55 protein-coding genes, 1 tRNA gene and 1 riboswitch are annotated in these 48290 nt (G+C 73.7%); of the genes, 33 read left to right on the top strand and 23 right to left on the bottom strand.

The annotated features are described in order from the left end of the window. Window positions 1-136: 136 nt before the first annotated feature. Both ACRYR2_RS21505 and ACRYR2_RS21500 read right to left on the bottom strand, forming a co-directional pair. The gene (locus ACRYR2_RS21505; RefSeq protein ID WP_432564932.1) at window positions 137-526 is read right to left on the bottom strand and encodes a VOC family protein; all 390 of its coding nucleotides are present in this window, start codon (window positions 524-526) and stop codon (window positions 137-139) included. An 80-nt stretch (window positions 527-606) separates the two neighbouring features. Continuing rightward, complete coding sequence (locus tag ACRYR2_RS21500; protein WP_432564931.1) at window positions 607-1320, bottom strand: hypothetical protein; 714 nt, start codon at window positions 1318-1320, stop codon at window positions 607-609. A gap of 78 nt (window positions 1321-1398) precedes the next feature. Here ACRYR2_RS21500 and ACRYR2_RS21495 point away from each other — a divergent pair, with 78 nt between their 5' ends. The 4 genes from ACRYR2_RS21495 (at window position 1399) to ACRYR2_RS21480 (ending at window position 4819) form a co-directional block, all read left to right on the top strand. After that, entirely contained in the window at window positions 1399-2217 is an 819-nt protein-coding gene (locus ACRYR2_RS21495; RefSeq protein ID WP_432564930.1) for a hypothetical protein, read from the top strand. Further along, complete coding sequence (locus ACRYR2_RS21490) at window positions 2214-2711, top strand: SigE family RNA polymerase sigma factor (protein WP_432564929.1); 498 nt, start codon at window positions 2214-2216, stop codon at window positions 2709-2711. The genes ACRYR2_RS21495 and ACRYR2_RS21490 overlap by 4 nt, the downstream gene beginning before the upstream one ends. Window positions 2712-2798: 87 nt before the next feature. Continuing rightward, the gene (locus ACRYR2_RS21485; protein ID WP_432564928.1) at window positions 2799-4355 is read left to right on the top strand and encodes a methyl-accepting chemotaxis protein; all 1557 of its coding nucleotides are present in this window, start codon (window positions 2799-2801) and stop codon (window positions 4353-4355) included. Window positions 4356-4471: 116 nt separating this feature from the next. Further along, window positions 4472-4819, top strand: coding sequence for a helix-turn-helix domain-containing protein (locus tag ACRYR2_RS21480; protein WP_432564927.1), 348 nt, complete (start codon window positions 4472-4474; stop codon window positions 4817-4819). 32 nt (window positions 4820-4851) lie between these two features. On the opposite strand, the gene ACRYR2_RS21475 is transcribed toward ACRYR2_RS21480, so the two are convergent. Beyond that, complete coding sequence (locus tag ACRYR2_RS21475) at window positions 4852-5454, bottom strand: ClpP family protease (protein ID WP_432564926.1); 603 nt, start codon at window positions 5452-5454, stop codon at window positions 4852-4854. Beyond that, entirely contained in the window at window positions 5451-6059 is a 609-nt protein-coding gene (locus tag ACRYR2_RS21470) for a ClpP family protease (RefSeq protein ID WP_432564925.1), read from the bottom strand. The genes ACRYR2_RS21475 and ACRYR2_RS21470 overlap by 4 nt, the downstream gene beginning before the upstream one ends. Window positions 6060-6228: 169 nt before the next feature. On the opposite strand from ACRYR2_RS21470, the gene ACRYR2_RS21465 reads away from it, so the two are divergent. After that, on the top strand, window positions 6229-7014 hold the full coding sequence (locus ACRYR2_RS21465) for an acetoin reductase (RefSeq protein ID WP_432564924.1): 786 nt from the start codon (window positions 6229-6231) through the stop codon (window positions 7012-7014). Window positions 7015-7023: 9 nt separating this feature from the next. Here the strand turns inward: ACRYR2_RS21465 and ACRYR2_RS21460 are convergent, their stop codons facing one another. From ACRYR2_RS21460 to ACRYR2_RS21450, 3 genes are all read right to left on the bottom strand, one after another. Then, window positions 7024-7770: an IclR family transcriptional regulator gene (locus tag ACRYR2_RS21460; protein ID WP_432564923.1), complete on the bottom strand. Its 747-nt coding sequence runs from the start codon at window positions 7768-7770 to the stop codon at window positions 7024-7026. A 116-nt stretch (window positions 7771-7886) separates the two neighbouring features. Continuing rightward, window positions 7887-8759 (bottom strand): phosphatidylinositol-specific phospholipase C/glycerophosphodiester phosphodiesterase family protein, encoded by an 873-nt coding sequence (locus ACRYR2_RS21455; protein WP_432564922.1) that lies wholly within the window; start codon window positions 8757-8759, stop codon window positions 7887-7889. Between the two features lie 134 nt (window positions 8760-8893). Further along, window positions 8894-10453 (bottom strand): MFS transporter, encoded by a 1560-nt coding sequence (locus ACRYR2_RS21450; RefSeq protein WP_432564921.1) that lies wholly within the window; start codon window positions 10451-10453, stop codon window positions 8894-8896. A gap of 97 nt (window positions 10454-10550) precedes the next feature. On the opposite strand from ACRYR2_RS21450, the gene ACRYR2_RS21445 reads away from it, so the two are divergent. Continuing rightward, on the top strand, window positions 10551-11219 hold the full coding sequence (locus ACRYR2_RS21445; RefSeq protein WP_432564920.1) for a TetR/AcrR family transcriptional regulator: 669 nt from the start codon (window positions 10551-10553) through the stop codon (window positions 11217-11219). Window positions 11220-11359: 140 nt separating this feature from the next. On the opposite strand, the gene ACRYR2_RS21440 is transcribed toward ACRYR2_RS21445, so the two are convergent. Beyond that, entirely contained in the window at window positions 11360-11605 is a 246-nt protein-coding gene (locus ACRYR2_RS21440; RefSeq protein WP_432564919.1) for a DUF2630 family protein, read from the bottom strand. Window positions 11606-11761: 156 nt separating this feature from the next. On the opposite strand from ACRYR2_RS21440, the gene ACRYR2_RS21435 reads away from it, so the two are divergent. After that, window positions 11762-12241: a MarR family winged helix-turn-helix transcriptional regulator gene (locus ACRYR2_RS21435; RefSeq protein ID WP_432564918.1), complete on the top strand. Its 480-nt coding sequence runs from the start codon at window positions 11762-11764 to the stop codon at window positions 12239-12241. On the opposite strand, the gene ACRYR2_RS21430 is transcribed toward ACRYR2_RS21435, so the two are convergent. The 3 genes from ACRYR2_RS21430 to ACRYR2_RS21420 form a co-directional block, all read right to left on the bottom strand. Continuing rightward, window positions 12229-12885, bottom strand: coding sequence for a thymidine kinase (locus tag ACRYR2_RS21430; protein WP_432564917.1), 657 nt, complete (start codon window positions 12883-12885; stop codon window positions 12229-12231). The two genes, ACRYR2_RS21435 and ACRYR2_RS21430, sit on opposite strands and share 13 nt — an antisense overlap. A gap of 259 nt (window positions 12886-13144) precedes the next feature. After that, window positions 13145-14377, bottom strand: coding sequence for an MFS transporter (locus ACRYR2_RS21425; RefSeq protein WP_432564916.1), 1233 nt, complete (start codon window positions 14375-14377; stop codon window positions 13145-13147). Between the two features lie 11 nt (window positions 14378-14388). Next, window positions 14389-14820: a MarR family winged helix-turn-helix transcriptional regulator gene (locus tag ACRYR2_RS21420; protein ID WP_432564915.1), complete on the bottom strand. Its 432-nt coding sequence runs from the start codon at window positions 14818-14820 to the stop codon at window positions 14389-14391. A 72-nt stretch (window positions 14821-14892) separates the two neighbouring features. On the opposite strand from ACRYR2_RS21420, the gene ACRYR2_RS21415 reads away from it, so the two are divergent. Continuing rightward, window positions 14893-15090 (top strand): hypothetical protein, encoded by a 198-nt coding sequence (locus ACRYR2_RS21415; protein ID WP_432564914.1) that lies wholly within the window; start codon window positions 14893-14895, stop codon window positions 15088-15090. Between the two features lie 33 nt (window positions 15091-15123). Here the strand turns inward: ACRYR2_RS21415 and ACRYR2_RS21410 are convergent, their stop codons facing one another. The 5 genes from ACRYR2_RS21410 to dcd form a co-directional block, all read right to left on the bottom strand. Next, the gene (locus ACRYR2_RS21410) at window positions 15124-15762 is read right to left on the bottom strand and encodes a potassium channel family protein (RefSeq protein WP_432564913.1); all 639 of its coding nucleotides are present in this window, start codon (window positions 15760-15762) and stop codon (window positions 15124-15126) included. A 34-nt stretch (window positions 15763-15796) separates the two neighbouring features. Beyond that, a complete protein-coding gene (locus ACRYR2_RS21405; protein WP_432564912.1) occupies window positions 15797-17149 on the bottom strand; it encodes a TrkH family potassium uptake protein in 1353 nt (450 codons plus the stop codon). An 88-nt stretch (window positions 17150-17237) separates the two neighbouring features. Next, window positions 17238-17660: an ankyrin repeat domain-containing protein gene (locus ACRYR2_RS21400; RefSeq protein WP_432564936.1), complete on the bottom strand. Its 423-nt coding sequence runs from the start codon at window positions 17658-17660 to the stop codon at window positions 17238-17240. A gap of 124 nt (window positions 17661-17784) precedes the next feature. Further along, on the bottom strand, window positions 17785-19053 hold the full coding sequence (locus ACRYR2_RS21395; RefSeq protein ID WP_432564911.1) for an EAL and HDOD domain-containing protein: 1269 nt from the start codon (window positions 19051-19053) through the stop codon (window positions 17785-17787). A 111-nt stretch (window positions 19054-19164) separates the two neighbouring features. Next, a complete protein-coding gene (dcd, locus tag ACRYR2_RS21390) occupies window positions 19165-19740 on the bottom strand; it encodes a dCTP deaminase (RefSeq protein ID WP_432564910.1) in 576 nt (191 codons plus the stop codon). Between the two features lie 80 nt (window positions 19741-19820). On the opposite strand from dcd, the gene ACRYR2_RS21385 reads away from it, so the two are divergent. Further along, window positions 19821-19891 (top strand) — tRNA-Gly (locus tag ACRYR2_RS21385). 488 nt (window positions 19892-20379) lie between these two features. Further along, window positions 20380-21363 carry an SDR family oxidoreductase gene (locus ACRYR2_RS21380; RefSeq protein ID WP_432564909.1) on the top strand — a complete coding sequence of 328 codons (984 nt, stop codon included), beginning with the start codon at window positions 20380-20382 and terminating at the stop codon, window positions 21361-21363. On the opposite strand, the gene ACRYR2_RS21375 is transcribed toward ACRYR2_RS21380, so the two are convergent. The 3 genes from ACRYR2_RS21375 to ACRYR2_RS21365 all read right to left on the bottom strand — a co-directional run bounded on the left by ACRYR2_RS21375 (window position 21364) and on the right by ACRYR2_RS21365 (window position 22099). Further along, the gene (locus ACRYR2_RS21375) at window positions 21364-21537 is read right to left on the bottom strand and encodes a CsbD family protein (protein ID WP_432564908.1); all 174 of its coding nucleotides are present in this window, start codon (window positions 21535-21537) and stop codon (window positions 21364-21366) included. Window positions 21538-21648: 111 nt separating this feature from the next. Further along, window positions 21649-21951, bottom strand: coding sequence for a DUF4235 domain-containing protein (locus ACRYR2_RS21370; protein WP_432564907.1), 303 nt, complete (start codon window positions 21949-21951; stop codon window positions 21649-21651). Window positions 21952-21967: 16 nt separating this feature from the next. Further along, window positions 21968-22099 carry a hypothetical protein gene (locus ACRYR2_RS21365; protein WP_432564906.1) on the bottom strand — a complete coding sequence of 44 codons (132 nt, stop codon included), beginning with the start codon at window positions 22097-22099 and terminating at the stop codon, window positions 21968-21970. 63 nt (window positions 22100-22162) lie between these two features. Then, a riboswitch (TPP riboswitch) is annotated at window positions 22163-22267 on the top strand. A 47-nt stretch (window positions 22268-22314) separates the two neighbouring features. Here ACRYR2_RS21365 and ACRYR2_RS21360 point away from each other — a divergent pair. The 9 genes from ACRYR2_RS21360 to ACRYR2_RS21320 all read left to right on the top strand — a co-directional run bounded on the left by ACRYR2_RS21360 (window position 22315) and on the right by ACRYR2_RS21320 (window position 31243). Continuing rightward, window positions 22315-22914, top strand: a complete 600-nt coding sequence (locus ACRYR2_RS21360; protein WP_432564905.1) for an ECF transporter S component — start codon at window positions 22315-22317, stop codon at window positions 22912-22914. Continuing rightward, entirely contained in the window at window positions 22907-24364 is a 1458-nt protein-coding gene (locus tag ACRYR2_RS21355) for an ATP-binding cassette domain-containing protein (protein WP_432564904.1), read from the top strand. The genes ACRYR2_RS21360 and ACRYR2_RS21355 overlap by 8 nt, the downstream gene beginning before the upstream one ends. Window positions 24365-24438: 74 nt before the next feature. Next, window positions 24439-25239 carry an energy-coupling factor transporter transmembrane component T family protein gene (locus ACRYR2_RS21350; RefSeq protein WP_432564903.1) on the top strand — a complete coding sequence of 267 codons (801 nt, stop codon included), beginning with the start codon at window positions 24439-24441 and terminating at the stop codon, window positions 25237-25239. Between the two features lie 78 nt (window positions 25240-25317). Further along, window positions 25318-26265 carry an ABC transporter ATP-binding protein gene (locus ACRYR2_RS21345; protein ID WP_432564902.1) on the top strand — a complete coding sequence of 316 codons (948 nt, stop codon included), beginning with the start codon at window positions 25318-25320 and terminating at the stop codon, window positions 26263-26265. Beyond that, complete coding sequence (locus tag ACRYR2_RS21340; protein WP_432564901.1) at window positions 26262-27092, top strand: hypothetical protein; 831 nt, start codon at window positions 26262-26264, stop codon at window positions 27090-27092. Before ACRYR2_RS21345 ends, ACRYR2_RS21340 begins: the two co-directional genes overlap by 4 nt. Before the next feature lie 111 nt (window positions 27093-27203). Continuing rightward, window positions 27204-27374: a hypothetical protein gene (locus ACRYR2_RS21335; protein WP_432564900.1), complete on the top strand. Its 171-nt coding sequence runs from the start codon at window positions 27204-27206 to the stop codon at window positions 27372-27374. Between the two features lie 16 nt (window positions 27375-27390). Further along, complete coding sequence (locus ACRYR2_RS21330; protein ID WP_432564899.1) at window positions 27391-29328, top strand: YcaO-like family protein; 1938 nt, start codon at window positions 27391-27393, stop codon at window positions 29326-29328. A gap of 74 nt (window positions 29329-29402) precedes the next feature. Then, window positions 29403-30641, top strand: coding sequence for a sensor histidine kinase (locus ACRYR2_RS21325; RefSeq protein WP_432564898.1), 1239 nt, complete (start codon window positions 29403-29405; stop codon window positions 30639-30641). Continuing rightward, window positions 30638-31243: a response regulator transcription factor gene (locus ACRYR2_RS21320; protein ID WP_432564897.1), complete on the top strand. Its 606-nt coding sequence runs from the start codon at window positions 30638-30640 to the stop codon at window positions 31241-31243. Before ACRYR2_RS21325 ends, ACRYR2_RS21320 begins: the two co-directional genes overlap by 4 nt. 19 nt (window positions 31244-31262) lie before the next feature. Here ACRYR2_RS21320 and ACRYR2_RS21315 read toward each other — a convergent pair whose 3' ends face one another. Continuing rightward, window positions 31263-32351 (bottom strand): DUF3616 domain-containing protein, encoded by a 1089-nt coding sequence (locus ACRYR2_RS21315; protein ID WP_432564896.1) that lies wholly within the window; start codon window positions 32349-32351, stop codon window positions 31263-31265. A gap of 173 nt (window positions 32352-32524) precedes the next feature. On the opposite strand from ACRYR2_RS21315, the gene dnaK reads away from it, so the two are divergent. From dnaK to ACRYR2_RS21255, 12 genes are all read left to right on the top strand, one after another. Then, window positions 32525-34399 carry a molecular chaperone DnaK gene (dnaK, locus tag ACRYR2_RS21310; RefSeq protein WP_432564895.1) on the top strand — a complete coding sequence of 625 codons (1875 nt, stop codon included), beginning with the start codon at window positions 32525-32527 and terminating at the stop codon, window positions 34397-34399. Continuing rightward, entirely contained in the window at window positions 34399-34995 is a 597-nt protein-coding gene (gene grpE / locus ACRYR2_RS21305; RefSeq protein ID WP_432564894.1) for a nucleotide exchange factor GrpE, read from the top strand. Before dnaK ends, grpE begins: the two co-directional genes overlap by 1 nt. Window positions 34996-35023: 28 nt before the next feature. Then, window positions 35024-36124, top strand: coding sequence for a DnaJ C-terminal domain-containing protein (locus tag ACRYR2_RS21300; protein WP_432564893.1), 1101 nt, complete (start codon window positions 35024-35026; stop codon window positions 36122-36124). Between the two features lie 99 nt (window positions 36125-36223). Beyond that, on the top strand, window positions 36224-36589 hold the full coding sequence (locus ACRYR2_RS21295) for a heat shock protein transcriptional repressor HspR (protein ID WP_432564935.1): 366 nt from the start codon (window positions 36224-36226) through the stop codon (window positions 36587-36589). A 182-nt stretch (window positions 36590-36771) separates the two neighbouring features. Continuing rightward, window positions 36772-37608 carry an alpha/beta fold hydrolase gene (locus tag ACRYR2_RS21290; RefSeq protein WP_432564934.1) on the top strand — a complete coding sequence of 279 codons (837 nt, stop codon included), beginning with the start codon at window positions 36772-36774 and terminating at the stop codon, window positions 37606-37608. Continuing rightward, window positions 37601-38200 (top strand): TetR/AcrR family transcriptional regulator, encoded by a 600-nt coding sequence (locus ACRYR2_RS21285; RefSeq protein ID WP_432564892.1) that lies wholly within the window; start codon window positions 37601-37603, stop codon window positions 38198-38200. The genes ACRYR2_RS21290 and ACRYR2_RS21285 overlap by 8 nt, the downstream gene beginning before the upstream one ends. 7 nt (window positions 38201-38207) lie before the next feature. Further along, window positions 38208-39200: a beta-propeller fold lactonase family protein gene (locus ACRYR2_RS21280; protein ID WP_432564891.1), complete on the top strand. Its 993-nt coding sequence runs from the start codon at window positions 38208-38210 to the stop codon at window positions 39198-39200. A gap of 60 nt (window positions 39201-39260) precedes the next feature. Beyond that, a complete protein-coding gene (locus ACRYR2_RS21275) occupies window positions 39261-40031 on the top strand; it encodes an aminoglycoside phosphotransferase family protein (protein ID WP_432564890.1) in 771 nt (256 codons plus the stop codon). A 69-nt stretch (window positions 40032-40100) separates the two neighbouring features. Continuing rightward, window positions 40101-40583 (top strand): hypothetical protein, encoded by a 483-nt coding sequence (locus ACRYR2_RS21270; protein ID WP_432564889.1) that lies wholly within the window; start codon window positions 40101-40103, stop codon window positions 40581-40583. Window positions 40584-40620: 37 nt separating this feature from the next. Beyond that, complete coding sequence (locus ACRYR2_RS21265; protein ID WP_432564888.1) at window positions 40621-41319, top strand: hemerythrin domain-containing protein; 699 nt, start codon at window positions 40621-40623, stop codon at window positions 41317-41319. A gap of 140 nt (window positions 41320-41459) precedes the next feature. Beyond that, window positions 41460-42095, top strand: a complete 636-nt coding sequence (locus ACRYR2_RS21260; protein ID WP_432564887.1) for a GntR family transcriptional regulator — start codon at window positions 41460-41462, stop codon at window positions 42093-42095. A 132-nt stretch (window positions 42096-42227) separates the two neighbouring features. After that, the gene (locus tag ACRYR2_RS21255) at window positions 42228-42974 is read left to right on the top strand and encodes a DUF427 domain-containing protein (protein WP_432564886.1); all 747 of its coding nucleotides are present in this window, start codon (window positions 42228-42230) and stop codon (window positions 42972-42974) included. 105 nt (window positions 42975-43079) lie between these two features. On the opposite strand, the gene ACRYR2_RS21250 is transcribed toward ACRYR2_RS21255, so the two are convergent. From ACRYR2_RS21250 to ACRYR2_RS21240, 3 genes are all read right to left on the bottom strand, one after another. Next, window positions 43080-43967 (bottom strand): phosphogluconate dehydrogenase C-terminal domain-containing protein, encoded by an 888-nt coding sequence (locus ACRYR2_RS21250; RefSeq protein WP_432564885.1) that lies wholly within the window; start codon window positions 43965-43967, stop codon window positions 43080-43082. Between the two features lie 23 nt (window positions 43968-43990). After that, entirely contained in the window at window positions 43991-45340 is a 1350-nt protein-coding gene (locus ACRYR2_RS21245) for an MFS transporter (protein WP_432564884.1), read from the bottom strand. 128 nt (window positions 45341-45468) lie between these two features. Next, entirely contained in the window at window positions 45469-46287 is an 819-nt protein-coding gene (locus ACRYR2_RS21240) for a sugar phosphate isomerase/epimerase family protein (protein WP_432564883.1), read from the bottom strand. A gap of 122 nt (window positions 46288-46409) precedes the next feature. On the opposite strand from ACRYR2_RS21240, the gene ACRYR2_RS21235 reads away from it, so the two are divergent. Together ACRYR2_RS21235 and ACRYR2_RS21230 are read left to right on the top strand one after the other, a co-directional pair. Beyond that, a complete protein-coding gene (locus ACRYR2_RS21235; protein ID WP_432564882.1) occupies window positions 46410-48113 on the top strand; it encodes a dihydroxyacetone kinase family protein in 1704 nt (567 codons plus the stop codon). 17 nt (window positions 48114-48130) lie between these two features. Further along, a partial coding sequence (locus ACRYR2_RS21230; protein ID WP_432564933.1) for an RpiB/LacA/LacB family sugar-phosphate isomerase occupies window positions 48131-48290 on the top strand: 160 nt, incomplete at its 3' end.

Below are 48290 nucleotides of genomic sequence, written 5' to 3'. Positions count from 1 at the left end.
GGGGGGGGGGGGGGTGTGGTGGGTGTGTGTGGGTGTGGGGGGGGTGGTTGTGGTGCGGGGGCAGCGCGCCGCCCCCCCCCCCCCCCCCCCCCCCCCCCCCCCCCCCCCCCCCCCCCCCCCCCCCCCGGCGCCCCCCTCAGGCCGGCGGCGCGTAGAACTGCAGGTCGTTGCCCTCGCTGTCCTTGAACGGGGCGATGCGGCCCCACTCGTGGTCGCTGATCCCACCGGTGAACTCCACGCCCGCCTGCTGCAGGCGCTCCACCTCGGCGTCGATCCCGCCGTCGGGCTGGAACGAGATGACGGCGCCGCCGTCGGCGTGCTCGGCGGTCCCCTCCCGCGCGTTCAGCCCGATCATCAGGCCGCCCGCGTCGACCTCGCTCCAGACCTCGCTGGTGGACTTCACCTGCAGCCCCAGCGTCTGGCCGTAGAACCTCACCGCCCGGTCCATGTCGTCCACGGGAACCCAGACACTCGCCACACCACTGGCCACGTCGTCCTCCTCGTCGGTCACGTTGGGTGCCCCCACCGTCTCCTGGCCGTCGGGGGTTCGCGCGCCGAACGGCCACCGACCTCGGCTTGCGGCAACGACTTCGGCGTGAGCGAAGGTCAGCCGGCCGTGGCGTCCGGGTCGGGCTCGGGGGACTGCTCGAACGCGTTGCGCCCGTCGAGGTCGACGTACCGCCACCACGTCGCCGACACCTCACCGCCAGCCCGGCCGCGCGTGACGAAGGTGCGGCCCTCGTCGAACAGCGGGTCGTCGGCGTAGACGTCCTGCGCCGGGTCGACGCCGGAGTCCTCCCGCTGGAACGGCACGAGCTCCCACCGCCCGTCGTCGGTGTGGCGGGCGACGACGGCCTGCACCCCGCCGCTCAGCGTCCCGCCCTGCACGTAGACCGCAGCGTCGGGGTAGTACCCGGCGGTGAGGTAGTGCCACTCCGCCGCCCCGCCCTCGCGCTGGGCGAGCAGGGGCGCGTGCGCGGTCAGCGAGCCGTCGGGCCGGAAGGTCCCGCCGTCCCAGGCCCAGAACGTGATCTCGGTGCTGGCCTCGTCCTCGCCGGTGCGGGCCAGCACCGCGAGGTCCGGTGAGTCCTGCCCGACGGCCGGGGCCAGGGCCGAGGTCTGCGCCCCCTGCTGCCGCACCAGCAGCGGCAGGGCCTCCTGCGCGGCCGGGTCGGCCGTCGGCTCGCTCACCACGGGACCGGTGCTGCTCGCCGTCGAGGGCGCCAGTTGCACGGCGGTGAAGTCCTCACCGCTGCACGCCCCCAGGAGGGCGACGCCCGCGACGAGTGCTGCTGCTGTCGACGACCTCTTCGCGATCACGTGCAACAGACGACCACGGGGCCGCGTCTGTTGCACGGAGCCGCCGGACGGTCCGGCGAGCCCGACCAGGGAGTGACGATGAGCGAGCACAGGAGGGGAGTCGACGAGGCGGACGTCGTCCGCGCGTTGCAGCGCGCGGGATCGGCCGACGCCGGGGTCGACGTGTCCGCTCTCGTCGCGGGGGCGCGGGGGCGCGCCCGCACCATCCGACGGCGCCGGCAGGGGATGGCCGGCGTCGTCGCGGTCCTCGCCCTCGGGATCCCCGTCGGCGTCTGGCAGTGGCCCACCACCCCCACGACCGTGACGCCCGCGTCGCCCACTCGGCCCGCGGTCACGGCCATCCCCGACGACGCCCTGCCGACCACGCAGGACATCACCTCCGTCGTGCCGGGGCTGGCACCCCGGGACGAGAACGAGTCGGCGAACACCGGCTTCTGCACCGACCTCGCCCACGACGGGAGCAGCACCGTCGTCGACGCCCGCACCCTCGGCTGGGGCGGCGAGGCGAACGTGGTCTCCGCGCCGTTCCCCGAGTCCGTGAGCGTCCGCGTCCTGCTGTTCCGCGGGGACGCGGCGCAGGACTGGATGGCGCAGGCGAGCGCCGACGCCGAGGCCTGCACCGTCCAGGGGAACGAGACCGCACCGTTCACGCTGTCCGACGAGGCCGGGGTCGACGCGGAGCAGGTCCTCGCCGGCACCGCGGCCTACCAGCAGTCGGGCACCAACCCGATGTGGACCGCGAAGGTCGTCGCCCGCAGCGGGCAGCTGGTCGTCACCGCCGACGTGCAGACCTACCAGCCCACCGGCAGCGACACGCTGACCCAGGCCGTGCAGATCGTGAACGCCCAGCTGGCCCGCGCCGCCGACCTGCGCGAGGCCGGGGGTGCGGCACGATGATCACCATCCAGCAGGAAGCCGGCACCGTGACGTTCGAGGAGTTCGTGACGGCCCGGGGCGCGGCGCTCGTCCGCCTCGCCCGCGGGCTGCTGCGCGATCCCGACACCGCCGAGGACGTCGTGCAGGACGTGCTGGCCAAGGCGCTGCTGAAGTGGGGCCGCATCAGTTCCGCCGACGACCCCGTCGCCTACGTCAACCGCATGGTCGTCAACGCCTCGACGTCGTTCTGGCGGCGCGCGGCCCGCCGCGAGCACGCCACCGACCAGCTGCCCGACGCCGGGTACGGCGACGCCACCGGGCAGCTCGCCGACCGTGACGAGCTGCTCGCCGCCCTGCGCGAGCTGCCGACCAAGCAGCGCACCGTCCTGGTCCTGCGGCACTTCGAGGACTACTCCGACGAGCAGATCGCCGACCTGCTGGACGTCACGACGGGCACCGTCCGCAGCAACGCCCACCGCGGGCTGGCGACGCTGCGGACGGCGCTGTCGCGCTGAGGCTCAAGTCGCTCACCCGTCCGGCCGATCCACCCCGAGCAGCTCCTGAGCGGTTCGAGTTCCGAGGCAGGTCGACGAGGGGTACCGGTGGTCAGCACTGTGTTCGGACGCAAGAAGGCAGCCGCCTCCGCGGTGCACACCGGCCCCGTGCCGCGCGACGTCGAGGCGCTGGAAGCCGTCCTCGCGGCCCTCGACTCCGGCGTCACGACCGAGCTCGAGGCCCAGCTGGCCTGCGTCCGCGCCCTCACCCAGGCCCTCGGCCTCTGCTACGGCGGCATCTGGCTGCCGGGGCCGGGCGGCAGGTTCCGTCTGGCCGCCGAGGTCGGGCCGATGGCCCCGGCGCTCGCGGACAGCCGCGACCTGGCCGTCGGCGCCGGTGACGGGTGCGGCGGCCGGGCGATCGCCACGCGCGAACCCGTCCAGTGCGACGAGTCGGCCGAGTCCCTGGACTGCCGGCGGTGGCGCGACGCGCGCACCGCGGGCGCCCGCAGCGGCGGCCAGCTGCCCGTCGTGGAGAACGGCCGGGTGGTCGCCGTCCACGAGTACTACGCCAAGGACGCGCTGCCGTTCTTCGGTGGCCGGGCCGAGAAGTGGCGCGCCATCGGCCGCGTCGCCGCGCACGCCTGGCGCCGGGCGCTGGACGCCGCCGCGCTGCAGGAGACCCTCGACGACCGGGTCGCGGTGACGACGGTCGTCTCGAACGTCGGGGCCGCGACCAGCCAGGAGACGGCACTGCGCCGCGCGCTGGAAACCGTCCGTGAGGCGTTCGGCTGGTCCTACGGCTCCTACTGGGCGCTCGACCCGGACACGAACACGCTGAAGTTCTCCGTCGAGTCCGGTTCGGCCGGCGAGGAGTTCCGCCGCGTGACGCTGTCGGCGAGCTTCGCCGAGGGGGTGGGCCTGTCGGGCCGGGCGTGGCGTGCGCGGGACCTGGTCTTCGTCCCCGACCTCGCCGAGGTGACCGACTGCGTGCGCGCCCCCGCGGCGCAGCGGGCCGGTGTGAAGTCGGGCGTCTGCTTCCCGGTCACCTCCGAGGGTCGCGTCGTGGGGACGATGGACTTCTTCGCCACCGACGTCATCGAACTGTCCGACTCGCGCGCCTCGGCGCTGCGCAACGTGCAGCAGCTGGTCTCCCAGCGCCTCGACGTCCTGCGCCGGTCCGAGAGCGACGCCTCGACCTCGAGTGCGCTGCTGGACACGGTGAACCGGTTGCGCGACGCCGTGCTGGACGCCGGCCGCGTCGCGGACTCGGCCGTCGGGCAGGCCACGACGATGACGGGGGAGGTCGAAACGCTGACCCGGGCCTCGGCCGCCGTGGGGGAGGTCATCAAGATCATCTCCGGCATCGCCGACCAGACGAACCTGCTCGCGCTGAACGCGACCATCGAGGCCGCCCGCGCCGGTGAACTCGGCCGTGGGTTCGCCGTCGTCGCCAGCGAGGTCAAGGACCTGGCCCGCGAGACGGCCGACGCCACCCAGCGCGTCGCCGAGCAGATCGCCGGCATCCAGGCCTCCAGCGCGGCCGTGTCCACCGGCATCGACGAGACCGCGGCGATCGTCCGTGAACTCGATACCGTGCAGGCGCGCATCTCCGAGGTCATCGACGAGCAGGTCGCCATGGCCACGGCGTACGAGCGCCGCTGAGGCTTCTCCGGCGTTCCCCTCCAGCCCGCCGCACTGCTGTCCGCCCTGAGCGGACAGCAGTGCGGCGGCACCACGCGGGGAGTAGCTTCCGGGGGAACCGACGTCTGGAGGTTCCCGTGCCGAAACTCACCCCGGTTCCGGCGCGGAGCGCGCACGGGCGCCGCGAACCCCTGTTGCGCGACGCGCTCGGGACCGTCCTGCGCGCCGAGCGGACGGCCCAGCACCGCACCCTGGCGGACGTGGCCCTGGCGGCGAAGGTCTCGCTGCCGTACCTGTCCGAGGTGGAGCGCGGCCGCAAGGAACCCTCCTCCGAGGTGCTGGCCGCGATCTGCTCCGCGCTGGAACTCCCGCTCGCCGACCTGTTGCTGCGCACGGGTTCCCTCGTCGTCGACGTGACGACCAGCACCACGGTCCGCGCCCCCGTCACCTCCGCGCCCACCGTCTCCCTGTCCCTCGCCGCCTGACCCTCGCGATCGAGGATTCGCCGGGTGGCGGATCAGGCAGGGAGGAGGGCTCCGGCGGGCGCGATGACCTTGTCCGCGACGCCGTAGGCGATGGCCTCGGCGCCCGGCAGGACGAGGTCGCGGTCGAGGTCGGCGCGCAACCGCTCGACCGAGTGCCCGGTGTGCCGGGCGAGCACCTGCTCGATCTCCGAGCGGATCCGCAGCACTTCCCTGGCCTGGATCTGCAGGTCCGCGGCGGTGCCCTGCGCACCGCCCGAGGGCTGGTGCAGCAGGACGCGGGAGTGCTCCAGCACCGACCGCTTTCCCGGCGCGCCCGCCGCGAGCAGGACCGCGGCCGCCGAGGCCGCCTGCCCCACGCAGAACGTCGCCACGTCCGGCTGCACGAACTGCATGGTGTCGTAGATCGCCATCAGCGCCGTCGCCGAACCTCCGGGGGAGTTGATGTAGAGGTTGATCTCGGCCGTCGACGACTCCGAGGCCAGGTGCACCAGCTGGGCGATGACGACGTTGGCGACGCCGTCGTCGATCTCGCCGTGCAGGAACACGATCCGGTCCGACAGCAGTCGGCTGAACACGTCCGAGGTGCGTTCCCCGCGGGGGGTCGTCTCGACGACGTAGGGGATCGGGTAGCTCATCCTCGCAGCCCCACCTTCCGCGCCGCGCCCAGCCGCACGTCGGTGACGGCCTCGACGACGTGGTCGACCATGCCGTACTCCAGCGCCTCCTGGGCCGTGAACCAGCGGTCGCGCTGGGAGTCGAACTCGATGGTCTCGGGGTCCTGGCCGGTGTGCTCGGCGGTCAGCCGGACGAGCGTCCCCTTCGTGTAGGCCAGGTTCTCGGCCTGGATCGCGATGTCGGCCGCGGTGCCGCCGATCCCGCCGGAGGGCTGGTGCATCATGACGCGCGCGTGCGGCAGGGCGTAGCGCTTGCCCGCGGTTCCCGCGCACAGCAGGAACTGCCCCATGCTGGCGGCCATGCCCATGACGAGCGTGGAGACCTCGTTGGGGATGAGGCGCATGGTGTCGTAGATGGCCAGCCCGGCGGTGACCGAACCGCCCGGGGAGTTGATGTAGAGCGCGATGTCGCTCCTGGGGTCGTCGGCCGACAGCAGCAGCAGCTGTGCGCAGATCCGGTTCGCGATCGCGTCGTCGACCTCCTGCCCGAGCACGACGATGCGCTGGAACAGCAGGCGTTGCGAGAGCTGGTCGTCGAAGGGACCGGTCAGGGTGGGTGTGCTCATGGCCCCACGGTCGGGCAGGGCGGCGCGGACCGGAAGACGTTTCTGCCCACAGGAGATCCACCGCAGGCGAACGCGGCCCTTCTCACTCCGCGAGAACGGCGCTGGACCCGGCACCGGAACGGGCGGTTGGCTGCGGCGCAAGGCATTCCCCGAGTCGAGGAGGACAGGAATGAGCACGGACCTGCGCGTCGCGGTCGTCACCGGAGCAGCCCGCGGCATCGGCCGTGGCATCGCCGAGCGGCTCGGCCGGGACGGTCTGCACGTCGTCGTGGCCGACCTGCCGAGCATGAAGGCGGGGGTCGACGAGACCGTCCAGGCGATCACGGGCGCCGGCGGCACCGCCACCGGTGCCGAGGTCGACGTCACGGACGAGGAGTCGAACGAGTCGCTGGTCCGCACGGCTGTGGAGGCCGGCGGGCACCTCGACGTGTTCGTCGCCAACGCCGGCATCGCCCAGGTCGAGGAGCTGCTCGAGTACGACACCGCCGACTTCGAGAAGATCTTCGACGTCAACGTCAAGGGCGTGTTCTTCGGCTACCGCGCCGCGGCCAGGCAGTTCATCGCCCAGGGCGGCGGCGGGAAGATCATCGGTGCGGCCTCGATCGTGGCGTTCCGGCCCTTCGCGCTGCTCGGGCCGTACTCGGCGACGAAGTGGGCCGTGCGCGGGCTGACCCAGGCCGCGGCCATGGAGTGGGCCGAGCACGGCATCACCGTCAACGCCTACGGTCCCGGCATCGTCGGCACGGCCATGTGGGACCTCATCGACGAGAAGCTCGCCGCCAAGCACGGCCAGCAGAGGGGGGAGGCGCTGGCCGAGAACGCGCAGTCCATCCTGCTGGGTCGGGTCTCCGTGCCCGACGACGTCGCGAAGATGGTCAGCTTCCTCGCCTCGCCGGACTCCGACTACGTGACCGGCCAGACGATGCTGGTCGACGGCGGGATCCAGTTCTCGTGACCTCCCGGGTCAGCCGGTGCGCAACCACCGGCTGACCCGGTTCGCGCTGTCCCGCAGGGCCCGCTCGAGTTCGGCCGCCCGACGGCGGTTCACGTCGCGGTCGACGGTGCTGATGGCGACGGCGCCCACGACCGAGCCGGCCGGATCGTGCACGGCGACGGCGGCGCACGCCGCGCCGGGGACGAACTCCCCGCGCTCCCAGGCGATGCCGCGGCGGGAGACCTCCGCGAGGTGCGCGGCCAGCGCGGCCCGGGAGGTGATCGTCGTGGGGGTCAGCCGGGTCGTCCCGTGCGCGTCGAGGTACTCGTCGGCGTGCTGCGCCGACATCCCGGCCAGCAGGATCTTGCCGAAGGCGGTGGCGTGCGCGGCCTCGTGGAACCCGAAGTTCATCGGCGTGATGCGGGGGTGCTGCGGGGAGTCGGCGACGTGGGCCACGACGACGTCGGCGCCCCGGTAGACGGCGAAGTAGGCCGCGGCACCGACGCTCTCGTGCAACCGGCAGATCTCCTGCCGCACGGTGGGCGGGATGCCGACCTGCCGGTGCAGGCTCACGCCGAGGCCGTCCAGCTTGTAGCCGAGTTCGAAGCGCTTCTCCGCGCGCAGGTGCACGAGGTAGTCGAGGCCGACGAGGACCTGCAGCAACCGGTAGGTGGTCGGCAGCGGGAACCCGAGGACCTCCGAGACCTCCTTGGCGCTGGCGCCGCCGCGTTCGGCGACGACCTCCAGGACGGCCAGCGTCTTCTCGACGGTCGCCACGCCACCCTCGCGCGCGCGTCGCGGTGTCTCGGCCGGTCGCCCTGCCACGTCCTCGTGCACGCCGGGCAGTCTGGCGTGCCCGCCCCGGGCAGGTCCAGGGGCGGGCACGGGCGTCGTCAGGCCTGCTGGGCGAGCAGGAAGTCGCGCAGCCCGTCCAGGTCGTCGGTGTTGATCTGGTCGACGTGCGCGGCCAGGAGTTCGGCCCAGACGGCCTCGCGCTCGGGGCCGGGGGTGTCGGGGGTGTTCCAGAACCGCACCTCGCGGCCGGCCAGGTGGGCGGCGGTGACGAAGTCGACGAGCTTCTGCTGTTCCGCGGCGGGCATCTCGCCCTGGCCGGTCCAGGTGAACTGGTTGGCCCAGTTGTCGCTGACCAGCGGCATGAAGTCCGGGTCGGAGCCGTTGAACAGGTCGCCCGAGCGGCCGTCGTAGGCCGACCAGCGCAGGTGGTCGCGGGCCATCAGGTCGACGGGGCGGTTGCCGGAGATGACGGCCGTCGCCGCGCGCGGGGTGGCGTCGTAGCCGGCGTCGGTCATCGAGAACGACGTCATGGTCGTCGGGTACTGGGCCAGCGCCTCCTCGATGGCCAGCCAGCTCGCGACGGCGTCGCCCTTGATGTCGATGAGCAGCTGGACCGGCTGACCGTCGCCGTAGACGCTGCCGCCACCGGCCTGCGCCAGGTCCTCCAGCGGTTCGAGGTAGAGCGACTGCAGCGTGCGGGCCGGGTCGAGGTCCTCGGGGTCGTGCGCGACGAGCAGCTGGCCGTCCACGAGGTAGACGTCGGCCTCGACGCTGGTGAAACCCCGGTCGACCGCGTCGAGCAGGGGACGCTCGTGCTCGTAGTCGTTGTGCGCGTGGGCCTGAGCGAGCGGGGTGGCCATCGCGGGGTTCTCCAGCGTGGTGCGTTCCGCGGCCGACGCCGTGCCGGCGAGGGTCGCGGTGAAGGTGCCGGCCAGGGCGAGGGCGGCGAGGGCGCGACGGGGGGTTCGCATGGGTTCTCCAGGTTCGTAGGGAAGGCGAACGCTAGGGAGCCTGCCCCACGCCGAGCCGAACCTCCGTCGACGATCGTGAGACCTGTCGGTGAACCGCCTGTGCCGGAGCGTGCGCCCGGCACAGGCGGCCGGTCTCAGTGCGCGATGACCGGAGCCGCGTCGGGATCGACCACCGGGGCGCCCGGGCGCAGCAGCAGGAAGGTGACGACCGCACCGGCCGCGAAGATCCCCGCCGACCACCAGAACGCCGTGTGGTAGCTGGCGATCGCGGCCTGCGCCGCGTCCGCCGCCGTCGGGGCACCGTCGACGTTCCGGGCGATCCAGTCGGCCGCGGCGCTGCCGGCGAAGGCCGACAGCAGGGCCGTGCCGATCGACCCGCCGATCTGCTGGGACGTGTTGGCCATCGCCGAGCCGACGCCGGCGTCGGCGGGCGCCACGCCCAGGGTGGCCGTCGCCATCGCGGAGGAGAAGACGAACCCGAGCCCGAGGCCGGTGACCACCAGAGCCGGCAGAACGGCTGTGGCGTAGGCGGAGTCGACGTCGATGCGGGTCAGCCACGCCATGCCGAGCGCGGCGAGCAGCAGCCCGGTCGGGGTGAGGGGCTTCGGCCCGACCCGCGGCATGAGAACCGACCCCACGACGCCGGCGGCCACCGAGATGGCCGCGATCATCGGCAGGAACCCGAGCCCGGTCTGCACCGGGGAGTACCCCAGCGTCGAGCTCATGTAGTACGTCAGGAACAGGAAGATCCCGAACATCCCGGCGCCGACGACGGCGATGCCGATCAGCGCGCCGCCGCGGTTGCGGTCCAGCACGACGCGCAGCGGCAGCAGCGGGTGCGCGGCGCGGGACTGCCACCAGCAGAACACCGCCACCAGCACCAGACCGGCGGCCAGGAAACCCCACGTCGTCGGGGCCGACCAGCCGTCGGACTCCGCGCCGGCCAGGCCGTAGACGACACCGACCAGACCCAGCACCGCCAGGACCGTTCCGGTCCAGTCGAGGACGGGACGGTCCGGCGACTTCTCGTGCTTGAGCAGCAGCGCGCCGGCGACGACGGCCACGACCGCGAGCACGACGTTGATGTACAGGCACCAGCGCCACGACAGGTGCTCGGTGAGCAGCCCGCCGAGCAGCAGGCCGATGCCGCCGCCGGCCCCGGAGACCCCGCCGAAGATGCCGAACGCCTTGGTGCGCGCGGCGGGGTCGGTGAACGTCGTCGTCAGCAGCGACAGCGCAGCGGGTGCGAGCAGCGCCCCGAACGCGCCCTGCAGGGCACGCGCCACGATGAGGACACCGAAACCTCCCGCCGCGCCGCCCAGGGCCGAGGCCAGGCCGAAACCGACGAGCCCGATGAGGAACACGGGTTTGCGCCCGATGAGGTCGGACAACCGGCCGCCGAGCAGCAGCAGGCTGCCGAACGCCAGGGCGTACGAGGTGACGACCCACTGGCGGTTCTCGTCGGAGAACTGCAGGGCGGACTGCGCCGTCGGCAGGGCGATGTTCACGATGGTCGCGTCCAGGACCACCATCAGCTGGGCCAGCGACAGGACCGCGAGCACGATCCACTGCGCCTTGCTCGAGGCCGGGGCAGCGGCGACGTGCGCGCCGTCGCCCGGGGTGCGGGGGCGGGGTGTCCGCGCCGCCGCGGGGTCGGACGTCGCGGTGTGACGGCCCGCTGGGGTGTTGCTCATCCGGGGGTTTCCTCCACTCAGCGGAGATGGCTTCTCCGCTTCGAGGTTACCAGCGAAGTTGAGGTGGGGTCTCCGCTTTCGCGGGTAGGCTGGACCGGTGAGCACCACCGAGGACGCCAGACCCCTGCGGCGCGACGCCGAGCGCAACCGCCGGCGCATGCTCGAGGCGGCGGCCGAGGTCTTCGCCGCCCGGGGGCTGTCCGCGACCCTCGACGACGTCGCCCACCACGCCGGGCTCGGGGTCGGCACGGTCTACCGGCGCTTCGCCGACAAGGACGCCCTCATCGAGGCGCTGTTCGAGGACCGCATCCGCGCCCTGGTCGCTCTGGCCGAGACCGCCTGCCGCGCAGCCGATCCCTGGGAGGGTCTGGTCACCTACCTGGAGGCGGCCAGTTCCCGGATGGCCGCCGACCGCGGGTTGCGCGAGGCCGTCACGACCCCCGGGCGCGGGCAGGTCGGCGTCACGCTGGCCCGCGCCGAGCTCGGCCCGCGGGTCGACGAACTGGCCCGCCGCTGCCGCGAGGCGGGGGTGCTGCGTCCCGACGTCGCGGGCACCGACATCGCGACCCTGGTGCACGCCGTCCAGGCGGCCGCGCAGATCGGCGGCGCCATCAGCCCCGAGCACTGGCGCCGGACGCTCGGCATCCTGCTCGACGGCCTCACGCCGGCTCGGCCGGCGCCCACGCCGCTGCCGGGCGCGGCGCTGTCGGAAGGGGAGTTCCACGAAGCCATGAGCGCGCGTCAGGGCCGGCCGGGGCGGGCCTGACGCCGGCCGCCCGCCGGCGGCGCACAGCGGGCTGGACGCTCACGGAACGCCACCGTGCACGATCACCCTCCTCGCTGGTCGTGCACGGTCACGCGGGATCCACGCCTCACCGGGTGACCAGCACCCCGCGACGGCCCCGGTCACTGCTGGTAGTGCTCGACCTCCGGCGCCGGGCGGACCTGCGCCTCGTCGGGGTCCTGGCCCGCCGCGCGGCGGGCCTCGCGCTGGCGCAGCAGGTCCCAGGCCTGGTCCAGGGCCTCCTCGGTGGCCTTGAGCTGCGCGTGCTCCTCCTGCGCGCTCAACTCCCCGGCCTGCAGCGCCTCGCGCAGCCGGTGCTCGGTGGCGACCAGGTCGTTGATCCGCTGGTGGATGTCGCGCTCGTCCATGCCTCGATCCTGACCCCGACCGGTCCGCACCGCGACCGCGAGGACGGCGCAGGACCACCGGCCGCGAGGGCCGCTCCGTCGGCAGCTTCCGGGGGAACCGCGTCGCAGTTGAGCCAACTCCACCCGCGACCAGTGCAGGACTACTAGCATCCCTGCGTGCTCTCACCCGATCATGAGGCCGACGAGGACGTCGAAGCCGTGCTCGCGGGATCCCGCGCCGTCGTGGGCATCAGCGTGCGTTCGCTGGCCGACGCCATGGAGTCCCTGACGTTGCAGCAGTACCGCGTGCTGGTGCTGATCTGCTCGCGCGGGCCGCTGCGCAGCGGTGCCCTGGCCGCCGCCATCGGCGTCCACCCCTCGACGTTCACCCGTGCGGTGGACCGGCTGGTGGCCGCCGGGTGGGTGGTGCGCCAGGACAACCCCGACACCCGACGGGAGGTGCTCGTCGCCCCCACCGACAAGGCGCGGGTGCTCGTGGGTCAGGTCCTGGCCCGCCGGCGCGCGGAGTTCGAGGACGTCCTGGCCCGCATGACGTCCGACGACCGCGCCAGCGTGCGGGACGGTTTCGCCCGCTTCGCCGAGGCGGCCGGCGACGTCGACATCCCGCAGGCGGCCGCTCTCGGCTACGAGAGCTGAGGTTCGCGCACGTCGACCGTGCGGTGCGCCTTGGTCTGCCGGCGGGTGTGGTGCCGGCGGCACAGCACCTCGTACTCCACGGTGCCGACCGGGCCGACGTCGAGCGTGCCCTCGGGCTGACCGACGTCCCCGACCACGACCTGCTCACCGGCGACGACCATGACCCCGTCGACCGTGCGCGCGTTGTGGGTGGCCCGCCGCCCGCACCAGCACAGGGCCTCGACCTGCGGGACCTGCACCCGGTCGGCGAGCTCGATGAACCGCGCCGAGCCGGGGAACAGCCGTGTGCGGAAGTCGGCGGTGATGCCGAACGCGAAGACGTCGATCCCCAGGTCGTCGACGAGCCGGGCCAGCTGCTCGACCTGCTCGGGGTCGTAGAACTGCGCCTCGTCGCACACGACGTAGTCGATCGGCTCGGCCGCGTGCCGCCGGCTCACCTCGACCCACAGGTCGGTGTCGTCCTCGACCTCCAGCGCGGGGCGCGCCAGCCCGATGCGGCTGGAGATCGTCGCCTGTCCCGCCCGGTCGAACCGCGAGAACAGCAGCCCCGTGCGGCCCTGGACGCGGTGGTTGTGATCGGTCTGCAGCGCGAGCGTCGACTTCCCGCAGTCCATCGTCCCCGAGAAGAACACCAGTTCGGCCACGGGCGTCCATCTTGCCGCACGGGAGGGGGTGGCCTTGGGGGGGGGGGGGGGGGGGGGGGGGGGGGGGGGGGGGGGGGGGGGGGGGGGGGGGGGGGGGGGCGGGGGGGGGGGGGGGGGGGGGGGGGGGGGGGGGGCGGGGGGGGGGGGGGGGGGGGGGGGGTGGGGGGGGGGGGGGGGGGGGGGGGGGGGGGGGGCCCCCCCCCCCCCCCCCCCCGGGTCCGCTCGCGCCGGCGTCCCTCAGGCGTCCCTCAGGCGTCCCTCAGGCGTCGCCGGCGGTGACGGCCTGCGCCTCCGCGGGCGAGTGCGGGGCGGGCTCGCCGTGCTCGACGACGAGGTGGCGGCGGCCGCCGCGCAGGACGGCCAGCCCGATCAGCACGCCGAGGGCACCGAGGACGAACGGGGACCAGTCGGTGAAGACCTCACCGAGCTCGCCGGCCGCCCACGCCGCGATCGCGCCGCCGATGAACCGGACGAAGGAGTAGGCCGCCGAGGCCGTCGAGCGCTGGGCGGGGGAGACCTCCATGACCAGCTCGGTGACGATGGTGTTGTTCACGCCCAGGAAGATCCCGGCCACGATCGTGCCGACCACCAGCACGGCCTTGACGTCGACGAAGACGGCCTCGACCAGCAGGACCACGGCGAACAGCGCGAGCATCGCGGACACGACGGGAACCGTCCCGAACCGGCGCTGCAGGCGCGGGGCCAGGGCCACCGACGCGATCGCGAGGCAGACGCCCCAGCCGAAGAACACGAACCCGAGCCGGATGGGGGAGGAGATCTCCAGTGCGAAGGGCGTGTAGGCCAGCAGGGTGAAGAACCCGAAGTTGTAGAGGAACGCCATGACCGCGACGGTCAGCAGACCGCGGTGCCGCAGGGCGCGGACCGGGTCCTTGACCGAAGCCTTGACGGCGGGTTTGGGGGTGGCCGGCAGCAGCGTCACGATGGCGACGAACGCGATGGCCATGAGGACGGCGGTGCCGAAGAACGGTCCGCGCCAGGACACCTCGCCGAGCAGGCCGCCGACCAGCGGGCCGGTCGCGATCCCCAGTCCCAGAGCGGCTTCGTACAGGATGATCGCGTTGGCCATGCCGCCGCTGGCCGCGCCGACGATGGTCGCCAGGGCGGTGGCGATGAACAGCGAGTTCCCCAGGCCCCAGCCGGCGCGGAACCCGACGATTTCACCGATCGAGTTCGACGACCCGGCCAGGGTGGCGAAGACGACGATGAGGACGAGACCGGCCATCAGGGTCTTCTTGGCGCCGAACCGGCTGGAGACCCACCCGGTGAGCAGCATGGCCAGCCCGGTGATGCCGAGGTAGGAGGTGAACAGCAGCAGCGTCTGGGACTTGGTCGCGCCGAGCTGGCCGGCGATGGCGGGCAGGATCGGGTCGACCAGCCCGATGCCCATGAACGAGACGACGGCGGCGAAGGCGACCGCCCACACGGCGACCGGCTGCTTCAGCAGGTCGGATTTCGCGTCGGAGTGCGACACGGAGGGTCCTTTCAGCGCTCCACGGGGTGGAGCGCGCGAGTGGTGTTCTCCAGCAGGCCGATCAGGCGTTCGACGTCGTCGGTCGCTGTCTCCCGCAGGGCGCGGGCCAGGGGTTCGCGCAGCCGGCGGCGGTTGCGGAGCAGTTCGTCCTCACCGGCTGGGGTGAGGTGGGCCAGGACCGCGCGGGCGTCGGCCGGGTCGGGGGCGCGTTCGACGTACCCGGCGTCCTCGAGGCGTCCCAGCAGGCCCGTCATGCTCGGCTGCGCGCAGCGTTCCAGCTCGGCGAGCCGGCTGACGCGCAGCGGGCCGGACCGGTGCAGCGCGCCCAGCACGCGGGCCTGGGTCAGGGACAGCCGGGTCCCGGAGGCGGCGGCCGTGGCCGTCCGCGTCAGGTCCGAGCAGGCGAGGAGCAGCCGCTCGGCCAGCTCCTCGTTCAGTTGCATAGGGACACTATATGACTGGTGCGACGCCGCGGCAAGGTGACAGGAGTGAACGCAGCGTGGTGAGCTTGTGCGGTGAGTGACGAGCGGTCGACCGAGCACCTCGCCGAGCAGCCCGAGGGCCGCCGTCGGCCGACGGACCGGCGCAGCCTCATCGACCTGACGCGCGCCGAGCGCGGCGAACCGGAGCGCCGCAGGCTCCCCGGCGTCGAACGCCGCTCCACCCCGCAGGGCACCGACACCTCGGACGGGGTCGGGGACGGGGACCGCTGACGCGCGCGGAACGCGGGCCCGCGGCGAGGTGCGTCAGACCAGGGCGCTGAACGCCTCGACGTCGCGGATCTGGCCCGAGACGATGATCACGTCGTCGGCGTTCAGCACGGTCTCCGGGGTCGCGTAGGTGAAGCCCTCGCCGGGTTTGTGGTGCGCGACGACCGTCACCCGGTAGGTGCTGCGCAGCTTCGCCTGCTGCAGGCTCTTGCCGGTGATCGGCGTCGGCGGCGTCGTCTTGACCATCGCGAACCCGTCGTCGAACTCGATGTAGTCGAGCATGCGACCCCGCACGAGGTGCGCCACGCGCAGCCCCATCTCGTGCTCGGGGCGGATGACCTTGTGGGCGCCGAGCTGGGTGAGGATCCGCGCGTGCGACTCGCTGATGGCCTTGGCCCAGACGTTGCGGATGCCGAACTGCAGCAGCACCGAGACGGTGAGGATGCTGGCCTCCAGGTTCGTCCCGATGCCGACCACGGCCCGGTCGAACTCGTGGACGGACAGCTGCCGCAGCGCCTCCTCCTTGGTGGAGTCGGCGACGACGGCGTGCGTCAGCGACCCCGCGAGCTCGTCGACCAGCGCCGGGTCGTTGTCGATGCCCAGGACGTCGACCTGCCCGTCCTCCATGAGCTCCAGGGCCAGGGACCGCCCGAACCGGCCGAGGCCGATGACCACGACCGAACGGGGGCTCGCCAGAGCCGAACGCTGCCTACCCAATGATCGGCCTTCCCTCGGGGTACTCGTACATCCTGGACCGCTCGCGCAGCGCGAGCGCCGCCCCGAGCGTGATCGGCCCGATGCGGCCGAGGAACATCAACACCGCCAGGATGACCTGTCCGGCCTCCGGCAGCTGCACCAGCAGCCCCGAGCTGAGCCCGACGGTGGCGAAGGCGGAGATGACCTCGAACACCACCATGTCCAGCGGGGCCCGGGTCATCTCGGTCAGCACGATGGTGGCGACCACGACGACACCCACCGAGACCAGCGCCACCGTCAGCGCCTGCCGCACGACGCGGTCGTTGACCTTGCGGCCGAAGACGCTGACGGTCGGCTCGCCGCGGAACTCGGCGTACAGGGCCACGGCGAGCAGCGCGAACGTCGTCACCTTGATGCCGCCGGCCGTCGAGGCCGACCCGCCGCCGATGAACATCAGGACGTCCATCACCAGCCACGACCCGCCGTTCATGGCCGTGATGTCGATCGAGTTGAACCCCGAGCTGCGGGTCGCCGACGCCTGGAACAGGCCGGCCAGAGGACGAGCCCACCAGTCCAGGGCGCCCAGCGTCGCGGGGTTGCGCCACTCGTTGACCGTCAGGAAGAACCAGCCGAACACCAGCAGCGGGATCGTCGTGGCCAGGGTCAGCTTGGTGTGCAGCGACCACCGCTGCGGCAGCCGGAACTGCCGGCGCAGCTCCAGGAGCACCGGGAAGCCCAGACCGCCCAGGAACGAGGCGCCCACGACGGGCAGGCACATCCACGGGTCGGCCACGAAGTCCGTCATGCTGTCCGACCTCAGGACGAAGCCGGCGTTGTTGAAGGAGGAGACGGCCAGGAACACGCCCTCCCACGCTGCCGAGGGCAGGCTGCGGTCGTAGGCCACGAACAGCCGGGTGGCCAGCGAGACGGCCGTCACCAGCTCGACGACGACGGAGACGCGCAGGACGCCGAGCAGGACGGTGCGCACGTCGCCGAGGTCCAGGCCGCGCGACTCGGTCGCGGTCAGCATCCGCGAGCGCAGGCCCAGGCGGCGCGAGGCGAAGACCCCCAGCAACGAGGCCGACGTCATGATGCCGAACCCGCCGACCTGGGCGAGGGCGAGGATGACGACCAGGCCGAAGCCCGACCAGTGCTCACGGGTGTCGACGACGACGTGCCCGGTGACGCAGAACGCGCTGATCGAGGTGAACAGCGCTTCGACGAAGGTCGCGGCCCCCTCGCCACGGCGGGCGACCGGCAGCCACAGCAGCCCGGTCCCGATGGCGGCGACCAGGGCGAACGCGAGCGCGACGATCTGGGCGGGGTGCCGGACGATCCGGGGACGGCGCGAGGCGCGAGGGTCCACCACCGGTCCTGCCTCCGCCTCACCTCGATCGACGGCGCGGGCGCGCCGGTCCGGTCAGGCTACCCAGGCGGTGGTGGCGGCGGGTGCCTCAGTCCTGTTCGGGGACCTCCAGGAGGTCCAGCAGGTCGGTGCGGCCGAAGAAGCGCGCCGACTCCAGCGCGTTCGGGGTGCCCAGGTAGGGGTCGGCGTCGGCGGCCACCAGGGCGGCCACGACGTCGCGTTCGCCCTTGAAGACGGCTCCGGCCAGCGGGGTCTGACCGCGGGCGTTGGTCCGGTCCGGATCGGCTCCACGTTCGAGCAGGGCCAGGACCGTGCGCGCGTGGCCGTGGTAGGCGGCGAGCATCACCAGGGTGTTGCCCTCGCTGTCGGAGGAGTTCACCGGAACGCCCGCGTCCAGGTAGCCGCACAGTTCGCGGGTCCGGCCCTGACGGGCGTGCTCGAACACGCGGTGCGCCAGTTCGAGGGCTCGTTCTTCACCCTCGTCCGCGGGACCGGTCGGCTGGGCCCCCACGGAGCCCGGCGCCGACGCCCCGGACGACCCCTCCGGGGTCTCCTCGCGGCTCTCCGTCACGCGGCCAGGGTAGTTCGCGGGCCCGCACCGTCGCACCCCGTGCGGGTGTCGAGGTCAGTCGCGGTCAGTCGCGGTCCAGGACAGCGCCAACGGTGACCATGGCGCCGCTGAGGGCAGCGAGGTAGGCCCGCGACACCTCGTAGACGGCGTGACCGGCGTCGACGATGACGACCGGTTCGTCGTCCTCGTAGGCCAGGACCGCGCGCAGCGCGCTGCCGGCCGGACCGCGCCGCTCGACCAGCGCCCGCCGCACGGACAGCGCGACGCCGGTCGTCTCGACCAGCTCGGCCTCGTGCATGCCCAGGACGGTCGCGACCCCGGACAGCAGACCCACGGTGTAGGCCAGGTCGGAGTCCTGCGGTGCCAGCCGCGCGCAGGCGGCGGCCCGGGCCAGCACCATCGTCAGCGCCTCGGTGTCCACGCTCGTCACGCCGCCCAGGAGCATGAGCACGACCCAGGAGCACAGCTGCTGCCGGCCCAGCAGGACGATGGCCTGCCGCAGCGAGGTGATCTCGCTCTTGGTGCCCACCGCGGCCGAGGAGACCGTCTTGAGCACCCGCAGGCTCAGGGCGGGGTCGGAGGCGACGAGCTCCTCGACCTCGCGCAGGGGGACGTCCGCGCCGGTCAGGGCCCGCACCAGCCGCAGGCAGACCAGCTGCGAGGGTGTCAGGCTCACGGCCTCCAGCGTCACCGGACGCTGCAGCCCGTAGCCCTGGAAGTGGTCCGCCCCCGCCTCCAGGCAGCGGGCGAACAACGCGTCGTCCTCGATGCGTTCCACGACGACCAGCGCCGTCGGGTTGTGCTCGCGGGCCAGGGCGATGACGCGCTCGAGGTCGTCACCGGCGGCCTCGACGTCGACCTTCACGTAGTCGGCCAGGGCGACGGCGGGCAGCCGGGACACCTCGCCGACGAAGTCGTCGATGGCGATCCGGTACCCCTGGGCGCGCAGCCTGGTCAGCCCGGCCAGGACGAGGTCGTCGACGTCGATGGTCTCCAGCAGCTCCAGGACGACCTGGTGCGGCGAGCACGGCATCGGCAGCTCACCGGTGAAGAAGCCCCGGGTGAGGTTGATGAACAGGAGCTTGTCCGCGGCGATCTGCTCGACGCCGAAGTCGCCGAACGTGGCGCTGATGACCTGCGACGTCGCGTGGTCCTGCTCGGCGCCCTCGGCCAGCTCGGCCGCGGCCCGGCCGTGGTTGCGGAACAGCAGTTCGTAGGCGACCAGCCGGCGCTGGCGGTCGTAGATGCCCTGCCGGCCGACACGGACCGGTGCGACCGAGCCGTTGGCGTCCTCGCAGGAGGCGGTGGGGGTCGGACCCGTGGACCAGGTCATCCCGGCGTCCCTCCCCTCCGTCGTCAACGCGGAACTCACTCCCGAGTCAACGGCTGCTGCGGCCCGGTCCTGAAGCGTTCGGGACGAGACGTTGGGCCGAACGGGGTGCGCTCAGACGGTGGTGCGGTGGAAGTTCAGCGCCGAGCGGCTCGGCGTCGGCCCGCGCTGCCCCTGGTAGCGCGAACCGGAGGCGCTGCTGCCGTAGGGGTTCTCGGCCGGGGAGGACAGCTGGAAGAAGCACAGCTGGCCGATCTTCATGCCCGGCCACAGCGTGATGGGCAGCGTCGCGACGTTGGACAGCTCCAGCGTCACGTGGCCCGAGAAGCCGGCGTCGATGAAGCCGGCCGTGGAGTGCGTGAGCAGGCCCAGGCGGCCCAGGCTGCTCTTGCCCTCCAGCCGGGCGGAGATGTCGTCGGGCAGCGAGACGACCTCGAAGGTCGAGCCCAGGACGAACTCGCCGGGGTGCAGGATGAACGCCTCGTCGGGCGCCACCTCGACCAGCCGGGTGAGGTCGGGCTGCTCCTGGGCGGGGTCGATGACCGAGTACTTGTGGTTGTCGAACAGCCGGAAGAAGCGGTCCAGACGCACGTCGACGCTGCTGGGCTGCACCATCGACGCCTCGTACGGGTCGAGGGCGACGCGTCCGGAGTCGAGCTGGGCGCGGATGTCGCGGTCGGAGAGCAGCACGGACGTCACGGTACCGTCGGCGCGAGGACCCCCCGGCAGCCTGTATGGTGGTCCGCGACCGACCCGGCCGGGTGGGTCACGCGGGTGTAGTTCAATGGTAGAACTTCAGCTTCCCAAGCTGATAGCGCGGGTTCGATTCCCGTCACCCGCTCGTCGACGAAGGCCCAGGTCCGGTGGACCTGGGCCTTCGTGCGTGTGTCCCTCCGTACGGTGCAGGCCGCGGTCGGCGCCGGACGACGTGTCGGCGACCTGGTGCTCACCAGACGTCGACGCGACGGCAGTCGCGCCCGCGCAGGGGTCCCGTGGAGTGGATCGGCCGTGGAGGCAGGTGCGGGTGTCCCGGGGACGTCGTGGGAGCGACCGTCTCGGGACACCCACGGCTCACTCCACGTGGTGACACCGGTGGGTGCGACAGCGTGGTCACCGGCGCCGGGGGTCCTCGAGGAGCCGGGGAACGCACCGGGTTCCCGGCGGTTCTCCGTGCCGCAGGTGCCGGCGGTGCCGGTCGACGGCCAGGGTTCCTGACCGGAACGTCCCGGGGCGGACGCACCGCGCCTCGTGCGACGACGTGCCCGCGCGTGGGGGACGACTAGGGTCGGGGAGGTCGACACGGCAGTCGGCACCACGACGGGAGGAACCATGGCCTTGCGCGTCCTGTTCATCGGCGGCACCGGGATCATCAGCTCGGCCTGCGCCGACCTCGCGGTCGCCCGCGGCCTCGACCTCACGGTGCTCAACCGCGGCACCGGCCGGCGTGGGCTGCCGGACGGGGTGACGGCGCTGTCCGCCGACGTCCGCGACCCCGCGCAGGTGCGGGAGGTGCTGGGGGACCGCACGTTCGACGTCGTCGTCGACTTCGTCGCCTTCACCCCCGACCACGTCGCCGCCGACGTCGAGCAGTTCCGCGGACGCACCGGGCAGTACGTGTTCATCTCCAGCGCGAGCGCCTACCAGAAACCCGTCGGGCACCTGCCCATCACCGAGTCCACCCCGCTGCACAACCCGTTCTGGCAGTACTCGCGCGACAAGATCGCCTGCGAGGACCTGCTGACGAAGGCGTACCGCGACGAGGGTTTCCCGGCCGTCGTGGTCCGGCCCAGCCACACCTACGACCGCACGCTCGTGCCGCTCGACGACGGCTGGACGGCGGTCGACCGCATGCGGCGCGGCAAACCCGTCGTCGTGCACGGCGACGGCACCTCGACGTGGGTGCTGACGCACCACACCGACTTCGCCAAGGGTTTCGTCCCGCTGCTCGGCGAACCCGCCGTCACCGGCGACACCGTGCACATCACCGGCGACGAGGTCCTGACGTGGGACCAGATCGCCCGGACGCTGGGTGCGGCCGCCGGGGTTCCCGATCCGCAGCTCGTGCACGTTCCCAGCGACGTCATCGCGCGGGAGGCGCCCGACCGCGGGCCGGGTCTGCTGGGGGACAAGGCGCACTCGGTGGTCTTCGACAACACCAAGCTCAAGCGGCTCGTGCCGGGGTTCGCGGCGACGACGAGCTTCGCGGCAGGCGCCCGGGAGATCGTCGCCCACCACGACGCCACCCCGGACCTGCGGGTCGTCGACCCCGATGTCGACGCCCGCCAGGACCGGCTGGTGGAGCGGTTCGGCTGATCAGCCCTTGAAGGCGTCCTTGACGTGCTCGCCGCGCTGCTTGAGGTCGGCGGCCGCCTGGTCCTTCTGACCCTCGCGGCGCAGCTCCTCGTCGTCCTTGGCGCCGCCGGCGGCTTCCTTCGCCCGGCCCGCGACGTCCTGCGCGGCGTTCTTGATCTTGTCCGATGCGCTCACGGTTCCTCCTCCTCGAACACCGGGGAGGTGGCGGACGAAGATCCGTCGATGCCCGTCCCCGGATGCGGTCCCACTGCAGCACCGCTGCAGCGGGACCGCATCCGGAAGGGATCAGGCGTTGGCCTTGGCGCCGCCGTCGTCGCCCGGCCCGAGGCCGGGCGGCAGTTCACCGAAGCTCTTGCGGTACCAGGCGGCGGCCTGACGTTCGACGATCAGCCGGGTCAGCCCGATGATGGCGCCGGAGGCCAGCGCCCAGACGATCGCTTCCCTCCACGCCACGTCGGGGTCCTCCGGGTTGTCCGGCGGCGGGGACTTGGTCACCGCGACCCAGGCCTTCTTCGTGACGCGGCTCGCGATCGCGGTCGCGAGGATGCCGGCTCCGGGGCCGACGAACTTCCAGACGAACGAGCTCATGGGTCCGAACCCTGCCCTACAGCAGGTCCAGGAGCCAGCCCAGGACCGGCGTCAGCGCGGCGGCGCTGCCGGCGAGGACGGCGACCACGACGATCAGCGTCATCAGCTTGACCGCCCGGGACGGGCCGCCGTCGGGACCTCGCATCATCCGCAGCACCACCACATTGTGCTGTGCGGGGGGAGCGCGAGCGCCCAGCAGGGGTAGGGTCGGGGCACACGACAGGGGAGCGCCGTGGGGCGCTGAGAGTGCGGGCATCCGCAGACCCTCGAACCTGATCCGGTTCACACCGGCGTAGGGAGTCGGGCCGTCTCGACCCGTGGCCACCGCGGCCGCGGGTCCCCCTCCTGCTCCAGGAGGACACCGTGAGCACCACCGTCAGCCGTTCCCGCGGAGCCACCCGCTGGCGCACCGTCGACCTCGTCACCGCCGCCGTCCTCGGCGTCGCCTTCGGCGTCGTGTTCTGGGGGTGGGGCGTCCTCTACGCCGTCCTGACCCCGTTCTTCGTCACCGTGCCGTTCCTGCAGAGCCTGCTCAGCGGCGTCTGGCTGCTGCCCGCCGTCGTGGCCGCGCTGATCGTGCGCCGTCCGGGCGCCGCGCTGCTGGCCGAGATGGTCGCCGCCACCGTCGAAGCCCTGCTGGGCAGCCACTGGGGCTTCGGCGTCCTGGTCTCCGGCGCGATCCAGGGGATCGGCGTCGAACTGGCCGTCGCCCTGTTCGCCTGGCGCCGGTTCGGCCCGGCCGTCGCCGTCCTCGGCGGGGTGCTCGCCGCGGTGCTGGAGGGCGTCTACGAGCTCTTCGCCTACTACGCGGGGGCGTGGACGCCGGGGTTCCAGGTCCTCTACGTCGCCTGCTTCGCCGTCTCCGGCGCCCTCGTGGCCGGACTCGGCGGCTGGGCCCTGGTCCGCGGCCTGGCCCGCACCGGCGCGCTGTCCGCGTTCCCCGCCGGTCGCGACCGTGCCTGACCTCGCGCTGCGAGGACTCAGCGTCGTCACCGGGGGCCGCACCCTCGTGCGCGACGTCGACCTCGACGTCGCGGCGGGGGAACGGGTGCTGCTCACCGGGCCCAGCGGCGCCGGCAAGTCCACCGTCCTGCGGGCGCTGGCGGGTCTGCTGGAGGACCACCTCGAGGCCACCGGCGACGTGCGCCTCGACGGCCGCGCCCCCGTACCGGGGCAGATCGGCCTGCTCGTGCAGGACCCGCTCGACGCGGTCGTCGCCGAGGCGGCCGGCCGCGACACCGCCTTCGGCCCGGAGAACTCCGGCCTCGACCGCGTCCGCACCTGGCAGCTCGTGGCCCGCGCCCACGCCGCCGCCCGGTACTCCGCCGGGCGGGACCGCGAGGTCGTGACGCTGTCCGGGGGCGAACGCCAGCGGCTGGCGCTGGCCGGAACGCTGGCCGCCGACCCGGCCGTCCTGCTGCTGGACGAACCGACGTCCATGCTCGACGCCCCCACCGCGGCCGCCGTCCGCGCGGCCGTCCTGGACGCCGCCCGCGGCCGCTCCCTCGTCGTCGTCGACCACGACCTGGCCGGCTGGGGCGCCCACGTCGACCGCGTCGTCGTCCTCGGCCGGGACGGCCGGGTCGCCGCCGACGGCCCCGCCGACCGGGTGCTGGTGCCGGGCAGCGCGACCGAGGGCCTGTGGCTGCCGGGCGTGCCGGACCCGCAGCCGCTGCCGGTACCCGCCGGGCTCCTCGCCCCGCAGTGGCGAGTCGACGGCGACCTGTTGCAGGGCGAGGGGATGGGTCTCGTCCGTCGGCGGCGTGGGCTGCGGCCGCGGCCCCCGGCCACGGTCCTGCGCGCCGTCGACGTGACCGTCCGCGCGGGCCGCGTGACACCCGTGACCGGCGACAGCGGCGCGGGCAAGTCCAGCCTGCTGGCGGTGCTGGCCGGACTGGCGCGGCCCACCAGCGGACGGCTCCTCGCGGCCGCCGGGCTCGCCGCCGACGGCCGCCGCGAACCGCACCGCTGGCGCTCGCGGGACCTGGCCGCCCGCACCGGCTGGGTCCCGCAGTTCCCCGAGCACACGTTCCTCGCGCACACCGTGCGCGAGGAGGCCGCCGCGACGGCCGCCGTCCTGGGGCGCGACACCGACCGGGCCGGGCGGCTGCTCGAGCTGCTCGGCCTGGCCGACCGCGCCGAGGTCAACCCGTTCCAGCTCTCCGGCGGGGAGCAGCGACGGCTGGCGCTCGCGGGCGCCCTGGCCGCCGGGCCGGCGGTCGTGCTCGCCGACGAACCCACCGTCGGGCAGGACCGCGGTACGTGGGCCGTCGTGGCCGGGCTGCTGCAGGCGGCCGCCCGGGACGGCGCCGGGGTCGTCCTCAGCAGCCACGACAGCCGGTTGCTGGACGCGATCGGCGGGGACGGCGGGGTCCACCTGGAGGCCGGGACGCTGCGGGAGGTGGCCGCGTGACCGCGTCCGACGCCCACCCGAGCGGCGTCCGCACCCGTGTCCACACCGATGTCCACAGCCGTGTGGACAACCCGGTGGCTACCACGTCCGGGGGTGTGGACGAAACGGTTCCGCCGACCGCGGCGCAGCGGCGCGGTGCGGGTCCCGGACCAGCGGTGCGGCACTGCGGGCCGCTGCCGGTGCTGGCGGTCAGCCTCCTCTGCGCGGTCGGTGCCCTCGCCGTGCAGGAGTGGTGGCACGCGGCGGGAGCCCTTGCGGTGCAGGCACTCTGCCTGCCGCTGGTGGTCGGTGGCCCGCGGACCCTGCTGCGCCGGCTGCTGCCGGTGGGCATCGCGGCCGTCTCCGTCGGCTGGTCGACCGTGCTGGCCGGTGACAGCCCCGAGCCCCTGTGGACAGCGCTGACGGCCACCCTGCGCCTGCTCGTCCTGGTCCTCCCCGGGGTGGTGCTGTTCGGCTGGATCGACCCGGCCGAGACCGGTGACCACCTCGCCCAGCGGTTGCGGGTGCCGGCCCGGGTGGTCGTCGCCGTCGTCGCGGCCATCGGACGGCTGGACTCGCTGACCGACTCCTGGGACCAGATCGCCGCCGCCCGCCGGGTCCGCGGGTTCGGCCCGGGCCGGTGGCCGGCCTCCCGGGTGCGGTGGGCGGCCTCGACGGCGTTCGGCCTGCTGGTCGACGCGGTGCGCCGCGCCGGGCGCGTCTCCGTCGCGATGGACGCGCGGGGGTTCGCCGACGAGAGCGCGACCCGGCGGACGTGGGCGCTGCCGGCGCCGTGGCGGCGCGCCGACACCGTCCTGCTGGTGGTGGGCACCGGCGTCGCCGCGGTCCCGCTGCTGCTGCGGCTGACGGGTGCGTTCCTCACGTCGACGACCTGACGGCTGACCTACCGCGGCCCTGGCCGGCACGGCAGTCTCCTGCCAGGCCGCCGGAGGGGAGACGACGTGGAGGGTGCGGTGATCAGCGCCCGTGACGTCCAGGTCGTCCGGGAGTGGCCCGACCGGCCGTCGGCGACCCTGCTCGACGACGTCGAGGCGGACGTCGCCACGGGCGAGGTCGTGGCGGTGGTGGGCCGGCGCGGCGCCGGGGTCTCGACGCTGCTGGGCGTGCTCGGCGGTCGCGTCCGGCCCACCCGGGGCCGGGTGCGGGTGCTCGGCGTCGACCCGTCGCAGGACCGGCGGGGACTGCTCACCGGATCCGTGACGGTGCTGCCGGCGCACGGTGCCCTCTTCGACCACCTCACCGTCGCCGAGACCGTCGGGTTGTGGACGTCGTTGCACGCCGATCCCCACGACCTCGAGGACCTGCTGGAGCTGGCCGACCTGGCCCCGTTCGCGTCCGTGCTCGTGCGTCGCCTCGACGTGGCGGCGCAGCAACGGCTCCGGCTCGCCGTGACCTTCGCGGGCCGCACCCCCCTGGTGGTCTGCGACGAACCGGCCGGGGGTGCGGCGGCCGGGACGGGCCGGGCGCTGGCCGCGCTGCTGGGCCGGCACCGCGCCGAGGGGGGCACGGCCGTCGTGGCCGGGGGGAGCCCGGACGCCCTCGACCCCGACGTGGTGGCCCGCGCGGACCGGATCGCGGTGCTGCGCCGCGGACGGCTGGTGACGTTGTCCCCGCCCGGGGAGGTCATCGCCCGGTTCGCCGCGCACGGGGCCGCGACCGTCCTGCTGACCGACGCGCGCGAGGCCGGCGACCTGACCTCGGCGGTGCCGGGCGCCACCTTCCAGCGGGTGGGCGAGCAGACCCGCGTCGAGCTGCCCGACTGCCCCGCCGGCCGTGTCCGCCAGCTCACCGAGCCGCTGCGCTCGGTGGTCGACCTGCGCCACCACGAGGCCACCCTCACCGACGCCGTCCGGCGCGCGACCGCCGACCGGCGGCGACCCGTCGCCCGGACCTCACCGTGAGTCCCGGTCAGTCCCCGGTGGGCCTGGTCACCGGGCTGCCCCGCACCGCGGGCGGCGGCCCCGCGCGACCTGCGCGGCGGCCCGGCCCGGTCCGCGCGGCGACGCTGGAGTCCCTGCGGGACAAGGGGTTGCTCCTGCAGGCCGGACTGACGCCGCTGCTCGTGCTCCTCGCCGGTGCCCTGGTGGGAGGCGGGGCGCACCTGCTGCCGACCGCGGTGGCCCTCACCGCCCTGGTCCTGGGGCTGCCCGGGACGGCCGGGCGGGTGGTGCGGTGGCGCGGACGGGGAACGCTCGCGCTGCTGCTGGGGGCCGGTGGCCTGCGGCGGCCGGGCAGGGCGCGTCGGCTGGCGCTGGTGCTCGTCCCCTCCCGCCTGCTGCTGACGGTGCCCGCCGCGGTGGTGGCGGTCGCCGGGTGCGCGCTGACGGGCACGCTCGACGTGGGGGCGCGGACCACCGCGACCGGGGTGCTGAGCGGTGCGCTGGGCCTGGTCGTCGTCGCTGTGCTGGGCAGCGCGACCTGCACGACGCTCGGCGTCCTGGCCGGGTGCCTCCTGCGACCCCGGGAGGCCCGCCTGGTGCTGTGGCCCGCCGCCGTCGTCGTGGCGCTCGGTGGCGTCCTGGTGCCGCTCCCGGTGCTGCCCGACCCCGCCGCGGCGGTCCTGCGCTGGATCCCGCCGGCGGTCATGGCCGAGGGGCTGCGCGAGGGGCTGACGTCCGGTGCGGGTCCGCGGGGCGTGACCGTCGCGGTCCTCGCCGCGGCCTTCTCCGCAGCGGCCGGTGCCCTGGTCGTGGTGTGCACCCGTGAGAAACGCACGCTCCTCCGGTGAGGAGCGCACTCCCCCGGGGGGCGGCTGCGGAGGCAGGCTGACGGCGCACACCGCACCACCCACACGTGTCCCGCTTCCACCACCCGCACCACCAGAGATCGAGGGGTTCCCGTGAACGTGATCGAGGCGACAGCACGGCCGTCCGGCACCGGCGCCGCACTGGACGACGAGCTGGACCGGCTGCTCGGCGCCGTGACCGTCCCGTCCGTGCAGCGTCCGCAGCGACGCCCCGTCATCGCGGCGAACCCCCTGTGCCTGTGCTGGCCCGACGACGGGGAGTGAACCGGACGGACGCCGGATGAGTTCCGGCCCCCGGGGACTGGCTCCGCGGGGGGTGTGGCGTCTGCTGCGCGATCCCGGCGGCGCCTTCCTGCTCGACGACGACACCGACCGCGTTCCCGTCGGCCACCGCTCCGCGAAGGTCCTGGAACTCCTGGGCCGGCGCGGCGGCGGGGTGCCGACCGGTGAACTCGTCGCCGAACTCGGCATCGGGGACGAGGAGGTGCCGGGGTTCGCGGCCGACCTGGCCGAGCTGGTCCGCGCCGGGTTCGTGACGCGGACGGCCGACACCCGCCCGAGCCTGCACGTCGCCGCGGTCGGGCGGACGGACACCGGGGAACTCCTCCGGGCCGTCGCGGCCGGGTTCCGGACGGTCGACGACCCCGCGGCCGCGGACCTGGTGGTCCTGGTCTGCGACGACCACGCCGACCCTCGCCTGCCGGACGCGCTGACCGACGCCGCGTCGCGCTCGGCGGTCCTGCTCGTGCGGTGGGGAGCGGGGCGGTGCTGGATCGGCCCTGTCGTGGAACCCGGTGCCGGGCACCGCCTCCGGGGAACCTGCCCCGGGTGCCTGCTGGCGGCCCTCCGCCGCAACGCCGAACCCGACCTCGCGGGCGCCGCGCACCCGGTCGTCCCGGCCGGCGTCGCGTTGCAGCGGGCGGCGGTCGGTGCCGTCGTGGGAGCCCTCGACGGCCTGGTGCCCTCCGGTGGTGCCGACGACGAGGAACTGCGCCCGCTGTGGCGTTCGGCGATCCGGGAACTGCGGCTGCACACCTTCGACGTCGTCGTGCACCCCGTTCCGCCGTGCCCGCGGGAGGGTTCGGGCCCGGAGGAGGGGGTGCAGCCGTCGACCGGGACGACCGACCTGCTCGCGCGGATCGCGTCCGAGACCTCCGACCTCACCGGGGTGCTGGCTCCGCCGGTGGTGCGGCAGGCCGCCTCGGGCCGGTTCCTGGCCACGACCACCCACCCGGTCCGGGCGCGATCGGCCAACGGGGTCCGGTGGCGCCGGGCGACGGCCTACGGTTCGGGCCGCACCGCCGAGGCTGCGCTGACGGCCTGCGCCGGCGAGGCCGTCGAGCGGTTCAGCACCTCCTGGCGACCGGATCCGCGCGCGGTTCCCACCACGGCCGGCGAACTGCGCCGCGCGGGTTTCGAGGTCGTCGCGGTCGAGGGCCTGCGCGACGACGAACCCGGCGAGTTCCGGGAACTGCGGGACGTCCTGGACGGGCGTGCCAGCGGTCGGTGGGTTCCCGCGGTGGCCACGACGTTCGGGCACCCGGACGAACTGCCGGCCGGTGCCGCGCGGGTCGACTCCAGCGGGTGCGCGGCAGGCCGGACGGTCGCCGACGCGGTGCGCCGCGGCCTGGCGGAACTGCTCGAACGTCACGCCGTGGCGTCCTGGTGGTGGTCCTCGGCCCGGCGGCCGGAGGTGGTGGACCCCGACGCCGGGCAGTTCGACGCCGAACTGGCCCGGCACGGGCGGACGGGGTGGTTCCTCGACCTGACGACCGCGAACGGGGTTCCCGTCGTGGCGGCCGTCGGCGTCGACGCCGACCGACGCGCCGTCACGCTGGGGTTCGGGGCCGCGACCTCCCGGGCCGGGGCCGTCCACCGCGCCGGCGACGAACTCCTGCAACTGCTGGCCTGCCTGCAGTTCGGGGACGAACTCGGCCTGGCCGGCGCGGGGACACCGCAGTTCCAGGCCCTGCGCGTCGACGACCTGCCGCACCTGCTGCCGCACGGACGGGTGGAGGCGGAGGAGGGGGACCCGCAGGACGACCTGGCCGTCCTGCGCGACTGGCGGTCGCGGCTGGAGCGCGACGGCGTCGACGTCGGCTACCTGGACCTCACCCACCCGCGGCTGCAGGTCCCGGTGGTGCGGGTCGTCTCCTCGCGCCTGCGTTCCTGGCGCCGGCCCGGCGGCAGCCCGAACCCGTGGGACCTGCCGGTCTGAGCGTTCCGCCGTCGGGCCCGGCCGGGCGGTCGTCCCCGACGACGCTGGGTGCGCGGGCGGATACGGTGTCCGCCGTGCGTGCGCGGCCCGAAGTTTCCCGGTTCTGGGGGCGCCCGCGCCCGGGGACCGGTGCCGTCACCCGCCGGCTGCAGGCCCTGGCGGTGGTCCTGTTCGTCCTGTGCGCCCTCGGGTTGTCCGTCTCGGTCGTCGACGACGTGCTGACGGGGGAACTCGGCTGGGCCCGGACCGGAGCGCGGTACTCGGTTCCGTTCGCGTTGACCGCGACCGTCGTGAGCGCGTCCGCGGCCGTGGCGGTGACGCTCGTCGTGCTGGGCCGGACCCTGGGCCGGCGCGCCGAGCGCCCCCGCGCAGCCGCGCTCGTCGCCCTGGCCCTGGTCGCCTACGTGCCCGCGTTGCTGCTGGGGCCCGGGTGGATCGCCTGGTCGGCCGTCCTGGGCTGCTTCGCCCTCGAACTGCTGCCGGCGGCGGCGGCCACGGTCGTCTACCTGGCCGGACTGCTCGCGCAGCTGGGGGTGAGCCGCGCCGTGGGGGAGGCCTGGGGCGACACCGTGTTCGCGGGGATCAGCTACGTCGCGACCTCGGTGCTGCTGTTCCTGGTCGTCCGGTCGGTGAACACGTACCGCGAACTGGAACTGGCCCGCGCCGAACTCGCGCACGCCGAGGTGCTGGCCGAGCGCGTGCGGGTGTCCCGCGACCTGCACGACCTGCTGGGCCGCAACCTCGCGGCGATCTCGCTGAAGGTCGAACTGGCCCGCCGCCACCACCGCTCGGGCAAGGGCGAGGCGGTCCGCTCCGAGCTCGACGAGGTCCTGGCGCTCAGCCACGCCGCCGCGGCGGACCTGCGGGTCCTGGTGGCGGGGTACCGCGCGCTGAGCCTGCGCTCGGAGCTGGCCGCGGCCGTGCGGCTGCTGACCGACGCGGGAGTGCGGTGCGAGGCCGACGCCGACCCGGGCCTGCAGGCGGGCGCGGCGGACGAGGTGGTGGCCTGGGTTCTGCGCGAGGCCGCCACGAACGTGGTCAAGCACGCCCACGCCACGCGCTGCCGGATCGCCGTCCACGTCCGGCAGGAACCCGCGGCGGTGCAGCTGGTCGTCGAGAACGACGGGGTCCACGACGGCGACGAGGCGTCGGGGAGCCCCTTCCCCCTCGGCGCGGGATCGGGTCTGCTGGGGATGCGGGAACGGGTGCAGGCCCTGGGAGGGTCGGTGTGGTCGTCGGCCGGAGGTGGCACGTTCCGGCTGAGCTGTTCGGTGCCCTTGTCGAAGGTGTCGGCCGTGGAGGGGAAGTCGTGATCCGGGTGCTCGTCGCGGAGGACATGCACATCGTGCGGTCCGCGCTGGTCGCGTTGCTGCAGACCGAGGACGACCTGGAGGTGGTGGCCTCGGTCGAGCGCGGGGACCAGGTCCTGGCCGCCCTGTCGACGACACCCGTCGACGTCGCGGTCCTGGACCTGGAGATGCCCGGCGGCGACGGGATCACCGTCGCGACCCACCTGCGCCGGGAGGCGCCGGGCACCAAGGTGATCATCCTCACCGCCCTGGGCCGCCCGGCCGCCGTGCGCAGCGCGCTGGCGGCGGGGGTGGACGGCTTCGTGCTGAAGAACGCGCCCGTCGACGAGCTCGTCGACGGCATCCGGCAGGTGGCGGCCGGGGGTCGCGTGCTGCACCCCGAGCTGGCGGCGGCCGCGGTGCAGCGGGGCGACTCGCCGTTGACGGCCCGGGAGGCGGACGTGCTGGTGCTCGTGGCCGACGGCTGCACCGTGCGCGAGACCGCACACCGGCTGGTGCTCAGCGAGGGGACGGTGCGCAACTACCTCACGGCGATCGTCGACAAGCTCAACGCCCGGGGACGGACCGACGCCGTGAAGATCGCGCAGACGAACGGCTGGATCTGAGGGGGCGGCGTTCGGACCGTCACGGCAGGTCCCAGACGTCCGCGAGCATCCCGCCGTCGGCGGTGTGGCGCTCGGGGGCGGGGGAGTCGAGCACGACGAGCAGCTGGTCGACCGTCCCGGTCACCTCCGCCGGGACCAGCGCGATGCCCTCGGGGTGGTCCACCCCCTGCCCGTGCGGCAGGTCGAGCACGACGGGCAGCTCCTGGGCCCGCACCACCTCGGCCGCGTCCACGACGCCCCCGCCGACCCAGCGGTGCACCCGGGTCGGCCCGGACAGCCCCATCGACGGCCCGGACAGCACCAGCAGGTCGTCGCCGTCGGGGCACAGGTCGCGGATGCCCAGGCCGCGCAGGTCCAGCAGGTGCAGCCGGTAGGTCGCGCCGTCCTCGAACTCCTCCAGCACCAGCCGGCCGGGCCGCCTGGGGTGCGTGCGGGGCCGCAGCTCCAGCAGGACGGCCCAGCCGCGCAGCACCGGTCCGCGCAGCCCGACGTACAGGCGCAGCCCGTCGGCGCCGTGGTGCACCGCGACGCCTTCGACGTCCAGGCCGTTGTCCTTGGACGGGATCTGCAGGAACGGGGCGAGCAGGTCGTCCGAGCGCAGGTGGGAGGTGAGGTCGTCGTCGCGCGCGCCGAGGACCGCGGCGGTCAGCCGCTGCCCGTCGACCTCGACCTCGCGGGCGGGGAGCCCGGTGACCGGGTCGACGGGGAGCCGGACCAGGACGTACCGGTTGGCCTCGCGCACGATGCGGCCCAGCCGCTTGCGCGCCTTGACGTCGCTGTCGGAGTCGCGGATGCGCTTGCGCTTCAGGCTGTGCGAGCCGATCGCCCACAGCCACGGGCCGCTGCGGGCCAGGCCCTCGATGTCGGCCTCCTCGCCGTCCGGGCCGGGCAGGTCGACGAGCTCGGCGAGCGGGACCGTGATCTGGTGGGCGAAGGACTGCACGCGCCCGTCCACGAGGACGGCCGTGAGCCGCTCGACGGTGGCCGTCTCGTCGCCGGCCACCCACAGGTGGGAGCCGTCGGTGCGGACGGCCGACAGGTTGACGTGCGTGCCCCCGGCCTTGGAGGCCTCGTCGAAGTGCAACGGGATGCGCCGCTTCGGTTCCACGTCGGGAACAGCGTGCGGCAGGTCGTGGGAGTTCCCGGGAACAAGGAGCGCGGCTCGTGAGTTGAGCCCATCAGACTCAAGGTGAGTGCGGTTCGACTTGACAGCCGGAACCGGCTCGGGGAACTTGAGTGGGGAACGCTCAACAGTCGTCTCAGTGAGGAAGAGGGCCAGTCATGGCACGTGCGGTCGGCATCGACCTGGGAACCACCAACTCCGTCGTCTCCGTCCTCGAGGGTGGTGAACCCACCGTCATCGCCAACGCCGAGGGCGGCCGCACCACTCCGTCGGTCGTCGCGTTCGCCAAGAACGGCGAGGTGCTCGTCGGTGAGATCGCCAAGCGCCAGGCCGTGACCAACGTCGACCGCACCATCCGGTCCGTCAAGCGTCACGTCGGCACCGACTGGAACGTCTCGATCGACGACAAGAAGTACACGCCGCAGGAGATCAGCGCCCGCGTGCTGCAGAAGCTCAAGCGCGACGCGGAGAGCTACCTCGGTGAGGCCGTCACCGACGCCGTCATCACCGTCCCGGCCTACTTCTCCGACGCCCAGCGCCAGGCGACGAAGGAAGCCGGCGAGATCGCGGGCATGAACGTCCTGCGCATCATCAACGAGCCCACCGCGGCCGCGCTGGCCTACGGCCTGGAGAAGGGCAAGGAGGACGAGCTCATCCTCGTCTTCGACCTCGGCGGCGGCACCTTCGACGTCTCCCTGCTCGAGGTCGGCAAGGACGAGGACGGCTTCTCCACCATCCAGGTCCGCGCGACCTCCGGTGACAACCACCTCGGTGGTGACGACTGGGACCAGCGCATCGTCGACCACCTGCTGAAGAAGGTCCAGGGCGCGTACGGCATCGACCTGTCCAAGGACAAGATCGCGATGCAGCGTCTGCGCGAGTCCGCCGAGCAGGCCAAGAAGGAACTGTCGACGGCCACCAGCACCGGCATCTCGCTGCAGTACCTGTCGATGACCGAGAACGGCCCGGTGCACCTCGACGAGCAGCTCACCCGTGCGCAGTTCGAGCAGATGACCCAGGACCTGCTGGACCGCACCAAGAAGCCGTTCCACGACGTCATCTCCGACGCCGACGTGAAGCTGTCCGACATCCACCACGTCGTGCTCGTCGGTGGTTCCACCCGCATGCCCGCGGTGACCAACGTCGTCAAGGAGCTGACCGGCGGCAAGGAGCCCAACAAGGGCGTGAACCCGGACGAGGTCGTCGCCATCGGCGCCGCCCTGCAGGCCGGTGTCCTCAAGGGTGAGCGCAAGGACGTCCTGCTCATCGACGTCACCCCGCTGTCCCTGGGCATCGAGACCAAGGGCGGGATCATGACCAAGCTCATCGAGCGCAACACCGCGATCCCGACCAAGCGCTCGGAGGTCTTCACGACCGCCGACGACAACCAGCCCTCGGTGCTCATCCAGGTGTTCCAGGGCGAGCGCGAACTGGCCCGCGACAACAAGCCGCTGGGCACGTTCGAACTCACCGGCATCGCCCCGGCCCCGCGCGGCGTGCCGCAGGTCGAGGTCACGTTCGACATCGACGCCAACGGCATCGTGCACGTGAACGCCAAGGACCGCGGCACGGGCAAGGAGCAGTCGATGACCATCTCCGGCGGCAGCGCGCTGTCGAAGGAGGACATCGAGCGGATGGTCAAGGACGCCGAGCAGCACGCGAACGAGGACAAGCAGCGTCGCGAGGAGGCCGAGGCCCGCAACCAGGCCGAGGCGCTCGTCTACCAGACCGAGAAGTTCATCGCCGACAACTCCGACAAGCTCCCGGCCGACGGCAAGGAAGAGGTCGAGAAGGCCCTGGCGGAACTCAAGACCGCCCTGGCCGGTACCGACGCGGCCGAGATCAAGGCCAAGTCCGACGCCGTCGCGCAGGCCTCGCAGAAGCTGGGTTCGGCCATGTACGCCAACCAGCAGTCCGAGGGTGCCGCCGCCGGTGACGCGGGCGCCTCGGCCGGCCCGGACTTCACCAAGTCCGACGCCGCGGACGAGGACGTCGTGGACGCCGAGGTCGTCGACGACGAGAAGGACAAGTGATGTCGGAGGAGTTCGCCGAACCCACCGTGGTCCGCGACAACCGCCGCATCGATCCCGAGACCGGCCAGGTCCGGGGCGAGTCCACGGCCGCACCGACCCCCACCGAGGCTGCGCAGCCCGCGCAGCCCACGGTGGGCGGCCCGGACGACGGCGCGGCCGAGGCCGGGCTCGAGGCGGCGCAGTCCCTCGCGGCCCAGCGGCTGGAGGAGCTCCAGCGGCTGAACGCGGAGTACGTCAACTACAAGAAGCGCGTCGACCGCGACCGCGACGTCGCCAAGAACGCGGCGCTCGCGGGGGTGGCCGAGGCCCTGCTGCCGGTCCTCGACGACATCCACCTCTCGCGCGAGCACGGCGACCTCACGGGGCCGTTCGTCGCGATCGCGGACAAGCTGGAGAGCACGCTGACGCGGTTCGGGCTCGAGCGCTACGGCCAGGACGGCGAACCGTTCGACCCGGCCGTGCACGAGGCGCTCATGCACAGCCACTCCGACGAGTACGAGGTGGCGACGTGCGTGAAGGTGCTGCAGCCCGGCTACAAGTTCGGCGAGCGCGTCCTGCGCCCGGCCCGCGTCGCGGTGGCCGACCCCCAGGGATGAGTTCGGTCGTCGAGGGAGGAGGACGTCGATGAGCATGCAGGACTGGGCCGAGAAGGACTTCTACGCGATCCTCGGCGTCTCCCACGACGCCGACGCGGCCGAGATCAAGAAGGCCTACCGCAAGAAGGCCCGCACGTTGCACCCGGACGCCAACCCGGGGGACGCCGCGGCCGAACAGCGGTTCAAGGAGGTCGGCGAGGCCTACGCGGTCCTGTCCGATCCCGAGCAGCGCCGCCAGTACGACGGCGTCCGCGCCATGGTCGGCGGCGGGGCCCGGTTCTCCTCCGGGGGAGCCGGGTCCGCCGGCGGCGGCGCCGGGTTCGAGGACCTGCTCGGCGGGTTGTTCGGGCAGGGTCGCGGTGCGCCCGGCGGCGTGCGGTTCGGAACTCCCGGCGGCGCGTCCGGCGGGGGTTTCGAGGACCTGCTCGGCGGCCTGTTCGGCCAGGGCGGCGCCGGTGCCGCCGGGGGTTTCCCCGGTGGTTTCGGCGGAGCCCCCGGTGGTTTTGGCGGAGCCCCCGGTGGTTTCGGCGGGGCCCCGGGCGGGACCCAGGCGCCGCCGCGCGGCCAGGACCTCGAGGCCTCCGCGCGGGTGTCGTTCCGCGACGCCCTCGACGGCAAGACCGTCTCCCTGCGGGTGCCCGACCCGCGGGGCGGACCGGCGCGGACCGTCAACGCCCGGCTGCCGCAGGGGGTCCGCGACGGGCAGAAGGTCCGGTTGCGCGGCAAGGGGCTTCCCGGCGCGGGCGGTCAGGCCGGCGACCTGCTGGTGACCGTGAACGTCGAGCCGCACCCGGTGTTCCGCCGGGACGGGGACGACCTGCGGATGACCCTGCCGGTCTCGTTCGACGAGGCCGTGCTCGGCGCGACCGTCGACGTCCCGACCCTGGACGGTGCCACCGTGCGGGTGAAGGTCCCGGCCGGCACCCCGTCGGGTCGTTCGCTGCGGCTGAAGGGCCGGGGGGTCAAGCGCTCGCGCTCGACCGACGAGCGGGGTGACCTGTTCGTGACGATCGAGGTCGTCGTGCCGCAACGGGTCGACGGCGCCGTGCGCGAGGCCGTCGAGGCGTTCGCGAAGGCGACCGCCGGGGACGACCCGCGCGCGGGCCTGGCCGACCGCGCCCGCAGCTGACGCACCACCGGGGAGGTCCGGGACGAGGGGAGGGAGAGGAACGTGTACGACGACGACAACCCGTTGTTCGTGATCTCGGTCGCGGCCGAACTCGCGGGGATGCACCCGCAGACGCTGCGCCAGTACGACCGCCTCGGCCTCGTCTCGCCCAGCCGGGCCCGTGGCCGGGGGCGCCGCTACTCCGCGCGGGACATCGCGCAGCTGCGTGAGGTGCAGCGCCTGTCCCAGGAGGACGGCGTGAACCTCGCGGGGATCAAGCGGATCCTCGACCTGGAGAACCAGGTGCTGGCCCTCGGTCAGCGCGTGGAGGAGCTCGAGGCCGAGATCGCGCTGGTCCGCCAGCAGGCCCGCCGGATCTTCGCGGCCGGCATGGCCGGCGACATCGTGGCGACGCCGATGGGCCGCCGCCCCGAGTCGCAACGGTCCACCGCCCTCGTGGTCTGGCGGCCCGAGCGCACCCGCTGAGTTCCCCTGCGAGGCCCCGTCCACCACCCGGTGGGCCGGGCCTCGTCGTTCCCCGACCAGCCAGCCCCGGCTCGCCACGCCCTGCACCTCGCGGCCCCCGACGTCGCGTCCGTCCGGGCTTGACCCCGCAGGCTAATCCAATTAGCTTCGGGCTAATGTTGTTAGCCAGCGGGGAGGACGTCATGACCGAGCACCTGCAGATCGGCGGGGGCACCATCGCCTACGAGGTGACGGGCGAGGGACCGCTCGTCGTCCTGGCCCACGGGATGGGTGACAGCAGGCGCTCCTACCGCTTCGTCGCCCCGACGCTGGCCGCCGCCGGTTACCGGGTGGCCGGCGTGGACCTCCGCGGCTGCGGCGAGTCCAGCGTCGGCTGGAACGGCTACAGCCGCACCGACATCGCCGGCGACCTCCTGGCGCTGGTCCGCCACCTCGGGGGGCCCGCCGTGATCGTGGGCCAGTCGATCAGCGGGGGAGCCGCGACCATCGCGGCGGCCGGCGCCCCGGACCTCGTCAGCGGCGTGGTGGAGCTCGCGCCGTTCACCCGCCGGCAGTCGATCGACCTCGCCGGCCTGCTCCGGGTGCGGCGACACCGGCGGGGGATGGTCCACCTGGCCCTGACCGCCGTCCTGGGGAGCGTGCCGAACTGGTCCAAGTACCTCGACCTGGCCGTGCCGGCCAAACCGGCCGACTGGGACGCCGAACTCGCCCGCATCGAGGCCGGGCTGCGCGAACCCGGCCGGATGCAGGTGCTGCAGGCCATGGGGAAGTCGGCTCCGACGGACGCGGGGGAGCAGCTGGGCAACGTCCGCTGCCCCGTCCTGGTCGTCGAGGGCAGCGCCGACCCCGACTGGGCCGACCCGCGCGCCGAGGGTGAGCGCATCGTCGCCGACCTGCCTGCCGGTCTGGGGGAACTCGCCGTCATCGAGGGCGCCGGCCACTACCCGCACACCGAGACGCCCGAGCGCGTCGTCGACCTCGTCCTGCCGTTCCTGACCCGGACCCTGGCCCGTGCCTAGGGCCGGACTGGCCCCCGCCGCCGTCACCGAGGCCGGCGCCGCCCTGGCCGACGAGCGGGGTTTCGACCAGCTCAGCATGGGGGTCCTGGCCGAGCGGCTGGGCGTGCGGCCCCCTTCCCTGTACAAGCACGTCGACGGCCTGGCCGACCTCTCGCACCGGATCGCCGTCCTGGCCGCCGACCAGCTCGCCGACACCCTGCGTGGCGCGACCCAGGGCCTGGCCGGCGGCGACGCCCTCGTCGCCGCCGCGCGGGCCGTCCGGCAGTTCGTCCGGGAGCACCCCGGCCGGTACGCCGCCACCCTCGGCGCGCGCCCGACCGGCCCCGACGACGCCTACGCGGCCGCGACGGGACGGGTGCTGGAGTCGCTGGCGGCCGTGCTGCGCGGCTACGGCATCGATCCCGGGCAGGAGGTCCACGCGCTGCGGATGCTGCGCAGTTCCCTGCACGGGTTCGCGACGCTGGAGGTGGGCGGCGGGTTCCAGATGGCCACCGACGTCGAGGAGAGCTTCGGCTGGATGGTCGGGTTCGTCGACCGGGGGCTGCGGGCCACGGCCGCCGGTGGGCGCGACCGGGTTCCCCGCACGGCATGATCACCTCATGACCTCCAGCGTCCTGGCCGTCGGCTCCTACACCGCCGCCACCGGCGGTCGCGGCCCCGGCGTCGCACTGGTGCGGCGCGATCCGCGGACCGGTCGGCTCGGTGCCGTGGGACCCGTCGACGACTGCCCGTCCCCGTCCTTCCTGGTGGCCGGCGCGGACGGGACCGTGCACGCCGCTCACGAGGTCGAGGAGGGTTTCGTCTCCTCCCGCCGCCCCGCTGCCGGCGGATGGGAACTGCTCGGCGAGGCGCCCAGCGGCGGATCCTCCCCGTGCCACCTCTCGCTGGCCCCGGGTCTCCTCCTGGTCGCCAACTACGGCGGTGGGGTCGGCGTCCTGGACCTGCGCGACGGTGCCGTCGCCCGGTTGCGGCAGACGTTGCACGGCAACGGGTCCGGCCCGGACAGCGAACGGCAGGAGGCCTCCCACCCGCACTCCACGCGCGTGCTGGGCGAGCAGGTGGCGGTGTTCGACCTGGGCACCGACGAGATCCGCGTGCACGCGCTGACCGGTGAGGGGCTGTCCGCCGACCCCGTGCAGACGGTGCACCTGCCCCCCGGGACCGGCCCGCGGCACGCGGCCGTGGCGGACGGGCGGCTGTTCGTGGCCGGTGAGCTCGACGCCAGTGTCACCTCGCTCGCGGTCCGGGACGGCCGCCTCGGCGACCCCGTCACCGCACCGGCCCTGGCCGTCGGCGTGCCCGAGCGGGTGTACCCCTCGGAGATCTGCCCCGCGCCCTGGGGGCTGGTGGTGGCCAACCGGCGGGCCGAGGTCCTCACGCTGCACGAGGTCGTCGACGGGATGGCCCGGCCGGTGCGCGACGTCCACCTCGGCGCGGTGAACCCCCGGCACGTCGTCGCGATCGGCCGGCACCTGTACGTCGCCGCGCAGGACTCCGACCGGATCGTGCACCTCGCGCTCGACGACGACCTCACCGTCGCCGACCGGTCCGTCGCCGAGATCGGGTCGCCGGCCTGCGTGCTGCCGCTCTGAAACCGGTGGACGGCTGAACCACCGCCCCGCATCCTGGGCCCACGCGGACGAGGGGGGAACGTGGACGAGGAGGTCCTGACCGGCGGCGGGGTCAACGAGGTCGTGCGGATCGGGCGGACGGTCCGCCGGCCGACCGGCCCGTGGTCGCCCCGGGTCCACGACCTGCTGCGGCGCCTGGAGGGTTTCGCTCCCGTCCCGCGCGTCCTGGACGTCGTCGACGGTTTCGAGGTGCTCGACTTCCTGCCCGGGGTCGTGGCCAACCACCCCGTCCCCGACGAGGCTGCGACCCGCACCGCGCTGGTCGGTGCCGCCGAACTCCTGCGCGACTACCACGCGGCCACGGCGGGTTTCGCGGCCGCACTGCCCCGCGACGGGTGGCTGTTCCCGGTCCAGGACCCCGTCGAGGTGGTGTGCCACGGCGACTTCGCCCCGCACAACTGCGTCCTGGACGGCGAGCGCGTCGTCGGGCTGATCGACTTCGACACCGCCCGGCCGGGTTCCCGGCTCACCGACCTCGGCGGTGCGGTCTACCGGTGGGTTCCGTTGTCGGCGCCGGGCCACGACGGCGTCCGCCCGGGAACCGCGGAACAGGCCGTGCGGCTGGCCACCTTCGCCGGCGCCTACGGGATGACGACGCACGACCGGGACGGTCTGCTCGACGCCGTCCTGGACCACCTGCACGGGCTCGTCGCCTTCATGCACGCCCAGGCCGCCGCGGGCAGCGCGGCGTTCGCCTCGCACATCGCCGCCGGGCACGACCGGCTCTACCGCGCCGACGCGCAGTACCTGCGGCACAACCGGTCCACCTTCGAGGACGCGATCCGCCGGTGACGGTGGAACCCCCGCTCCGGTCCCCGGGACCTGCTGGGACGGGCGCAGGACCGGGGCGGGGGAGAAGCGTTGCGCAGGATCGTGGGGACGCTGGGCGTGGCCGCGCTGGCCACCGGTCTGCTGAGCGGGACGGGACCAGCGGCGGCTGGGCCCCGGGTCCCGTCCTGGCGTACTCCGGGGTCGGCCAGGACCGCACCCACCTTCGTCGACGGCGGGGCGCTGGCGCTGGTGCGCAGCACCCCCACCGCGCGGTCGGTCGCCGTCGTGGGCCGCGACGGTGCCCTGGCCCTGGCCCGGGAACTGGCCGAGGCCCCCGAGCGCGTCGAGGACGTGCTCGCCTCCACCGACCGCACGTCGGTCCTGGTCGCCGGGCGGGCGCTGCCGTCGGCGGACGGGGCGTCCCCGGACGTCTCGATCTGGTGTCAGCCGCTGGACGGTTCGCCGGCGGAGGTGGTGAGCGGCCACGGGTCGGCCGGGACCTTCGAGGCCACGGTCGGCGCGCGGGCGGCGGCCGCGCCCGTCGTCGAACGCCGCACCCGCACACCCCGCTGAGGGGTTGCACCACGCCCGCACGGGGCAGGGGAAGGGCATGACGAACCTGCGCAACCCGGCCCTGCGGTCGGTGGCCGACCAGTCCGAGGCCGAGCGCGGCGGCCCGGGCAGCATCCTGTCCCGCCAGAGCCGCGACCACGCCGAGCTGGACGAGCTCATGCGCGCCTACGACCGGGCGACCTCGGCGCAGGAGCGCGGACGGCTGGTCGCCGAGGTCGCCGAGCGGGCGTTGCGGCACGCCTTCGCCGAGGAGACCGTGCTGTTCCCCGCCTACCGCCGGTTCCTCGCCGGTGAGGACGACGAGCTGACCCGGCACATCGAGGGCGACCACCAGGCCGTGAACGACGCCCTGGTGCGGTTGCAGCGGGCCGATCCGGCGTCGGCGGACTACGACGCGGTGGTCCGCGCCACGTTCGAGGTGATCCGCCACGACGCCCACGACGAGGAGGACGACCTCCTGCCCCGGCTGCAGCAGGCGGTCAGCGCGCGGCGGCTGCGCGCGATCGGCGCGGCGTGGGAGGCCCAGCGCCGCACCTCGCCCACCCGGCCGCACCCGCGCGTGCCCCGCGAGCCTCCGGGCAACGTCCTGGCCGGGATCCCGCTGGCCGTGTCCGACCGCGTCAAGGACGGCGTCGACCACGCGCTGCCCGTGGGCAGCACCCGGCGCCGGCTGGCCCCGCTGGTCCTGCTGGCCCTCGCCGCCGGGATCGTCGTGGCCCGGCGCCGCGCGGGCTGAGTGCGCCGCCCCCTGCGTCGCAGCCGCGCGTGACCGCGAAGGTCGGACTGTCGACAGTCGACGTGTGACCACGGGCGAGTTCTGCCGGGTAGGTTTCCGTCATGGTCGCGACGGCTGGTCCGCTCAGTTCCCTCGGTCCCGTGGAGCGCACGACGCGCCGGGAGCAGATCCTCGTCAAGCTGCGCGACGCGGTGAGCACCGGAGTCCTCGCCCCCGGCACCCACCTGGCCGAGATCGAGCTCAGCGAGTCCCTCGGCGTCAGCCGCGGGACCCTGCGGGAGGCCCTGCGGCACCTGCAGCAGGAGGGGTTGCTCGTCTCCGACAGCCGCGGCCGGCTGAGCGTGCGGGTCCTGGACGCCCGCGGGGTGCGGGAGGTGTTCGCCGTGCGCGGCGCCCTCGAGGCGCTCGCCTGCGAGGACCTGTGCGCCCTGCCCGACCGCACCGCGGTCGTCACCGAGCTGCGCGCCCGGCTGGAGGCGATGGCCGAACCGGGCCTGCCGCTGGCCGAGCTGGTGACCCGCGACCTGGAGTTCCACGAGGCCCTGTGCCGGGCCTCGGGCAACGAGACCCTGCTGCAGTCCTGGCTGCACGTCAGCGGCCAGGCGCGCGCGGCGATCACCGCCGCCGGCGCCGACCTGGCCCGCGTGAACATGGCCGTGGAGCGGCACGTCCCGCTCGTCGAGATCGTCGAGCGTGGCGACGCCGACGCCGGTCGTCGCTTCCTGCGCACGCACATGGAGGAGGCGGCGGACCACGTCGCCGCTCCGCTCGGCTGAGGCCGCCCGCGCGCCCTGCGGCCGGGCGTGACGTCCCCCGAGGGTGGGCGGACCCTTGCGCCGCCGGCGTGCTGGTGGGATGACGGAACCCCGGCGCTCCGCCGTGGAGTGCCCGGCGCCCGGGAGGACGTCATGACCTTCGCCTGGCCGCAGACCCTCGTCGAACCCACGCCGCGGCGGATCCGCGTCCGCCTCGGCCACCGCCTGATCGCCGACTCCGAACGCGCGCAGCTGCTCGTGGAGTACGGCCCGCAGTCCTTGCCGACCTACTACGTCCCGCTCGACGACGTCACCCCCGGTGCGCTGCTGCCGGACGGACCGGGGGCGGACGGCCGTGAGCAGTTCACCGTCCGCGCCGGTGACGTCGAGGTTCCGCGGGGGGCGTGGACCCGGGCGGACGTCACCGGCCCCTTCGCGGCACTGGCCGGCGCGGTGACGTTCTCCTGGGAAGCGCTGGACTGGTACGAGGAGGACGAACGCGTCCACGTCCACGCCCGCGACCCCTACAAGCGCATCGACACCCTCCGCTCGTCCCGGCGGGTGCAGGTCTTCGTCGGCGGGGTGGAGGTCGCGAACAGCGTGCACCCGCTGCTGCTGATCGAGCAGCCGCTGCCGCGACGGTGGTACCTGCCGTGGACGGACGTGCGGAGCGACCTGCTGGAGGCCAGCGACCTGGTGACCCAGTGCCCCTACAAGGGGCGGGCGCGGTACTGGTCGGTGCGGGCGGGCGGTGAGTTCGTGCCGGACGGTGCGTGGAGCTACCCCGATCCGGTCCCGGAGAACCCCAAGATCAAGGACCTCGTGTGCTTCTTCGACGAGCGGGTCGAGGTGCGGGTCGACGGCCGGGTGCAGGCGCCGCCGGAAACTCCCTGGTCGTGAGCAGCGCCGTCATCGTCACCGCCGTCGTGCTCGACGCGTCGCGCGCCGGCCGCTGAGCACGACGAAGGGCCGGGACGACGTCCCGGCCCTTCGTGGGGATCGAACTCAGCGCTCGATCTTGTCCAGCTTCAGCATCTTGGTGATGACGCTGTCGAGTTCGTCGTCGCGGAAGATCTTCTTCCAGTCGTCCTTGACGATGGACTCGCGGCCGTAGTCCATCGCGATGAGGCAGGCGTCGGAGAACGGGTTGGAGCCGCGCAGGGTGTTGGTCAGCGCGATCTGCACGTGGCCGAAGAGCATGGCCTTGGCGGCCTCCTCGGGGACACCCACGGTGTGCACGGTCTCGTGCAGGGCGTCCTTCAGCAGCGCGCCGATCATGCAGGCCACGGTCTCGACCAGGGTCGGCTCGAGGACGGCCAGCTGCTTGACGGTCACCCAGTGCACGGTGTCGACCGGGCCGTACATGATCCGGATGACGTCCTCGGCGACTGCCCGCTTCTGCAGGTCGTCGTGCTCGAACGCCGCGACGACGTTCTGCAGCGCGGCCTCGCCGCCGAAGTTGTCCTTGTACTCCTCGGGCTTGGTGCGCTCGAGGAAGACCGAGGGGTGGCAGGGGTGGGCGCAGGCCTGCAGGACGTCCTCGCGCTGGGCGAGCAGACCGGCGTAGGCGGCGGCCGGGTCGAGGGTGACCAGGATCGAGCCGGGCTTCATGGCCGGGACGACCGACTGCGACACGACGCCCAGGACGGTGTCCGGGACGGCGAGGATGACGACGTCGGCGCCGTCGATCGCCTCTTCGGTGGAGACGGCGGTACGGCCCTCGGCGGCCATGCGCTCCTGGCCGGCGGGGGAGTTCTCCGCGTAGCGCAGGGTGTGGCGCGACTTCATGAGGTTGCGGGAGACCCGCATGCCCATCTTGCCGCCGGCGCCGACGACGGCGACGGTCACGGCCGGGGTCTCGGTGGTCACAGCGGTCTCAGACGTAGCGGTCACGATTCTCAGCTCCTAGCGGTTTCTCAGGCGTGGGTGGTCTTGGTGTCGGCGGCGGTGGCCGAGGTGGCCACGGCGGCCCGGCTGCGCCGCGACATGACGAGCAGGATCACGGCGGACAGGACGAGCAGGCCACCGGTGAGCCACAGCCCCAGCTTCTCGTCGCCGGTGAGGTCGGTCAGCCAGCCGGTGATGTACGGCGCGGAGAACCCGCCGATGTTGCCGAAGGTGTTGATGAAGGCGATGCCGGCGGCGGCCGCGGCACCGGTGAGGAACTGCGGCGGCAGCGACCAGAAGTTCGGCAGCGCCATGAAGATGCCGCACGCGGTGACGGCGATCACGAGGATCGTCAGGTACGGCGAGTTCATGTACAGCGCGATCGGGACGCTGATGCCGGCGGCCAGCGTCGGGACCGCGATGTGCCAGCTCTTGAAGCCGTTCTTGACGATGTGCCGCGACCACAGGAACAGGGCGATGGCGGCCGGGACGTACGGGACCGCGTTGACCAGGCCCTTCTCGAACACCGAGAACGTGGTGCCGAAACGTTCCTGGAAGCCGGCGATGATCGTCGGCAGGAAGAAGGCCAGGGAGTACAGGCCGTAGATCAGGCCGAAGTACGCGACGGCCAGGGCCCACACGCGGCCGACGCCGAGGATGGCGCGGGCGGAGTGGGTGCCGCGGGACTCGCTCTCGGCGCCCTCGGAGTCGAGTTCACGGCGCATCCAGGCGCGCTCGTCGGCGGTCAGCCACTTGGCGTCCTCGGGCTTGTCGGTCAGGTAGAACCAGCACGCGATGCCCATGAGGATCGCCGGCACGCCGACGCACAGGAACATGAAGCGCCAGCCCTCGAGGCCGAACACCCCGTGGCCGGACTGCATGAGGAAACCGGCCAGCGGGGCGCCGACGACCGTGGTCAGCGGCTGGGCCAGGTAGAAACCGGCGAGCGCCTTGCGGCGGTACTCGCGCGGGAACCACATCGTGATGAAGAGGATGGCGCCGGGGAAGAACCCGGCCTCGGTCACGCCGAGGAGGAACCGCAGCCAGTACAGCTGGGTCGCGTCCTGCACCCAGGTGAACAGGACGGCGACGATGCCCCAGGTGACCATGATGCGCGCCAGCCACTTGCGGGCACCGAAGCGGTGCAGCGCCATGTTGCTGGGGATCTCGAGGATGATGTAGCCGACGAAGAAGATGCCGGACGCGAACCCGTACTGGGCCAGCGTCAGCCCGAGGTCGTCGTTCATCCCGTTCGGGCCCGCGAAGCTGATCGCGGTCCGGTCGAGGTAGTTGATGAAGAACATCACCGCGACGAACGGGATGAGCCGCACTGCGGCCTTCCGCAGTGCGGTGCTGCCTGCCGGTTGCGTGGTGTCCATGGAGGGCGTGCTCCCTTGCACGGGTCGAATGTCGAGTCGTTGACATGTGGGAGAGCGCCGCCCGGGCGGACCGGTCGGCGGGAAGACTGTCGCACCCGGGGCCGCGATTGGTCAACCGGTTGCGAGGCTCACCGGGGTGCTTGGTAGCCCGTCAGGGTTCGCAGTGACCGGGCGGTCCAGTCGGCCTCCACCTGGCACGTCGACGCAACGTCACCCTGAGGCAGCAGCCAGTGCTCGAGGACCTGGTGGACGCGGGTCGGGTCCGGCTGCACGACGGCCAGCAGGTCGCGGTAGTCGAGCTGGCCCTCGCCCAGCGGGCAGCTGGCCAGCGTGAAGCCGGCCCACCCCTCGCGGCGGGTGAACGCGAAGTCCTTGACGTGGATGTTGACGACGCGACGGGCCAGCCGGCGCACGACGTCGCGCGGGTGCTCGACGTTGGCCACGCAGTTCGCCGGGTCCAGGACGATCCCGAGGTTCGGCGAGTCGATCGCGTCCACGATCTCGAGCAGCTCGGAGGTCATGATCTGCTCGTAGGTCTCCAGGCCGAGGGTGACGCCGGCGGCCTCGTACTCGGGCACGACCGTGCGCAGCCGGGTCAGGGTCTCCTCGGTCGTGGGGCGGTCGGGCACCCCGTCGACCACGGCGAACACCATGGAGCGGACGGTCCGTGCGCCCAGGGACCGCGCGTGGGCGAGGTGCGTGCGCAGGTGCTCCACGCCCGTTCCGCGGGTGCCGGTCTCCAGGACCAGCCCGCGCTCGGCGGCGGCCTCGCGCAGCTGCGCCGCGAGCTCGGGGGTCAGTGCCTCCAGGTCGGGGTGGTCGCAGATCTGGAACACCTCGCCCCCGAGGTCGGCGATCTCGTGCAGCATCTGCAGCAGCGACAGGGGTTGCGGTGCCGAGGCGTCCCAGCGGTGGCTGTACGCGTAGGTGGACACTCCGATGGCCACGATGCCTCCTCGATGCCCCGGACGGGGCGCTGGATTGGTCAACCGGTTGCAGGGTATCGTCCCGTCGCACCGCGCCCCTGGAGCACGCCCGTTCGGGCGTGCGATCGAAGGAGATCCCGGCAGTGACCACCATCTTCGGCAACCCGTCGTCGTTCGTGCCCGACGTCCTCGCCGGTTTCACCGACCTGTACTCCCGGTACGTCCAGCCCGTCCCGCACGGCGTGATCCGCTCCACGGCCACGCCCGAGGGCAAGGTCGCCGTCGTCGTGGGTGGTGGCTCCGGCCACTACCCGGCCTTCGCCGGCTACGTCGGCCCGGGCCTGGCCGACGCCGCGGTCTGCGGTGACGTGTTCGCCTCCCCCTCGACCCGCTGGGTCTACGACGTGGCCCGCGCCGCCCACCGCGGCGGCGGCGTCGTCCTGGCCTACGGCAACTACGCCGGCGACATCCTCAACTTCGGCCTGGCCGCCGAGCGGCTGCGTGCCGAGGGCATCCCCGCCGACGTCGTCTGCGTCACCGACGACGTCGCCTCCGAGGGCCAGGGCGCCAACTCCCAGCGCCGCGGCATCGCCGGGGACGTCGTCGTCTTCAAGGTCGCCGGCGCCGCGGCCGAGGCCGGGTACTCCTTCGAGGACGTCGTGCGCGTCTCGCGGCACGCCAACGACCGCACCCGCTCCCTGGGCGTCGCCTTCTCCGGGGCCACCCTGCCGGGGGAGTCCGAACCGCTGTTCACCGTCCCGGCCGGGAAGATGGCCGTCGGCCTGGGCATCCACGGCGAACCGGGCATCTCCGAGGAGCCCGTCGGCACCCCCGAGGAGATCGCCGAGCTCCTCGTCCGGCGCGTCCTCGACGCCCGCCCCGAGGGGACGTCGACCAGGGTCGCGGTCCTGCTCAACGGTCTGGGCGCCACGAAGTACGAGGAGCTCTTCCTGCTCTACGCGCCGGTCGCCGCACGGCTGCGCAAGGAGGGTTGCGAGATCGTCGCCCCGCAGGTCGGTGAGCTCGTGACCTCCCTGGACATGGCCGGCGTCTCGCTGACCGTGACGTGGCTGGACGACGAGCTCGAGACGCTGTGGACCGCGCCCGCGCAGTCCCCGGCCCTGTCCACCGGCGCGCTCATCGAGACCACCCCGGCCCCGGCGTACGTGGTGCCGGCCGACGAGGTCGCCGACTACTCCGGCACCCCGGCCGAGGCCGCGCAGGCCGGTGCGCAGGTCGCCGCCCTCGTGGAGTCCGTGCGCGACGCGCTGGCCGCCGCCGAGGAGGAGCTGGGCCGCATTGACGCGGTCGCCGGCGACGGCGACCACGGCGTCGGCATGGCCCGCGGCTCGCGCGCGGCCGCCGAGAAGGCCCGCCAGGCCGCCGACGCCGGCGCCGGCGCCCGCTCCACCCTGGCCGCGGCCGCCGACGGCTGGGCCGACCGCGCCGGCGGGACCTCCGGTGTCATCTGGGGTGTCCTGCTGCGTGCGCTGGCCGAGCAGCTCGACGACTCCGGCGGGCCCTCGGCCCAGCAGGTGGCCGCCGGCGCGACCGCGTCCGTCGAGGCCGTCATGACGCTCGCGGGCGCGCGGGTGGGGAACAAGACGATGCTGGACGCGCTTGAACCCTTCGCACGCGAGTTGAGCGCCCGCGTGGGTGCCGGTGAGGGGCTGAGCGCGAGTTGGCGGGCCGCTGCGGTGGCCTCGACGGCCGCGGCCGAGGCCACGAAGGACCTGCTCCCGCAGATCGGGCGGGCACGTCCGCTGGCCGAACGGTCCCTCGGGCACCCCGACGCGGGTGCGATCTCGCTGGCCCTGGTCACCCGGACCATCGCCGAGAACCTCTGAACTGGGAGAATGTGGTCATGACTGATCTGCAGTGGCGCGTGGTGCTGGCGGCCGACGAGGCCGGGGTGTCCTACAAGGACGCGATCAAGGCCGACCTGCTCAAGGACCCCCGGGTCAAGGAGGTCATCGACGTCGGCGTGAACGGCGACGACGACAAGACCGCCTACCCGCACGTGG

Origin of the sequence: Kineococcus deserti, assembly GCF_050871945.1 — a bacterium.
GTDB lineage: Bacteria > Actinomycetota > Actinomycetes > Actinomycetales > Kineococcaceae > Kineococcus.
Note: the sequence above shows the minus strand (reverse complement) of the source record. Positions and strands in the feature narration are given on the sequence as shown.

Bases quoted from the DNA above. Each gene is read 5' to 3' on its own strand.
- ACRYR2_RS21365 (WP_432564906.1), bottom strand. From the start codon at position 22,099: ATGATGCGAGGTCCCGACGGCGGCCCGTCCCGGGCGGTCAAGCTGATG.
- dnaK (WP_432564895.1), top strand. From the start codon at position 32,525: ATGGCACGTGCGGTCGGCATCGACCTGGGAACCACCAACTCCGTCGTC.
- ACRYR2_RS21280 (WP_432564891.1), top strand. From the start codon at position 38,208: ATGACCTCCAGCGTCCTGGCCGTCGGCTCCTACACCGCCGCCACCGGC.
- ACRYR2_RS21295 (WP_432564935.1), top strand. From the start codon at position 36,224: ATGCACCCGCAGACGCTGCGCCAGTACGACCGCCTCGGCCTCGTCTCG.
- ACRYR2_RS21330 (WP_432564899.1), top strand. From the start codon at position 27,391: ATGAGTTCCGGCCCCCGGGGACTGGCTCCGCGGGGGGTGTGGCGTCTG.
- ACRYR2_RS21475 (WP_432564926.1), bottom strand. From the start codon at position 5,454: ATGAGCTACCCGATCCCCTACGTCGTCGAGACGACCCCCCGCGGGGAA.
- ACRYR2_RS21440 (WP_432564919.1), bottom strand. From the start codon at position 11,605: ATGGACGAGCGCGACATCCACCAGCGGATCAACGACCTGGTCGCCACC.
- ACRYR2_RS21420 (WP_432564915.1), bottom strand. From the start codon at position 14,820: ATGCAACTGAACGAGGAGCTGGCCGAGCGGCTGCTCCTCGCCTGCTCG.
- grpE (WP_432564894.1), top strand. From the start codon at position 34,399: ATGTCGGAGGAGTTCGCCGAACCCACCGTGGTCCGCGACAACCGCCGC.
- ACRYR2_RS21255 (WP_432564886.1), top strand. From the start codon at position 42,228: ATGACCTTCGCCTGGCCGCAGACCCTCGTCGAACCCACGCCGCGGCGG.
- ACRYR2_RS21470 (WP_432564925.1), bottom strand. From the start codon at position 6,059: ATGAGCACACCCACCCTGACCGGTCCCTTCGACGACCAGCTCTCGCAA.
- ACRYR2_RS21300 (WP_432564893.1), top strand. From the start codon at position 35,024: ATGAGCATGCAGGACTGGGCCGAGAAGGACTTCTACGCGATCCTCGGC.
- ACRYR2_RS21395 (WP_432564911.1), bottom strand. From the start codon at position 19,053: ATGACCTGGTCCACGGGTCCGACCCCCACCGCCTCCTGCGAGGACGCC.
- ACRYR2_RS21265 (WP_432564888.1), top strand. From the start codon at position 40,621: ATGACGAACCTGCGCAACCCGGCCCTGCGGTCGGTGGCCGACCAGTCC.
- ACRYR2_RS21290 (WP_432564934.1), top strand. From the start codon at position 36,772: ATGACCGAGCACCTGCAGATCGGCGGGGGCACCATCGCCTACGAGGTG.
- ACRYR2_RS21380 (WP_432564909.1), top strand. From the start codon at position 20,380: ATGGCCTTGCGCGTCCTGTTCATCGGCGGCACCGGGATCATCAGCTCG.
- ACRYR2_RS21450 (WP_432564921.1), bottom strand. From the start codon at position 10,453: ATGAGCAACACCCCAGCGGGCCGTCACACCGCGACGTCCGACCCCGCG.
- ACRYR2_RS21490 (WP_432564929.1), top strand. From the start codon at position 2,214: ATGATCACCATCCAGCAGGAAGCCGGCACCGTGACGTTCGAGGAGTTC.
- ACRYR2_RS21455 (WP_432564922.1), bottom strand. From the start codon at position 8,759: ATGCGAACCCCCCGTCGCGCCCTCGCCGCCCTCGCCCTGGCCGGCACC.
- ACRYR2_RS21245 (WP_432564884.1), bottom strand. From the start codon at position 45,340: ATGGACACCACGCAACCGGCAGGCAGCACCGCACTGCGGAAGGCCGCA.
- ACRYR2_RS21370 (WP_432564907.1), bottom strand. From the start codon at position 21,951: ATGAGCTCGTTCGTCTGGAAGTTCGTCGGCCCCGGAGCCGGCATCCTC.
- ACRYR2_RS21495 (WP_432564930.1), top strand. From the start codon at position 1,399: ATGAGCGAGCACAGGAGGGGAGTCGACGAGGCGGACGTCGTCCGCGCG.
- ACRYR2_RS21465 (WP_432564924.1), top strand. From the start codon at position 6,229: ATGAGCACGGACCTGCGCGTCGCGGTCGTCACCGGAGCAGCCCGCGGC.